Origin of the sequence: Rhodobacter capsulatus, from assembly GCF_005144475.1 — a bacterium.
GTDB lineage: Bacteria > Pseudomonadota > Alphaproteobacteria > Rhodobacterales > Rhodobacteraceae > Rhodobacter > Rhodobacter capsulatus_C.
On the sequence record NZ_SWJZ01000072.1, the window covers coordinates 1 to 49836 of the forward strand.

The 49836-nt window shown below is 68.2% G+C and carries 49 protein-coding genes and 1 riboswitch; of the genes, 22 read left to right on the forward strand and 27 right to left on the reverse strand.

All coding sequences use genetic code 11. From position 1 onward, the window contains the following. Positions 1-121 precede the first annotated feature (121 nt). Complete coding sequence (gene fdxE / locus FBT96_RS15485; protein ID WP_055209753.1) at positions 122-445, reverse strand: ferredoxin FdxE; 324 nt, start codon at positions 443-445, stop codon at positions 122-124. A gap of 192 nt (positions 446-637) precedes the next feature. Between fdxE and FBT96_RS15490 the strand changes: the two genes are divergently transcribed. Then, positions 638-1228 carry a peptidoglycan-binding domain-containing protein gene (locus FBT96_RS15490; RefSeq protein ID WP_136908182.1) on the forward strand — a complete coding sequence of 197 codons (591 nt, stop codon included), beginning with the start codon at positions 638-640 and terminating at the stop codon, positions 1226-1228. A gap of 52 nt (positions 1229-1280) precedes the next feature. On the opposite strand, the gene FBT96_RS15495 is transcribed toward FBT96_RS15490, so the two are convergent. From FBT96_RS15495 to FBT96_RS15530, 8 genes are all read right to left on the reverse strand, one after another. Then, positions 1281-2771, reverse strand: coding sequence for a Do family serine endopeptidase (locus FBT96_RS15495; protein WP_136908184.1), 1491 nt, complete (start codon positions 2769-2771; stop codon positions 1281-1283). Between the two features lie 122 nt (positions 2772-2893). Further along, on the reverse strand, positions 2894-3085 hold the full coding sequence (locus FBT96_RS15500) for a DUF2065 family protein (protein ID WP_055209750.1): 192 nt from the start codon (positions 3083-3085) through the stop codon (positions 2894-2896). Next, on the reverse strand, positions 3085-3984 hold the full coding sequence (gene hflC, locus FBT96_RS15505; RefSeq protein ID WP_249306524.1) for a protease modulator HflC: 900 nt from the start codon (positions 3982-3984) through the stop codon (positions 3085-3087). The genes FBT96_RS15500 and hflC overlap by 1 nt, the downstream gene beginning before the upstream one ends. Next, complete coding sequence (gene hflK / locus FBT96_RS15510) at positions 3981-5156, reverse strand: FtsH protease activity modulator HflK (RefSeq protein ID WP_136908188.1); 1176 nt, start codon at positions 5154-5156, stop codon at positions 3981-3983. The genes hflC and hflK overlap by 4 nt, the downstream gene beginning before the upstream one ends. Before the next feature lie 65 nt (positions 5157-5221). Further along, positions 5222-6574, reverse strand: a complete 1353-nt coding sequence (gorA, locus tag FBT96_RS15515; protein WP_136908190.1) for a glutathione-disulfide reductase — start codon at positions 6572-6574, stop codon at positions 5222-5224. 46 nt (positions 6575-6620) lie between these two features. Beyond that, positions 6621-7115: a hypothetical protein gene (locus FBT96_RS15520; protein ID WP_136908192.1), complete on the reverse strand. Its 495-nt coding sequence runs from the start codon at positions 7113-7115 to the stop codon at positions 6621-6623. Continuing rightward, positions 7084-7869 (reverse strand): ribose-5-phosphate isomerase RpiA, encoded by a 786-nt coding sequence (rpiA, locus tag FBT96_RS15525; protein ID WP_013068105.1) that lies wholly within the window; start codon positions 7867-7869, stop codon positions 7084-7086. The genes FBT96_RS15520 and rpiA overlap by 32 nt, the downstream gene beginning before the upstream one ends. 101 nt (positions 7870-7970) lie before the next feature. Next, positions 7971-8939: a Hint domain-containing protein gene (locus FBT96_RS15530; RefSeq protein WP_136908194.1), complete on the reverse strand. Its 969-nt coding sequence runs from the start codon at positions 8937-8939 to the stop codon at positions 7971-7973. Between the two features lie 213 nt (positions 8940-9152). On the opposite strand from FBT96_RS15530, the gene FBT96_RS15535 reads away from it, so the two are divergent. After that, the gene (locus FBT96_RS15535) at positions 9153-10532 is read left to right on the forward strand and encodes an L-serine ammonia-lyase (protein ID WP_136908196.1); all 1380 of its coding nucleotides are present in this window, start codon (positions 9153-9155) and stop codon (positions 10530-10532) included. A 207-nt stretch (positions 10533-10739) separates the two neighbouring features. On the opposite strand, the gene purD is transcribed toward FBT96_RS15535, so the two are convergent. Then, on the reverse strand, positions 10740-12002 hold the full coding sequence (purD, locus tag FBT96_RS15540) for a phosphoribosylamine--glycine ligase (protein WP_136908198.1): 1263 nt from the start codon (positions 12000-12002) through the stop codon (positions 10740-10742). Between the two features lie 85 nt (positions 12003-12087). On the opposite strand from purD, the gene xseA reads away from it, so the two are divergent. Continuing rightward, positions 12088-13566 (forward strand): exodeoxyribonuclease VII large subunit, encoded by a 1479-nt coding sequence (gene xseA / locus FBT96_RS15545; RefSeq protein WP_136908200.1) that lies wholly within the window; start codon positions 12088-12090, stop codon positions 13564-13566. Positions 13567-13678: 112 nt separating this feature from the next. Here the strand turns inward: xseA and FBT96_RS15550 are convergent, their stop codons facing one another. Both FBT96_RS15550 and FBT96_RS15555 read right to left on the reverse strand, forming a co-directional pair. Next, positions 13679-14089: a hypothetical protein gene (locus FBT96_RS15550; protein ID WP_136908202.1), complete on the reverse strand. Its 411-nt coding sequence runs from the start codon at positions 14087-14089 to the stop codon at positions 13679-13681. A gap of 68 nt (positions 14090-14157) precedes the next feature. Beyond that, positions 14158-15507, reverse strand: coding sequence for an alkane 1-monooxygenase (locus tag FBT96_RS15555; RefSeq protein ID WP_249306519.1), 1350 nt, complete (start codon positions 15505-15507; stop codon positions 14158-14160). Between the two features lie 343 nt (positions 15508-15850). Here FBT96_RS15555 and ftsY point away from each other — a divergent pair, with 343 nt between their 5' ends. The 3 genes from ftsY (at position 15851) to FBT96_RS15570 (ending at position 18514) form a co-directional block, all read left to right on the forward strand. Further along, positions 15851-17245 (forward strand): signal recognition particle-docking protein FtsY, encoded by a 1395-nt coding sequence (ftsY, locus tag FBT96_RS15560; RefSeq protein ID WP_136908204.1) that lies wholly within the window; start codon positions 15851-15853, stop codon positions 17243-17245. 285 nt (positions 17246-17530) lie between these two features. After that, a complete protein-coding gene (locus FBT96_RS15565) occupies positions 17531-18145 on the forward strand; it encodes an inner membrane-spanning protein YciB (protein WP_136908206.1) in 615 nt (204 codons plus the stop codon). Positions 18146-18265: 120 nt separating this feature from the next. Further along, positions 18266-18514, forward strand: coding sequence for a hypothetical protein (locus FBT96_RS15570; RefSeq protein WP_136908208.1), 249 nt, complete (start codon positions 18266-18268; stop codon positions 18512-18514). Positions 18515-18518: 4 nt separating this feature from the next. Here FBT96_RS15570 and rlmJ read toward each other — a convergent pair whose 3' ends face one another. Then, positions 18519-19316: a 23S rRNA (adenine(2030)-N(6))-methyltransferase RlmJ gene (gene rlmJ / locus FBT96_RS15575; RefSeq protein WP_136908210.1), complete on the reverse strand. Its 798-nt coding sequence runs from the start codon at positions 19314-19316 to the stop codon at positions 18519-18521. A gap of 484 nt (positions 19317-19800) precedes the next feature. Further along, positions 19801-20004, reverse strand: coding sequence for a DUF1127 domain-containing protein (locus FBT96_RS15580; protein WP_169583508.1), 204 nt, complete (start codon positions 20002-20004; stop codon positions 19801-19803). Positions 20005-20307: 303 nt separating this feature from the next. On the opposite strand from FBT96_RS15580, the gene FBT96_RS15585 reads away from it, so the two are divergent. The 7 genes from FBT96_RS15585 to FBT96_RS15615 all read left to right on the forward strand — a co-directional run bounded on the left by FBT96_RS15585 (position 20308) and on the right by FBT96_RS15615 (position 27456). Continuing rightward, positions 20308-21372, forward strand: a complete 1065-nt coding sequence (locus FBT96_RS15585) for an Mrp/NBP35 family ATP-binding protein (protein WP_136908212.1) — start codon at positions 20308-20310, stop codon at positions 21370-21372. A gap of 760 nt (positions 21373-22132) precedes the next feature. Further along, positions 22133-22618, forward strand: coding sequence for a division/cell wall cluster transcriptional repressor MraZ (gene mraZ, locus FBT96_RS15590; RefSeq protein WP_249306526.1), 486 nt, complete (start codon positions 22133-22135; stop codon positions 22616-22618). 1 nt (position 22619) lies between these two features. Then, positions 22620-23636 (forward strand): 16S rRNA (cytosine(1402)-N(4))-methyltransferase RsmH, encoded by a 1017-nt coding sequence (rsmH, locus tag FBT96_RS15595; protein WP_136908216.1) that lies wholly within the window; start codon positions 22620-22622, stop codon positions 23634-23636. Continuing rightward, positions 23633-24031: a cell division protein FtsL gene (gene ftsL / locus FBT96_RS15600; protein ID WP_136908218.1), complete on the forward strand. Its 399-nt coding sequence runs from the start codon at positions 23633-23635 to the stop codon at positions 24029-24031. Before rsmH ends, ftsL begins: the two co-directional genes overlap by 4 nt. Then, positions 24028-25827 (forward strand): peptidoglycan D,D-transpeptidase FtsI family protein, encoded by a 1800-nt coding sequence (locus tag FBT96_RS15605; protein WP_136908220.1) that lies wholly within the window; start codon positions 24028-24030, stop codon positions 25825-25827. Before ftsL ends, FBT96_RS15605 begins: the two co-directional genes overlap by 4 nt. A 169-nt stretch (positions 25828-25996) precedes the next feature. Beyond that, positions 25997-27208, forward strand: coding sequence for a GTP-binding protein (locus FBT96_RS15610; RefSeq protein WP_136908222.1), 1212 nt, complete (start codon positions 25997-25999; stop codon positions 27206-27208). Continuing rightward, positions 27205-27456: a DUF6525 family protein gene (locus FBT96_RS15615; RefSeq protein WP_136908224.1), complete on the forward strand. Its 252-nt coding sequence runs from the start codon at positions 27205-27207 to the stop codon at positions 27454-27456. Before FBT96_RS15610 ends, FBT96_RS15615 begins: the two co-directional genes overlap by 4 nt. Here the strand turns inward: FBT96_RS15615 and FBT96_RS15620 are convergent. The 4 genes from FBT96_RS15620 to FBT96_RS15635 all read right to left on the reverse strand — a co-directional run bounded on the left by FBT96_RS15620 (position 27440) and on the right by FBT96_RS15635 (position 31066). Continuing rightward, positions 27440-28258, reverse strand: coding sequence for a TonB family protein (locus FBT96_RS15620; RefSeq protein ID WP_136908226.1), 819 nt, complete (start codon positions 28256-28258; stop codon positions 27440-27442). The two genes, FBT96_RS15615 and FBT96_RS15620, sit on opposite strands and share 17 nt — an antisense overlap. Next, entirely contained in the window at positions 28255-28674 is a 420-nt protein-coding gene (gene exbD / locus FBT96_RS15625; RefSeq protein ID WP_136908228.1) for a TonB system transport protein ExbD, read from the reverse strand. Before exbD ends, FBT96_RS15620 begins: the two co-directional genes overlap by 4 nt. Then, positions 28674-29459 carry a tonB-system energizer ExbB gene (gene exbB / locus FBT96_RS15630; RefSeq protein ID WP_136908230.1) on the reverse strand — a complete coding sequence of 262 codons (786 nt, stop codon included), beginning with the start codon at positions 29457-29459 and terminating at the stop codon, positions 28674-28676. Before exbB ends, exbD begins: the two co-directional genes overlap by 1 nt. Positions 29460-29782: 323 nt before the next feature. Further along, positions 29783-29977: riboswitch (cobalamin riboswitch) on the reverse strand. A 60-nt stretch (positions 29978-30037) separates the two neighbouring features. After that, on the reverse strand, positions 30038-31066 hold the full coding sequence (locus tag FBT96_RS15635) for a substrate-binding domain-containing protein (protein ID WP_136908233.1): 1029 nt from the start codon (positions 31064-31066) through the stop codon (positions 30038-30040). Positions 31067-31303: 237 nt separating this feature from the next. Between FBT96_RS15635 and FBT96_RS15640 the strand changes: the two genes are divergently transcribed. The 7 genes from FBT96_RS15640 to FBT96_RS15670 all read left to right on the forward strand — a co-directional run bounded on the left by FBT96_RS15640 (position 31304) and on the right by FBT96_RS15670 (position 38143). Continuing rightward, positions 31304-32350 carry a substrate-binding domain-containing protein gene (locus FBT96_RS15640; RefSeq protein ID WP_136908235.1) on the forward strand — a complete coding sequence of 349 codons (1047 nt, stop codon included), beginning with the start codon at positions 31304-31306 and terminating at the stop codon, positions 32348-32350. Between the two features lie 77 nt (positions 32351-32427). Then, the gene (locus FBT96_RS15645; RefSeq protein ID WP_136908237.1) at positions 32428-33231 is read left to right on the forward strand and encodes an ATP-binding cassette domain-containing protein; all 804 of its coding nucleotides are present in this window, start codon (positions 32428-32430) and stop codon (positions 33229-33231) included. Further along, positions 33228-34478 (forward strand): sugar ABC transporter permease, encoded by a 1251-nt coding sequence (locus tag FBT96_RS15650; RefSeq protein WP_136908239.1) that lies wholly within the window; start codon positions 33228-33230, stop codon positions 34476-34478. The genes FBT96_RS15645 and FBT96_RS15650 overlap by 4 nt, the downstream gene beginning before the upstream one ends. A gap of 15 nt (positions 34479-34493) precedes the next feature. After that, positions 34494-35222, forward strand: coding sequence for an SDR family oxidoreductase (locus FBT96_RS15655; protein WP_136908241.1), 729 nt, complete (start codon positions 34494-34496; stop codon positions 35220-35222). A 29-nt stretch (positions 35223-35251) separates the two neighbouring features. Beyond that, positions 35252-36880, forward strand: a complete 1629-nt coding sequence (locus FBT96_RS15660) for an FGGY-family carbohydrate kinase (protein ID WP_136908243.1) — start codon at positions 35252-35254, stop codon at positions 36878-36880. Further along, positions 36880-37506 (forward strand): HAD family hydrolase, encoded by a 627-nt coding sequence (locus tag FBT96_RS15665; RefSeq protein ID WP_169583511.1) that lies wholly within the window; start codon positions 36880-36882, stop codon positions 37504-37506. The genes FBT96_RS15660 and FBT96_RS15665 overlap by 1 nt, the downstream gene beginning before the upstream one ends. 76 nt (positions 37507-37582) lie before the next feature. After that, positions 37583-38143, forward strand: a complete 561-nt coding sequence (locus FBT96_RS15670; RefSeq protein ID WP_136908247.1) for a CREC-EF hand family protein — start codon at positions 37583-37585, stop codon at positions 38141-38143. 6 nt (positions 38144-38149) lie between these two features. Here FBT96_RS15670 and FBT96_RS15675 read toward each other — a convergent pair whose 3' ends face one another. Further along, positions 38150-38575, reverse strand: coding sequence for a YqaA family protein (locus tag FBT96_RS15675; protein ID WP_136908249.1), 426 nt, complete (start codon positions 38573-38575; stop codon positions 38150-38152). Further along, positions 38566-38946, reverse strand: a complete 381-nt coding sequence (locus FBT96_RS15680) for a hypothetical protein (RefSeq protein ID WP_136908251.1) — start codon at positions 38944-38946, stop codon at positions 38566-38568. The genes FBT96_RS15675 and FBT96_RS15680 overlap by 10 nt, the downstream gene beginning before the upstream one ends. Before the next feature lie 220 nt (positions 38947-39166). On the opposite strand from FBT96_RS15680, the gene FBT96_RS15685 reads away from it, so the two are divergent. Further along, complete coding sequence (locus FBT96_RS15685; protein WP_136908253.1) at positions 39167-40747, forward strand: glucan biosynthesis protein; 1581 nt, start codon at positions 39167-39169, stop codon at positions 40745-40747. Between the two features lie 62 nt (positions 40748-40809). On the opposite strand, the gene FBT96_RS15690 is transcribed toward FBT96_RS15685, so the two are convergent. Together FBT96_RS15690 and gltX are read right to left on the reverse strand one after the other, a co-directional pair. Further along, positions 40810-42105 carry a citrate synthase gene (locus tag FBT96_RS15690; protein ID WP_136908255.1) on the reverse strand — a complete coding sequence of 432 codons (1296 nt, stop codon included), beginning with the start codon at positions 42103-42105 and terminating at the stop codon, positions 40810-40812. Between the two features lie 101 nt (positions 42106-42206). Beyond that, positions 42207-43607: a glutamate--tRNA ligase gene (gene gltX, locus FBT96_RS15695; protein ID WP_136908257.1), complete on the reverse strand. Its 1401-nt coding sequence runs from the start codon at positions 43605-43607 to the stop codon at positions 42207-42209. A 79-nt stretch (positions 43608-43686) separates the two neighbouring features. On the opposite strand from gltX, the gene FBT96_RS15700 reads away from it, so the two are divergent. Beyond that, complete coding sequence (locus FBT96_RS15700; protein ID WP_249306522.1) at positions 43687-45879, forward strand: ComEC/Rec2 family competence protein; 2193 nt, start codon at positions 43687-43689, stop codon at positions 45877-45879. On the opposite strand, the gene lexA is transcribed toward FBT96_RS15700, so the two are convergent. The 5 genes from lexA to FBT96_RS15725 form a co-directional block, all read right to left on the reverse strand. Then, positions 45873-46589 (reverse strand): transcriptional repressor LexA, encoded by a 717-nt coding sequence (lexA, locus tag FBT96_RS15705; RefSeq protein WP_136908259.1) that lies wholly within the window; start codon positions 46587-46589, stop codon positions 45873-45875. The two genes, FBT96_RS15700 and lexA, sit on opposite strands and share 7 nt — an antisense overlap. Positions 46590-46710: 121 nt before the next feature. After that, positions 46711-47184 (reverse strand): cyclic pyranopterin monophosphate synthase MoaC, encoded by a 474-nt coding sequence (gene moaC, locus FBT96_RS15710; RefSeq protein ID WP_136908261.1) that lies wholly within the window; start codon positions 47182-47184, stop codon positions 46711-46713. Then, complete coding sequence (gene trpC / locus FBT96_RS15715) at positions 47178-47972, reverse strand: indole-3-glycerol phosphate synthase TrpC (protein ID WP_136908263.1); 795 nt, start codon at positions 47970-47972, stop codon at positions 47178-47180. Before trpC ends, moaC begins: the two co-directional genes overlap by 7 nt. Continuing rightward, positions 47969-48979: an anthranilate phosphoribosyltransferase gene (gene trpD, locus FBT96_RS15720; RefSeq protein WP_136908265.1), complete on the reverse strand. Its 1011-nt coding sequence runs from the start codon at positions 48977-48979 to the stop codon at positions 47969-47971. The genes trpC and trpD overlap by 4 nt, the downstream gene beginning before the upstream one ends. Continuing rightward, complete coding sequence (locus FBT96_RS15725; protein ID WP_136908267.1) at positions 48976-49563, reverse strand: anthranilate synthase component II; 588 nt, start codon at positions 49561-49563, stop codon at positions 48976-48978. The genes trpD and FBT96_RS15725 overlap by 4 nt, the downstream gene beginning before the upstream one ends. Positions 49564-49836 lie beyond the last annotated feature (273 nt).

Consider the following 49836-nt stretch of genomic DNA (forward strand, 5'->3'; position numbering starts at 1 on the left):
CCCCCCCCCCCCCCCCCCCCCCCCCCCCCCCCCCCCCCCCCCCCCCCCCCCCCCCCCCCCCCCCCCCCCCCCCCCCCGGGTCGCCTTGGCTGCGCCAAGGCGAAATCTCTTCTGGCGGGGGTCAGATCTGCTTTTCGGGCAGATGCACCACGAGGCCGTCGAGCAGCGTGGTGACCTTGATCTGGCAGGTCAGCCGCGAGGTCGCGGGGTTCGGCTCATAGGCGAAATCGATCATGTCGGTTTCGGTGGGCAGGGGTTTGGGCAGCTTGTCCACCCAGGCCGGATCGACATAGGCGTGGCAGGTCGAACAGGCGCAGGCGCCACCGCAATCGGCGTCGATGCCCGGCACGCCATTGTCGCGCGCGGCTTCCATCACCGTCAGACCCGGTTTCGCTTCCACCTCGTGACGGGTGCCATTGTGTTCGATGAAGATGATCTTCGCCATGAAATCCTCGTGTGCCTGTGGCTGCGCTGGGTTCGCTTTCCCTTTAGGACAAAGGCGGCGCCATTGCCAGAGCCGCTTGGCCGCATCCTTGCTGCCCTCCCCCCGCGGGCCTGGCCCGCCGCCCGCCGCGCCGCCCCTTTGCGGCGCAGGCCAAAGCCGCTATGGTCGCGCCGACATCGACCCGGACCCGCCATGACCTTTTGCCTGCCTTGCCCGACCCTTGCCCTGCTGGCGCTTTGCGCGGCCCTTGCGGGATGCACCGGGGCCGAGGCCCCGGCCACCGCCGACAAGCCAAGGGGCGAGGCCGCGGAGGCACCGGTGCCGATCATCGCCCCGCCGGCCAATTCGCTGGCGGGCGAGTGGCTGAAATCCCCCCCCGGCCCCGAGGCGAAGGGCTGTTTCACCGAGGAACGCCGCCCCGCCGTGGTCGAGACCGTCACCGAACATGTGCTGGTCGAACCCGAGGACCGCGATCCGAAAACCGGCGCGGTACTGGCCCCGGCCCGCTACCGCACCACGACGCAGGCGCGCATCGTCTCGGGCGGGGGGCGGATGTGGTTCGCCTCGGTCTGCGCCGCCGAGATGACCACCGCCCGCATCGCGGTGCTGCAGCGCGCGCTCTGGGTGCGCGGGCTTTACGCGGGGCCGCTCGACGGGCAGATGAGCGCCGCCACGCGCGAGGCGATCCGCCGCTATCAGACCCAGCGCGGCTTGCTCAGCGCGGAGCTTTCGCTGCGCGCGGCGCGGGAAATGGGCGTCGTCTCCTGGCTGGCAACGCCCTGACGCAAAAGGCACCCCGAGGGGTGCCTTTCCGTGTTCAGCTGGTGGCGGCCGCCTATTGCAGCGGCACCGCGACGAAACGCGGCTCGCCGTCGCGGCGAATGAGCAAGAGCACCGATTTGCGCCCGCCCTCCTTCGCCTCGGCCACCCGCGCCTGCAGATCTTCGAGCGTCAGCACCGGCTGCTGCCCGGCCTCGACGATCACATCCCCCGCCCGCAGCCCCTTGTCGAACGCCGCCCCGGTCGCGTCGATATCGGTCACCATCAGCCCGGTCAGATCCTCGGGCAGGTTGCGCTCGGCCCGCATCGCATCGGTGATCGGCGAGAGCGCCATGCCCAGCACCGAGCCGCCCGCCAGCGCCGGAGCCGTGCCGCCCGCCGCCGTCTCGCTGCTTTCGGCCAGTTCGCGCTGCCCCAGCGTCACCTGCAGCGTCACCGGCTTGCCCGCCCGCATCACCACCACATCGACCGCCTCGCCCACCGGCGCATCGGCGACGCGGCGGGTCAGCGATTTCGTGTCCTTCACCGGCGCCCCGGCAAAGCTGATGATCACGTCGCCCGATTTCATCCCCGCCACCCTGGCCGGGCCCTCGGGCACTTCCGACACCATCGCGCCCTCGGGCGTCGCAAGGTTCATCGCCTCGGCCATGTCGGGGGTGACGTCCTGGATCTTCACGCCCAGCCAGCCGCGCCGGGTGGCGCCGAATTCCTGCAGCTGCCCCACCACCTTCGAGACCACGTTCGAGGCCATCGAAAAGCCGATCCCGATCGAGCCGCCATTGGGCGACAGGATCGCGGTGTTCACCCCGATCACCTTGCCGTCCATGCTGAACAAGGGCCCGCCCGAGTTGCCGCGGTTGATCGCGGCATCGGTCTGGATGTAGTCGTCATAGGTGCCCGACAATTCCCGGTTGCGCGCCGAGACGATGCCGACCGAGGTCGAGAAGCCCTGACCCAGCGGGTTGCCCATCGCCATCACCCAGTCGCCCTCGCGCATCGTGTCGCTGTCGCCGAAGCTGACGAAGGGCAGGGGCTCCTTGCTCTCGACCTTCAAAAGCGCGATGTCGGTCTTCGGATCGGTGCCGACGATCTTCGCGTCAAGCTTCTTGCCATCGGCGAATTCGATCGAGATTTCATCGGCGACGGCGGTGCCATCCTCGCCCTTGATGACGTGGTTGTTCGTCACGATGTAGCCGTCGGCCGAGATGACAAAGCCCGACCCCAGCGCATCGGCGCGGTGCTGGCGCTGCGGCCCGCCCTGCGGCCCGTTCGGCATGCCGAATTCCTTGAAGAACTCCTCGAAGGGCGAGCCCGGCGGAAAGCTCGGCAGGCCGCCCGCGGGTTCGGACACCGTGGTCGAGGTGGTGATCATCACCACCGCCGGTTTCACCTGCACCACCAGATCGGCGAAGCTTTCGGGCACCGGGCCCGCCAGCGCCGGGCTCATCGCCACGGGCGACAGGGCCAGCGCGGTCGAGAGCAGCGCCGCCATCAGGATCGGTCGGGCGAGGCGCGGGGTGGTCAGCGAAAGAGGGGTCTTGGTCATGCGGGTCTCCCGTGGTCCTTGGCCGGTGCTCCGGCTTGACCTTGAATAAAAGCGTAAGCGTCACGCCGTTCAAATGAAAGCCCGTCGCGGGGCGTCACTTCGATGTGAGAGGAGCGAGAGGCTCAGGTGAAGGCATGGACCAGTGCGACGACGCCGACGCCCGCAGCCACCGCCGCAAGGCCGATCCGGCGCCGCCCCACGGGGCCGATGCTGGCCAGAAGCGCCAGCACCTCGAGGATGCGCGAAGGGGCCAGCACAAGTGCCAGCCCCTCGATCACGAGCACAAGGCCCAGAGCGGTGAAAACCGCCGCCATCAGTTTCCGGCCGCAGGCGGGGCATCCGCCGCAAGCGATTTCACGAAGCGCTCATAGTCGAAGTAAAGGCTGCCCGGTTCCGTCACCAGCGAGGAGGTGCCCGGCTTCAGGCTTTCGCCATAGAACTGCAGCGCCCGGGTGAAGGCGAAGAAGCTTTCGTCCTTGCCGTAGGCTTCGGCATAGATCCGGTTGCGTTCGGCATCCGCCTGACCGCGCACGATTTCCGCCTGCTTGCGCGCTTCCGAGGTGAGCTCCACCACCTCGCGATCGGCCGTGGCCCGCACCCGCTGCGCCGCCTCGCCCCCGCGGGCGCGTTCATCCGCCGCCTCGCGTTCGCGTTCCGCCCGCATCCGCGCATAGGTCGCGGCCAGGTTCTGCTCGGGCAGGTCGGTGCGCGTCAGCCGCACGTCGATCACATCGACACCCAGCGCATTCGCCTCGCGTTTCGCGATGTCGCGGATCTTGTTCATCAGCGCCGTGCGGTCGTTCGACAGAACCGCCGTCGAGGGCACCGAGCCCATGACTTCGCGGATCGCATTGTTCAGGATGCCATCCAGCCGGTTCTTGGCGAAGCTTTCGCCGCCATCGCCCACGGCTTCGCGGAATTTCACCGCATCGACGATGCGCCAGCGCGCGAAGGCATCGACCACCAGACGACGGTCGTCGAGCGGCGTGACCTCCAGCGGTTGCGTGGTCAGGCTGATGATCCGGTCATCATATTTCACCACATTCTGCACGAAGGGGATCTTGAAGCCGATCCCCGGCTCGGTCCGCGCCGCGGTCACTTCGCCGAATTGCAGCACCAGCGCCTTTTCGCGTTCATCGACCGTGTAGATCGACGACAGGCCCAGCCCCACGGCGATGATGGCGAGCGGGATCAGGATTTGCACCTTCATCAGTTCGTCCCCCCGGTCGTCGGCTGCACCGGCCGCAGCCGGTCCAGCGGCAGATAGGGCACCGTGCCCGATTGCCCGTCGATCACCACCTTGTTCACGCCGCCCAGCGTCGTGCTCATGGTTTCATAGAACATCCGCCGTTTCGTCACCTCGGGGGCCTTGCGGTATTCCTCATAGACCGAGGTGAAGCGCGCGGCCTGACCCTGGGCGTCGTTGACCACTTCGGCGCGATAGGCCTCGGCCTGCTGCACCAGCTGCGCGGCCTGACCGCGGGCGCCCGCCGTCACCTGGTTGGCATAGGCGTCGGCTTCTTTTTCCAGCTTGTCGCGTTCCTGCTGTGCGGCCTGCACGTCGCGGAAACTGTCGATCACCTCGCGCGGCGGATCGGCGCGGTTGAAGTTCACCCGCACGATGTTGATGCCCGCGGCATAGCTGTCGAGCGTGCCCTGCACGGCGGCGCGCAGATCGGTGGCGATCACGCCGCGGTCGCGGTTCAGGATCGGCGCCAGTTCCGAGCGCGCGATGATGTCGCGCATCGCGGATTCGCTGACGGCGCGGATCGTGTCTTCCGGGTCGGCCAGGTTGAACAGGAATTTCGACGGATCCGAGACGTTCCAGACGATCTGGTAGCTGACATCGACGATATTCTGGTCGCGCGTCAGCATCAGCCCGGAATCGGTGACGAAATCGCTGCTGCGGTTCGCCGAGAACACGCCGTCGCTGCTTTCCGAGGTGCCGATGGCGCGGCTGCGGCCGGTGCCGACCTCGGTGGTGCGTTCGTCGGTGACCGGGATCACCACTTTCGACACCACGGGCCAGGGCGCGAAGTTCAGACCCGGGTTGCCGGTGGCATGGTATTTGCCGAACATCAGCTCGATCGAGCGTTCGTTCTGCTGCACCGTGTAAAACGAGCTCCAGGCCCAGACCGCGGCCAGCGCCACCGCGCCGATGGCGATCGTGCCCAGCGTGAAGGCCGGGCCGTCATCGCGCCCGCCGCCGGGGCGGCCCGGACCGCCGCGCCCGCCCATCAGGACGCGCAGCTGCTCGGTGCCTTTCCTCACGATCTGGTCGATTTCGGGAATCGGCGCGCTGTCATTGGGCCGGCGCGGGCCGGGGCGGCGCGGCGGCTCGCGGTCGTCACCGCCACCCGAGCCCCAGGGTCCTCCGTTGGTCATGCTGTCCTCTTTCGAATGTCCTTGCCCCGAAGTGGGGATTGTTTGCGCAATGTCAACCGCTTCGCTCAGGAATGCCGGGTGGGGGCGCGCATCGTCACCAGTTCCTCGGCCATCGTCGGATGCACGGCGCAGGTGGCGTCGAATTGCTCCTTGGTCGCGCCCATCTTCATCGCGATCGCGGCCATCTGGATCATCTCGCCCGCCTCGGGCGCGACGATGTGGCAGCCCAGCACCCTGCGCGTGTCCTTGCAGACGATCAGTTTCATCAAGACGCGGTCCTCCGCCCCGGCAAAGGCCGAGCGCATCGGCTTGAAGGCGCTGGTATAAACCTCGATCGGGCCCGCTTTGCGGGCGGCTTCCTCGGACAGGCCGCAGGTGCCGAATTCGGGCCGGGTGAAGACCGCCGAGGCGACGAGATCATGATCGGTCACCCGCGGGGTGGCGCCAAAGATCGTGTCGGCAAAGGCATGACCCTCGCGGATCGCGACGGGGGTCAGGTTGATCCGGTCGGTCACATCGCCCACGGCAAAGATCGAGGGGACATTCGTCTGCGACCATTGATCGACGATCACCGCGCCATTCGGGCCAAGCTTGACGCCTGCCGTTTCCAGCCCCAGCCCGGCGGTGTTCGGCACCCGGCCGGTGGCGTAAACCACGGCGTCAAATTCCTGCGACCGGCCATCGCCGCAATGGGCGACAACGCCTGTCGCGGTCCGGCTCACCCGGTCGATCACCACGTTTTCATGCACGTCGATGCCCCGCGCCTTCATCTGCGTCACGATCAGATCGCGGCATTCGGTGTCGAAACTGCGCAACAGGGGCGAGCGGTTCCATTGCGCCACCGCAACCCCCAGCCCGTTGAAGACGCAGGCGAATTCGGACGCGATATAGCCGCCGCCGACGATCAGCAGGCGCTTGGGCAGCTCGGGCAGGTGAAAGAGGTCGTTCGAGGTCAGCACATGCTCGGCGCCTTCAAACGCGGGCACGAAAGGCCGCCCGCCCACCGCGATCAGGATATGTTTGGCGCGGATCACCCGGCCATCGGCCAGTTGCACCTCATGCGGGCCCTTCACCGTGGCGCGGCTGTTGTGAACGGTGACGCCTGCATTCTGCTGCCCGGCGCGGTAGATCCGCTCCAGCCGGTCCAGTTCCGCATGCAGCTTGGCCCGAAACGCGCCCCAGTCGAAGCCGCCCAGGCTTGCATCCCAGCCATAGGCGCGGGCCTCGGCCACGGCGGCAGGCATGCCCGACGCGAAAACCATCAGCTTTTTCGGCACGCAGCCGCGGATGACGCAGGTGCCGCCCATCCGATCCTCTTCGGCCAGCGCCACGCGCGCGCCATGGCCTGCCGCGATGCGGGCCGCCCGCACGCCGCCCGATCCCCCGCCGATCACGAAGAGGTCGAAATCGAAGCTCATCTGCCGTCCTTTCGAAGCCGCGACCGCAGCGGCCGCGCCCAAGGACTTAGCCCCGCGACCCGGTTCCGGCAAGGGCAGGCGCCCGCGCGACCAGTTCCGCCTGCCAGGCGGCGTTTTCCTCGGCCGTCATCACCCAGCCGGGCACCGACAGCTCGCGCTGCCGCGCGGGCGCCTTTGTGGCCGGGGCAGGGGCGCCCTCGCCGGTGATCTCGGCATAGGGGACGGTGGCGTATTTGCCGAAAAGCTTGCCGATCTCGACCCGGTCGGCGCGGAAGACCAGCACCGGACGCGGCACGGAAAGCACCACCCAGGCGAGATAGAAGCACAGCGTCGCGCCGACCGCGCCGACGATCGCGTTCAGGATCATGTCGTCGCGAAAGCCTTCGCCGAAAAACGCGGCCAAGGTCAGGATCGGCGTGATGATCTGCACCACGCCGATGAGGCCGATCACCGCCCCCATCACCAGCGGCAGCACCGACCGGCCGGGGATCACCAGATCCGGGCGGGTCTCAGTCGAGGTCGGCGAAGATGTTCTCGTCATCGGCAAAATCGATCCGTTCATGGGCAATCGTGCCCGCGTTGATATCGCGCAGCTCGACCTGGCCCTCGGCGCCGCCAATGATCACCATGTCGCAGATGTCGATGAACAGCCCGTTCTCGACCACGCCGGGGATCTGGTTGAGCGCCACCGCCAAAGCCCGCGCGTTGCCGATGCGGTTAAGGTGCAGATCGACGATATAGTTACCCTCGTCGGTGATGTAGGGCTGCGTGCCATTCAGCCGCAGCGTCGTCTGCCGCCCCAGAACATCGGTGGCGATCAGCATTTCCTCGATCAAGGCGCGGGTGGTCTGCCAGCCAAAGGGCACGACCTCGACCGGCAGCGGAAAGGCGCCCAGGTTCACCACTTCCTTTGACGCATCGGTGATCACGATCATCCGGTCGGACGCCGTGGCGACGATCTTTTCTTGCAACAGCGCGCCGCCGCCGCCCTTGATCAGCTGCAGCTGCGCGTCGAATTCATCGGCGCCGTCGATCGTCAGATCGAGCCATTTCGCCTCGTCCAGACCGACGACCGAGATGCCGATCTGCCGTGCCAGATCCGCGGTGCGCGAGCTTGTCGGCACGCCGACGATGCGCAGCCCTTCCTCGCGCACGCGCTCGCCCAGGCAGCGCACCATCCAGGCGGCGGTGGAGCCGGTGCCAAGACCGACCTTCATCCCGTCCTCGACGAAATCGACGGCACGGCGCGCGGCGGCGAATTTCGCCTTGTCGATGGGGGAAAGCTCGGCGGGCATGGCGGCTCCTGTCGGACGGGATGCGGATCTTTGCGCGCCGTTATAGCCAAGCCCCGATGCCCATGCGAGGTCTTTTTGCACCCGACCCGGGGCGCGGGCGGTCAGCGCCGCACCAGCCCCGCGCTTTCCAGCGGGCTGTGACCGCGGCGGTGCTGCAAGATCAGCTTCGCGACCTTGGGCGTGGGCACGATCGGCCGCGCGGGCAGGCCGGTGAAAGGATCGCTCGACAGGCTCTGGCGCAGCGCCAGCGCCTGTGTGGGTTCCAGCACGCTCATCGTCTTGTGCCCGGCCAGCATGGTTTCGGCGCGGGCGTTTTCGGCAAAGATCACCTCATGCGTCGGCATCATCACATGCACCCACTCCACCCGTGCCCTGGGGGCGCGGGCGACGCCGGGCAGGCCGACCAGCGCCTTGGCGGCGACCAGCACCTCCTCTCCGGCAAGCGGACCGGTGGCCGGGCGGATCAGCACCCGGTGCTGCCCGGACAGAAACAGGGCCCGGTCATTGCCCAGAACGCCGGGGGCAAAGCGCACCGGCGCCGTCGCCCCCAGGCCGCCGACGCGCCAGCGCCCGACCCATTGCACCGGCCGGTAGCCATTGTCCGAGGTCTGCAGCCGATCCTCCGGCCCCAGATCCTCGACCGGTTTCGGGCCGCGCCGGGTGGCGATCAGCGTTCCGGCGGCAAAGCAGATCGCCTGGCTGGCAAAGGGGGTCAGCATCCCCTCGGTCTCGAGCCCGGTGATGCGATAGGCCCGGCCGGGCTTCAGCCGTTCGGACGCCGCCAGCCCGCGCCCGGTGGCGGGGGTGTCGATCAGATGCACGACCTGCGTATCGGCCACATCCTCCGAGGCGAGCGGGCGGATCAGATAGGACACATCGGGTTCGATCGCGGCGCCGTCCGGGTCCGCCCCGTCCGCCTCGGGCAGGTCGATGAACCGCATCGCCGCCCCGGGGCGCAAGACGAAATGGGCCCGCCCCAGCGCGGCGTCCTCGGTGCCGGGCACCGCGCCGAAAGGATCCGGACCGGAGGAGGTGACCTCGGTCAGCGGCCAGAAACAGAGTGTGGGCATGGCACCTCCTGCCTTTGCGACAGTATCGCCAGAACCGATGAAACAGCGCTTAACATGTTAACCTGTTTAGCGAATTTTGCGGCGCCCGCCAGTGCGGACCGGACCGGCGGGCCGGGAAGGTGGCCGGGGCACCGCTTGCGTGCGCGCAAATGTCGCTTTCGCGCTTTCGTCGCGGGGCGCGACAGGGCAGCATGGCGGCAAAGGGAGTGCGCCATGTTTCTGAGCGTTTTCGACATCTTCAAGGTGGGCGTCGGGCCGTCCTCCTCGCATACGATGGGGCCGATGGTGGCGGGGGGGCGGTTTCTGGACATGCTGCGCGCCTCGCCGTTTCATCCGCGCCATCTGCGGGTGCGGCTTTACGGCTCGCTCGCCTTCACCGGCAAGGGCCACGCCACCGACCGCGCGACGATCCTCGGCCTTGCCGGGTTCCTGCCCGAAAGCTACGAGGCCGAAAAGGCCGAGGCGGCGCTGGCGGCGAACCGCGAGAGCCACATGCTGACGCCGCCCGGGCTGGCGCCGTTGCAGTTCGACCCCGAGCACGATCTGATCTTCGATTACGGCCACCCGTTGCCCGGCCACGCGAACGGCATGGTGATCGAGGCCCGCGACGCCGAGGGCGACGTGATCCTGCGCGAGACCTTTTATTCGATCGGCGGCGGGTTCGTGCTGACCGAGGCGGAACATGCGGCGGTGGATGACAAGGCGCTCGCCGCGCCCGCGCCGGTGCCCTATCCGTTCCGCAAGGCGGATGAGATGCTGGCGATGGCGCAGGCTTCGGGGCTGACGATCGCGCAGATGAAGCGCCGCAATGAACGCCGGTTCCGCTCCGACGCGGAGATCGAGGCGGGGCTTTCGCGGGTCTGGCAGGTGATGAACGATTGCCTGACGCGCGGGCTGGGGACCGAGGGTGTGCTGCCCGGCGGGCTGAAGGTGAAGCGGCGGGCAAAGGCGATCCATGCCGCGCTCGAGGCCGAACGCGGTCTGAACCTGGTGGCGCCGCATACGATCAACGACTGGATTTCCTGCTACGCGATGGCGGTGAACGAGGAAAACGCGGCCGGCGGGCAGGTGGTGACGGCGCCGACGAATGGCGCGGCGGGCGTGGTGCCCGCGGTGATCCGCTACTGGCTGGATCACGTGCCCGGGGCAAGCGGGTCACAGGTGGGGGATTTCCTGCTGACGGCGGCGGCGGTGGGGGGCATCATCAAGACCAATGCCTCGATTTCGGGCGCCGAATGCGGCTGTCAGGCCGAGGTCGGCTCGGCGGCGGCGATGGCGGCGGCGGGGCTTGCGGCGGTCTTGGGCGGCAGTCCCGAGCAGATCGAGAACGCGGCCGAGATCGCGCTGGAGCATCATCTGGGCATGACCTGCGATCCGGTGAAGGGTCTGGTGCAGGTGCCCTGCATCGAACGCAACGGGCTGGGCGCGATCAAGGCGATTTCGGCGGCGAGCTTGGCGCTGCGCGGCGACGGCACGCATTTCGTGCCGCTCGATGCCGCGATCGAGACGATGCGGCAGACCGGGCGCGACATGCATGCACATTACAAGGAAACGAGCCTTGGCGGTCTGGCGGTGAACGTGCCGAACTGCTGAGAGGGGGGGCGCCCTCCTTGGGCGGGCAAGCCCGCCGCGCGTCGGGCGCTTCGGGGGCGCTGCCCCCGCCCGCAAGCGGGCTCCCCCGGGATATTTTTCCAAGGTGAAAGGCAGACCCGGGCCTGCTTTCACCTTGGCGCAAATATCCCGGGGGGTGAATTGGCCGAAGGCCAAGAGGGGGGCAGAGCCCCCTGGCGCGTCTTGGGGTCAGAGCGCGCGCCAGCCGATGTCGCGGCGGCAGAAGCCCTCGGGCCAGTCGATCGCATCGATCATCGCATAGGCGCGTTCTTGCGCCTCGGCCAATGTCGCGCCGCGGGCGGTGACGTTCAGCACGCGCCCGCCGGTGGCAAGGATCCTGCCGTCTTTCGCCGTCGTTCCGGCATGGAAGACCATCTGCGAGGAGGTCTCGGGCAGGGCGTCGAGGCCCCTGATCTCGCTGCCCTTTTCGTAAGCGCCCGGATAGCCGCGCGCCGCCATCACCACGCTGAGCGCGCAATCCTCGGCCCATTGCGCGGTGATCTGGTCAAGCCGCCCCTCGGCGCAGGCCTGCAGCAGGTCGAGCGCCTGACCGCCCAGCCGCGCCATCAGCACCTGGCATTCCGGATCGCCGAAGCGGACGTTGTATTCGACCAGCCGCGCCCGGCCGTTCTCGATCATCAGCCCGGCGTAAAGCACGCCCTGAAACGGCCTGCCGCGGCGCGCCATTTCCGCCACCGTCGGGCGGACGATTTCCGTAAGCACCTGCTCCTGGATCGCCGCGCTCAGCACCGGGGCGGGGGAATAGGCGCCCATGCCGCCGGTGTTCGGGCCGGTGTCGCCGTCGCCCACCCGCTTGTGGTCCTGCGCGGTGCCGACCGGCAGCACGTTCGCCCCGTCCGAGAGGATGAAGAAGCTCGCTTCCTCGCCCGCCATGAACTCCTCGATCACCACCTCGGCCCCGGCCGCGCCGAAAGCGCCGCCGAAGATCTCGCGCAGCCCGGCCTCGGCCTCGGCCAGCGTCATCGCCACGATCACGCCCTTGCCCGCCGCCAGACCATCGGCCTTGACGACGATCGGCGCGCCCTGCGCCCGGACATAGGCCAGCGCGGCCTCAAGATCCTTGAACCGCGCCCAGGCGGCGGTCGGCGCGCCGCAGGCGTCGCAAATCTCCTTGGTGAAGGCTTTCGAAGCCTCGAGCTGCGCCGCCGCGGCCGAGGGCCCGAAGGTCAGCACCCCCGCCGCCCGCAGCGCATCGGCCACGCCCGCGGCCAAGGGCGCCTCGGGCCCGATGATGACGAAATCGATGGCATTTTCCTCGACGCAGGCCAGCACCGCCGCCGGATCGCAGGGATCGATCGTCGCGGTCTCGGCCAGCTGCGCGATGCCCGCATTGCCGGGCGCGACGATCAGCCGGTCGCATTTCGGGTTCTGCTTCACCGCCCAGGCCAGCGCATGTTCGCGCCCGCCGCTGCCCAGAATGAGAATGTTCATGCGGTTCCCCCGTTTGTGGCCGCAATGGCCCTTGGCCTTGGCTTTCGCGCCTTCTAAAGTTTCGCGACACATCAGGCAAGGCAACATGGATATCCTCGACGACGGCCCCGACGCTTCGAAAAACGGCCCCTCCGAAAACAGCGCCTCCGGCAACACGCCCGAATTCACCGTCTCGGAAATCTCGGGCGCGGTGAAGCGGGTGATCGAGGGCGAATTCGGTCGCGTGCGGGTGCGCGGCGAGGTCGGGCGGGTCAGCCGTCCGTCTTCGGGGCACCTGTATTTCGACCTCAAGGATGCGAATGCGGTGATCGCCGCGGTCAGCTGGAAGGGGCAGGTGGCGCGGATGCAGATCCGCCCCGAGGAGGGGATGGAGGTCATCGCCACCGGCAAGCTGACCACCTTTCCGGGGCAGTCGAAATACCAGCTGATCGTCGATGACGTCGAACCCGCGGGGGCGGGGGCGCTGATGGCGATGCTGGAGGCCCGGCGCAAGGCGTTGACGGCCGAGGGGCTTTTCGATCCCGCCCGCAAGAAGCCGATCCCGTATCTGCCCGCGGTGATCGGCGTCATCACCTCGCCTTCGGGGGCGGTGATCCGCGACATCCTGCACCGGCTGCGCGACCGCTTTCCGCGCCGGGTGCTGATCTGGCCGGTGGCGGTGCAGGGCCAGGCCTGCGCGCCCGAGGTGGCGGCGGCGATCCGCGGCTTCAACGCGCTGGCGCCGGGGGGCAAGCTGCCGCGGCCCGATCTGATCATCGTCGCGCGCGGCGGCGGCTCGCTCGAGGACCTCTGGGGCTTCAACGAGGAAGTGGTCGTGCGGGCAGCGGCGGAGAGCCGGATCCCGCTGATTTCCGCGGTGGGGCATGAAACCGACACGACGCTGATCGATTTCGCCGCGGATCGGCGGGCGCCCACGCCCACGGCGGCGGCGGAAATGGCGGTGCCGGTGCGGGCTGAACTGGCCACACGGCTTTCCGAGATGCAGGCCCGGATCAGCCGCGCCACACAGACCCGGATGGCCGGCCGGGCGCAGCGGCTGGCCGATCTCTCCCGCGCGCTCGGCCGCCCCGAGGCGATCACCCGGCCGCGGCGGCAGCGCTTCGATCTCGTCGCCGACCGGCTCTTGCCCGCGCTGCGCATGGTCGTCGTGCGCAAGCGCGCGGCCTTTGCGCCGCTCGAAGCCCGGATCTCGCCGCGGTTGTTGCAGACCTATCTGCGGGTCGAACGCGACCGGCTGGCGGGGCTCTCCGACCGGCTCGGCCGCGCAGAGCAGGCCCGGCTGACCCGCGCGCAGGACCGGTTCGCGCGGCTTGCCGCGATGCTGCAGACGCTCGGCTATCAGGAAACCCTGCGGCGCGGCTATGCGGTGGTGCGCGGCCCGGCTGATCAGGTGCTGACCACCGCCGCCACCGCGGCGGCGCTGGCGCCGCTCGAGATCGAATTTAAGGATGGTCGTTTGCGCGTCCTCCCCGCCGATGCGCCGCCGCCTGCGCCCGCCCCGAAACCGGCGGCCAAACCCCGCAAAGCCGCGAAACCCCCGCCCGATCAGGGCTCGCTGTTCTGAGCGGCTTTCCCGGGACAACCCGGCGAAAGGGCGTATTTGCACCAAGAAGAAGCCGATGTTTCTTCTTGGCTCAAATACGCCTCTTGCCGAGGCCGGGGCCGGGTGCGGCCTGTCAGACCCCGACCTCCGGGCCGGGGCAGTTGAGCGGGGCGGCGCTGGTGTCAAGCGAGACGAGGGGGGCGCCGTCGCGCTTGCCCTCGAACCAGGCAACAAGCGCGTTGCCCTGCAGATGGAAGGTCCAGCATTGCAGGCCCACATCGGCATTGTGGTAATCGAAGCAGATCTGCTCGCCCTGCTGGAACCAGTCGCCTTCCTCGCAATCGCCCGCCGCAAAGGCCCAGACGACCTTGCGGCCGGGGCGGTATTCCTCGATGCCGTAGGTGGTGTCGCCCGCGGAATAGGTGATCGTCTTGCCCAGCGTCAGCGCGTCGAATTGCGCGGCGGTGAGCGGCGGGCCGATGTCCTCGGCCAGCGCGGCAAGCGGGACGAGGGCGAGGGCAAGCGAAACGAGAACTGGGCGCATCGGGGTCTCCCTTTGCGCCCAGCTTGCCGGATCGGGGCAGGCGTGGGAAGCCACGCCTGCGTGATTTTTCAGGCCTCGGCCTTTTCCCGTTCCGCCGGGGCGGCGGCGGCGGGCGCAACCTGCGGGGCAGCGGCCGCGGCGGGGGCGGTCTCGGCGGGGGCGGCCTCGGCCGGTTCGGCGTCGGTCAGCACCAGAGGCGTCTCGCCGTCCGTCGCCGCCGGAGCGGGCGCGGCGGCCGCCTTCGGCTTCGGCTCGCTGTAGACGCTTTCGCCCTTGCGCACGGCCAGAACGCGGTGATCCATCAGCTTGGCGAATTGCGAGGGCACCAGCGCCAGCATCGCCATCACCGGCAGGCTGTGCGGCAGGATCGGGCGGCCCGGCGCCTTCAGATCGCCCAGTTGCAGCGCCGGATAGGGGCGCGCGGGATGGGCGTGGTGATCGGAATGGCGCGGCGCGTTCAGCATCATCAGCGCCGAGCCGGTCTCGATCGCGTCCCAGCTGTGCGCGGCCGTCACCGGTTCATATTCGCCCGGCGCGGTTTCCTGCCGCACGAGGCCGTAATGCTGCACGTAATCCGACAGCATCAGCTGCGCCTGGGTCAGCGCGCAGAGGAACAGGAAGCTGGCAAACCCGGCCGAGCCGAACAGAAGCCCGGCGCCGATCACGAACCACAGCCCGCCCAGAACATAGGTGGCATAGGGGTTGATGCGGTTGAGCCGTTCCCGCAGCGTCGGCTTGCCCGGATTGGCCTTCACCCGCGCGTCGATGATCGCCTTTTCCTTGGCGTAACCGGCCTTGAACGATTCCGACCAGCTGCGCGAGGCGTAAGTCCAGTAGCTTTCGCCCAGCGTCGCCGTGGCCGGATCGGCGGGCGTCGCCACCGAGACATGGTGCACCAGCCGATGCGCCGAAACATGGTGGCCGTAAAGCAGCGAGATATAGACCCACTTGCCGAGGTTGAACAATTTGCGGTCGGCGCGGTGGATCAGCTCATGCGCGTTCGCGTTCGAGACCTGCCCGAACCAGAGCGCGGCGGCGATCATCAGGCCAAGCGTGCCCATCGTCGAGATGCCCGCAAACCCCGCGAGCGAGGCGACGACGATCGGCAGCAGCACGAAATGGGTGATGGCGAGCGCCGACGACAGCTTGTCGGCTTTCGGGAAGGCGGCGCCCTCGGGGGCGTCGGGGGTGGGCTTGGGCGCGCGGCGGTCGAGCACGAAGATGCCGACCGTGATCCAGGCGATGGCCAGCCAGGAGAAGACGCCTCCGAACAGTGCGCCGAGGAAGATCAGCGGCACGGGGGTGAAGGCGAAGAGAGCGAAAGTGTCCACGTCGGGGGTTTCGCGGCCGATCTTGCGCAGGCTGCGCAGGGCGACCATGAATTTCGCGAAGGACAGTTCAGCGGGCTTTTCAGTCATGATGCGGTTTACTCCGGCATGAGATGGCTCCGACTTGAGCGCGCACTTTAGACGGCTTTGCGGAAACCGCAGGGCGACGACTTGCCGCAAGGCCGGATTTTCGCGCAAACGCCCGCAGGCGGGTGGATTTTGCGCGCAGGAACCGCGGATTGGCGGGCGCTGTGGCGATGCGCCGCCTTTGCCCGGCGGCGGCGGGAGGCGGAAAACCGCCGGCGGGTCCGGGGGCCGCGCGGCCGGGCGAGTCGCGCCTTGGCCCTGCCGCGCGGGGGAAAGGCGCCGATCCGGGCTTCTCCCTTCCCTCTTGCCCCCCGATCCGGTAGGGATTTGCAAAACGGAGGCTCCGATGTCGTTCTTCAACAAGCTGAAGTCCCGGCTGACCCGCTCGTCCTCGAAGATCGAGGAAGGGCTTGACGCGATCATCGCCGAGGCCCCGGACACCACGCCGGAGGCGGAAACCGAAGCTGTGGCCGAAGCCCCTGTCGCGCCGGTGGCGGCGCCGGAGCCTGTGGCCGTGCCGGAGCCCGCGCCCGCGCCCGTGCCGGAGCCTGCGCCTGTGGCAGAGCCCGAGCCTGTGGCTGAACCGGAGCCTGTAGCTGTGGTGGAGCCCGAGCCTGTGGCTGAACCGGAGCCTGTAGCTGTGGTGGAGCCGGAGCCTGCGCCCGTGGCGGAACCGGAGCCGGTGGCGGACCCCGAACCCGCGGCGGAGCCCGAGCCTGCCAAACGCGGGTTCTTCGGGCGTCTGCTGGGGCGCGGCGGCAGCGGGTCTGAGCCGGAGCCCGAACACGAGCACGAACCCGAAGCGGAAACCGAACCTGCGGTGGTGGCGTCCGCGGTGGCCTCTGCCGCGGCGGCGGGGCATCCGGGTCTGCTCGGCCGTCTGGTCAGCCGTCCCGACGTGCCGCGCCGGGTGCTCGATGATGCGATGCTCGAAAGCATCGAGGATCTGCTGATCGGCGCCGACATGGGCGTGGATACGGCGCTTCGGGTGACGGCGAACCTGGCCGAGGGGCGGATGGGGCGCAAGCTTTCCGTGCCCGAGCTGAAGGACATCCTGGCCGCCGAAGTGGCGCGGATCATGGAGCCGGTGGCGCGGCCGATGCCGCTTTATGCGCGCCGCCCGCAGGTGGTGCTGGTGGTGGGCGTGAACGGCTCGGGCAAGACCACGACGATCGGCAAGCTGGCGTCGCAGTTTCGTGCGGCGGGCAAGTCGGTGATCATCGCGGCGGGCGACACCTTCCGCGCCGCGGCGGTCGAGCAGCTGAAGGTCTGGGGCACCCGCGCCGGGGTGCCGGTGATGACCGCGCCCGAGGGGGCGGACCCGGCCTCGCTGGCCTTTGACGCGCTCAATCGCGCGACGGCCGAGGGGGTGGATCTGTTGATGATCGACACCGCCGGGCGGTTGCAGAACCGCACCGACCTGATGGAGGAGCTGGCGAAGATCGTGCGGGTGATCCGCAAGATCGACGAGTCCGCGCCGCATAACACACTTTTGGTGCTGGATGCGACGACCGGGCAGAATGCGCTGATGCAGGTCGAGGTGTTCCGCAAGATTTCCGATGTCTCGGGGCTGGTGATGACGAAGCTGGACGGCACGGCGAAGGGCGGCGTGCTGGTGGCGCTGGCCGACAAGTTCGGCCTGCCGATCCATGCGATCGGCGTGGGCGAGCAGATCGACGATCTGTCGCCCTTCGATCCGGAGGAATTCGCCGCCGCGCTGGTGGGGATCGACCAGGACTGACGCCGGGAAGACGGGGGCCGGTTGCGCCTTCGTTGGGCGGGCAAGCCCGCCGCGCCTCAGGCGCTTCGGGGGGCGCTGCCCCCCGTTTTGCGCTGCCGCGCAAACCCCCCGGCGTTTCGCCCAAGGAAAAGCGGGAGTTCTGCGACTTGCAGAACACAATCCCGTCAGGAATCCGCGCCGGGCGACGAAAACCCCTGTCCTTGCGCCCATCCTTGCCTATTTATCGGGCGCGGGTCGCCCGATGGGAGAGGTGTCCGGAGCGCGGGCAGCCGCGGAGGGGGAGAGATGGCAGAACGCAAACCGATACCGCCGGGACTGAAGCTCGCGCTTGATTTCGGCCCGCTTGTGGTTTTCTTCGCGGCGTTCTTCCTGCTGCGCGACCATCCCCTGACGCTGGGCGGCGAGACCTATGGCGGTTTCGTTCTGGCCACGGCAGTCTTCGTGCCGGTGCTGATCGCCTCGATGGCGGTGCTGTGGCGGCTCTCGGGCCATCTGGCGCCGATGCAGGTGGCGACGCTGGTGCTGGTCACCGTTTTCGGCGGGCTTTCGGTCTGGTTCAACGATCCGCGCTTCTTCAAGATGAAACCGACGCTGATCTATCTGCTGTTCGCGGCGCTTCTGGGCTTCGGGCTGGTCCGCGGCAAGCCCTGGCTGCAGCTGGTGATGGACGGCGCGATCCCGATGCGGACCGAGGGCTGGACGATCCTGACCCGGCGGCTGGTGGCGTTTTTCCTGTTCCTCGCCGTCGCCAACGAGGTGATCTGGCGCAATTTCTCGGATGCGACCTGGGTCAATTTCAAGACCTTCGGGCTGACCATCCTGCTGATGGGCTTCTTCGTGGCGCAAAGCCGCCTGTTTGCCCGCTTCGCCCCCGAGGAGGGCGGCAAGCCCGAAAGCTGAGCCGGGCAAAATAGGCGCAACTTTAGCTGGTCGGCGAATGGCCGCAATCCTGCCCTGTTTCGGCAGCAGCCTGCGGGCATCACGGCCGGATCGTCCGGCCGCGCTGAACAGGAGCCAGACATGTCCACCGTCACCGCCAATGCCTCCGAACCCTCCTCTGAAGTCGGCTTTCACAACGAACCGCTGGCGCTTTTGCTGGTCGTGCTCTTCGGGCCGGTGGGGCTGCTTTACACCTCGGTCCGCGGCGGGGTGGCGCTGATCCTGGTGGCGCTGGTCGGCGCGATCTTCACCATGGGCGTCGCGCCGCTTGCGGTCTGGCCGGTCTGCATCCTTTGGGTGCTGGCGGCCGGGATGATGCGCCGCGCCTGAGCCCTCAGAGCTTCGCGAAGCGGCGCCCGATCCGCGCCGCTTCCTCGGCCAGGCCCCAGGGCGGGTTCAGCACCACCATGCCCGAGCCGATCATCCCGTGGCCTTCGCGCGCCGGCGGGAACCGCACCTCCGAGAGCAGCGCCTCGGGATGATCCGCCACCAGCCCGCGCACCATTGCGCGTTGCGCCGGGGCCACCGCCACATGCGGCGCGAGGATCGGATACCAGAGCGCGATGACGCCGACATTCCACTTCCGCGCCAGCTGGCCCACAAGCTTCGGCACGGTTTCGTAATCCGATTTCACCTCCCACGAGGGATCGATCAGCAGGACCCCGCGGCGCGGTGTCGGCGGGCACATCGCCAGCGCCATCTGCAGCCCGTCCTTTTGATGGAAGATGCCGCCATGCGCCGCCATCGCCACCTTCAGCGCGGCGAATTCCTGCGGATGCAATTCGCACAGCTGCAGCGAATCCACCGGCCGCAGCAGCGTCGCCGCCAGCAGCGGCGAGCCCGGATAGGCCGCGCGCCCCTGCGCCTTGCGCACCGCGGCAAGCGCCCGCATGTAGGGATGATCGGCGGCAAACCAGCGCTCGGCTTCGGCGCGCGCGATCCCCGCCGCCGCCTCGCCCGTCTTCGCCGCCTCGGCCCCGTCAAGCGCATAAAGCCCGCGCCCGGAATGGGTTTCCATGTAGCTGAGCGGCTTGTCCTTGCGCGTCATGTAGTCGAGCAGCGCCGCCAGCAGCGCATGCTTGTGCACATCGGCCAGATTCCCGGCATGATAGGCATGTTGATAAGACAGCATCAAAGCCTCCCTTTGCGCCTTCCTGACCTGACCGGGCCCGGGGCGCAAGCGCCGCCTGTTCACCTTGGTCGAAATATCCCGGGGGGAATTGGCCGCAGGCCAAGGGGGGCAGCGCCCCCGCCTCCTCGCAAAAGAAAACGGCGGCGCTCAGGGAGGAGGAGAGAGCGCCGCCGCGATAACCTCGGCCCAGGGAGGAGGAGAGGGCCTCGGGTATTCCGGTGCCACCCGGGAGGAGGTGGGCAGCACCATTCCGCCGCCCAGGGAGGAGGAGAGGGCGGGCAGGATCAGGTCGAAGACCGGCGGCCTCTGGGAGGAGGACGAGGCCGCCGTCTTCTATCGAAGCCCCAGGGAGGAGGAGAGGGGCTTGATCCGGTGTCCGGCAGATGGGGCCGGTATGGGGTGGCGGCATCCTCAGGGAGGAGGAGAGAGGATGCCGCCGATCTCCGAGACCCAGGGAGGAGGAGAGGGTCTCCGGAAGTCTGTTCTACTTGCCGTAGGCCGCTTCCAGCGCGATGCGGGTCAGCATCGAGCGGTGCATGCCAAGATCGTTCAGCTCGCGGTTCGACAGCGAGCGCAGTTCCGCCAGCGTCTGGCGATAGACCTTGCGGCGGGCCAAGGCCTCGCGGATCGAGGCCAGAAGATTGGAAAAACCGCTCTCGGTCGTCCGGATGTCGCTGACCAGTGCCATCGGTCGTGTTCTTTCGTTCGTGTCGTCTTGGGGTTTAGCTTCGGACCGTCCGGCTGTCGCTGTGGTGCACCGTCGCTGTTGGGGCTAACATGGCCCGATTGCTGCGGCTGCACAATGGGCGGCGGGGGCAATGCTGCCTTGCGGAAAATGCATAACGGATTCTGACCTGAATCCGCCTCCAAACTGGATTAATTCCACATTGGACCGCGCAAATATCGTGCAAATCTTGCTTGGCCCGGGGGCGCCCCCTTGCAGCCCGCGACAAATGCGCCACAGTCCCCGGCAAATCGACAGGAGAGAGCCATGACGCTTACGAAGGAATCGGTGCTGGAGGCGCTGCGCAAGACCGCCTTGCCGGGGGGCGGGGATGCGGTCGGCCGCAATCTGGTGCATGCGCTGGCGGTCGAATCGGGGGTTGTGCGCTTCGTGCTGGAGGGCGCGCCCGAGGCGGAGCTGCTGGCGCTGCGGCCGGTGCTCGAAGGGGCGGTGCGGGCGCTGCCGGGGGTCAAGAGCCTGTCGGTGGTGATCCCGGCCGGGCCGTCGAAGGCGCCGGGCGGCGGGGTGAAGATCGGCGGCCACGCCAAGCCGCAAGATGGCCCCCTGCCGGTGCCGGGCGTCGCGCATGTGATCGCGGTGGGCTCGGGCAAGGGGGGCGTGGGCAAATCCACCGTCGCCTCGAACCTGGCCGTGGCTTTGGCGCGGGCGGGCAAGCGGGTGGGGCTGCTTGACGCCGATCTTTACGGGCCGAGCCAGCCGCGGATGATGGGGACGACGGAAAAGCCCGCCTCGCCCGACGGGCAGACGATCCTGCCCGTGCGCGCGCATGGGGTGGTGCTGATGTCGCTCGGGCTGATGCTGCGCGAGGACGAGGCGGTGATCTGGCGCGGTCCGATGCTGATGGGGGCGCTGCAACAGATGCTCGGTCAGGTGAAATGGGACCATTTCGGGCCGCTCGATGTGCTGGTGATCGACCTGCCGCCCGGCACCGGGGATATTCAGCTCAGCCTGTGCCAAAAGACGGTGCTCGACGGGGCGGTGATCGTGTCGACGCCGCAGGACATCGCGCTTCTGGATGCGAAGAAGGCGCTCGACATGTTTTCGAAGCTGAAGCTGCCGGTTCTGGGGCTGATCGAGAACATGTCGACCTATGTCTGCCCGAACTGCGGCCACGAGGCGCATCTGTTCGGCCATGGCGGGGTGGAACACGAGGCGGCGCGGCTCGGTCTGCCGTTCCTCGGCGCCTTGCCGCTGGCGCTTGAAGTGCGCGAGGCGGGGGATGCGGGCCGTCCCGTGGCCCTGGGCACGGGCGCGGCGGCCGAGGCCTATGCGGCGATCGCGGCGCAGCTGATCGCGGCGGGCGTGGCCTGATTTCGCCGCGCTTGCGCGCGGCGACCCGCGGGGGGGCTCCGCCCCGTCGTCCATTGGTTCTTGAACCAATGGCGCACCAATGGACGACCCCCGAGGTATTTGAGGCAAGATGAAAGGGCAGTCGCAGGGCTGCCCTTTGGCGTTGCGGAGTTTGGGGTCTTGGGTGGGAAATCATGGGACGGATTGGGCGGGCGGGGGTCGCCGCCCGAATCACCTGCCCGTGTTCGGCCGTGATCGGGGCGTTCTTCGGGGGTGCTGCCCGGGATTTCGCGGGTTTCGGCCGGTTGCGCGGGAATTTGCCCCACCGGACGGGATGGCGGATCTGTCACAGAGGTGTTGCCTAGATGTTGTGGTTGATCTGGATCAATCCCGCTACAGCTTTGCCTTTGCTATAAAAGTTATCCACAAGCTGTTGAGTTTTCATCGCTTTCCGCGCCACGTGCCGGACAGGAATTCCATCGCTTCCCAAAATATCCCTTGAAATCCCACCCCAGACCATGGCATCACTGCCTCACGGAAGACGGGCAAGAGGCAGCAAGACCTCAACGGCGCAAAGACCGAAAGTTTCATACAGGCACCCGCTTCACGAAAGAGAGATCCGGCGCGCGAGCGAGCAGACATCCCCCAGGTGGCGCGCGCAGACCGGACAGCCCAGAGATGGGACGAGGGCGGCGGATCGAGCAGTGGCAGCAGCTCGGTCCGCCGTTTTCCTTCAAGACCACCGACGGGGACGCGGACAGGAGTTGCCGCCTTGGCGGGCATGTTCATCGGCGAATACACCTTCAAGGTGGACAGCAAGGGTCGCGTGTCGATCCCGGCGCTGTTTCGTCGTGAGCTGGAGGAAGGCGATCCCGAAGCCGCCGTGACGAAGCGCCCGCGTCTGGTCATCGTCTACGGTGCCGACACCCAGAAAATGCTGCAGGTTCATTCCTTTGCGGGCTTCCAGAAGCTGGCTGCCGCGATCAACGCGCGCCCCTACAGCGATCCGAGCCGCGCCATCCTGCAACGCTTCGTGCTGAACAAGGCGCATCCGACCGAGATCGATCCCGATGGCCGTCTGGTCCTGCCCGCCACGCTGCGCGAGCGCTTCCAGCTGACCGGCGACGCCTATTTCGCCGGCATGGGCGAGACCTTCGAGATCTGGAACCCCGACACCTTCGCCGCCGTCGATCAGGCGCGGCTGGAAAAACTGATGGCCGAGATGGGCGCCGATTTCGACCCGCTCAGCCTGCTCAACGGGGGCTGAGATGGACCGACCCGACACCCCGCACATTCCCGTTCTGCTGCGACCGCTCCTTCAGGCGGTCGCGCCTGTCTTGGGGACATGGCTTGACGGCACCTTCGGGGCGGGGGGCTATGCGCGCGGCCTGCTGGCGGCGGGGGCGGCGCGCGTCATCGGCATCGACCGCGATCCGCTGGCCTTCGAGATGGCGGCGCCCTGGCGGGGCGAGTTCGGCGAGCGGCTGGTGCTGGTCGAGAACACCTTTTCCAACCTGGATGCCGTCGCTGCCGAGATCGCGCCCGAGGGGCTGGACGGGGTCGTTCTGGATCTCGGCGTCTCCTCGATGCAGCTTGATCAGGCCGAGCGCGGCTTTTCCTTTCTGCGCGACGGGCCCTTGGACATGCGGATGTCGCAATCCGGGCCCTCTGCCGCCGATCTGGTGAACGAGGCCGACGAGGCGGCGCTGGCCGACATCCTTTATCATTACGGCGAGGAACGCGCCTCGCGCCGGATCGCGCGGGCCATCGTCGAGGCCCGCAAGGCCGCGCCTTACGAGAGCACGAAGCAGCTGGTGGCGACGATCGAGCGCTGCCTGCCGCGGCCGAAACCGGGCCAAAGCCACCCCGCCACGCGCAGCTTTCAGGCGCTGCGCATCGCGGTGAACGACGAATTCGGCCAGCTGATCGAGGGGCTCGAAGCCGCCGAACGGGCGCTGAAACCGGGCGGCAAGCTGGCGGTCGTCACCTTCCATTCGCTCGAAGACCGGGTGGTGAAGCGGTTCTTTCTGGCGCGCTCGGGCCGGGCGCCCGGGGGGTCGCGCTATGCGCCCGAGACCGCCCCCGAGGCGGCGGCCTTCGATCTTGTGACCCGAAAAGGGGTCGGACCGGACGAAATCGAGCTTGCAGAGAACCCGCGGGCACGCTCTGCTATTATGCGCATCGGTGCGCGCACCGATTCCCCTGCCGGTAGAGCTGATCGTGCCAGCCTTGGCCTGCCGGCCCCCCTTTTCGAAACCGACCGCAGCCGGGGCCGCCCCAGATGAAGACCATCTCGTATATCCTTGTTTCGCTTTGTGTTCTTGGTCTTGCCTTCTGGGCTTATCACGTCAATTACGCGACCCAGGACCGCGAACAGGAACTGCGCGCGCTGAATGCCGAGATCGCCGATCTGCAGGAAGGGCTGAGCGTGCTGCGCGCCGAATGGGCCTATCTCAACCGCCCCGAGCGGCTGCGCGAGCTGGTGAACCTGAATTTCGCCTCGCTTGGCCTGTTGCCGATGACCCCCGATCAGTTCGGCACCGCCGCGATGGTCGCCTATCCCGCGCCCGAGGGCACCGATCCGCTGGCGATCGATCAGGCCGTCGCGCAGGCGATCGAAGTTTCCGCGCCGCCGACCGATGACGAAAGCTCCCGCATCGCCGAGGAGGCCGCGCAATGAGCCCGCGCACCCCGCTGCGCCCGCTGGCGCGGATCCTGGACGCCCGCGCCCGCGGCGAAAACCCCGACCTGATCGAGCGCGCCAATATCCGCGCCCGCGGCGAGGCGGGGCGGGAAGCCGCGCGCGCCCGCGTCGCCTGGCGCATCGGGCTGGTGATCGGGATCTTCTGCGTCTGTTTCGGCGCGGTGGGGGTGCGGATGGGCACGCTGGCCGCCTCGACCCCCGAAGAGCCGCAACGGGCCGACACCGCCCCGGCGATCCTGGCGCAGCGCGCCGACATCACCGACCGCGAGGGCCGGGTGCTGGCGACGAACCTTGTGACGCACGCGCTTTATGCGCAGCCGCCGATGATGGTCGATCCGGTCGGCACGGCGCGGAAACTGGCGAAGATCTTCCCCGATCTGGATGCGAAACGGCTGGCCGCCGATTTCACCGGCCCGCGCAAATTCGTCTGGATCAAGAAGAAGATCTCGCCCGAGCAGCTGCAGCAGGTGCATGACATCGGCGAGCCGGGGCTTTTGTTCGGCCCGCGCGAGATGCGGCTTTATCCGAACGGGCGGCTGGCGGCGCATGTGCTGGGCGGGGCGCGCTTTGGCAACGAGGGCGTGGACAGCGCCGAGATCATCGGCACGGCGGGGGTCGAAAAGGCCTTTGACAGCTGGCTGCGAGATCCCGACAACAACGGTGCGCCGCTGAAGCTTTCGATCGATCTGACGGTGCAGCAGGCGGTCGAGGAAATCCTGGTCGGCGGCATGAAGCTGATGAATGCCAAGGGCGCCACCGCGGTGGTGATGGATGTGCACACGGGCGAGATCGTCGCGCTGGCCTCCTTGCCCGATTTCGACCCCAATGACCGCCCGGCGCCGCTGGCCAAGGGCGATGCCAGTGACAGCCCGCTTTTCAACCGGGCGGTGCAGGGGGTTTACGAACTCGGCTCGACCTTCAAGATCTTTGCCGTGGCGCAGGCGCTGGAACTGGGGCTGGTGAACCCGACGACGATGCTGGACACGAAATCGCCGATGGTCTGGGGCCGGTTCCGGATCCGCGATTTCCACAATTACGGCCCGGCGCTGTCGATCACCGATATCGTCGTCGAAAGCTCGAACGTCGGCACGGCGCGGATCGCGCTTCTGATCGGCGGGCAGCGGCAGAAGGAATTTCTGGAAAGCCTGGGCTTCATGGCGCCGACGCCGGTCGAGCTGTCCGAGGCGCCCTCGGGGCGGCCGCTCGTGCCCGCGAAGTGGTCCGAGATCACCTCGATGACGGTGGGCTATGGCCACGGGCTGGCGGCCTCGCCGCTGCATCTGGCGGCGGCCTATGCGACGATCGCCAATGGCGGTTACAAGGTCCGGCCGACGCTGGTGCATGCGCCCGCGCGCGAACGGGGGCCGCAGGTGATGTCGACCGAAGCGGCGCGCAAGTCGCTGGCGATGATGCGGGCGGTGGTGACGCGCGGCACGGCCTCTTTCGCCGATGTGAAGGGCTATGAGGTCGCGGGCAAGACCGGCACCGCCGACAAGGTGAAGCCGGGCGGCGGCTATTACGACAACAAGGTGATTGCCACTTTCGCCTCGGCCTTTCCGGCCTCGGACCCGAAATACGTGCTGGTGCTGAGCCTGGACGAACCGTCGTCCTTTGCGGCGAACGAGACGCGGCGGACGGCGGGCTGGACCGCGGTGCCGGTCGCGGCCGAGGTGATCCGCCGCATCGCGCCGATCCTGGGCCTGCGTCCGGCCGACAGCGTGCCCGAGGTGCTGGACGGGATCCAGCTGGTGAAGGCCGCGAAAGGGCATTGAGGGCAGAGCGGGGCGCTGCCCCGCACCCCGGCGTATTTGCACCAGGAGAAGCATCGGGGAGAAACACGGGGTCGGGCCACAGGGTCCGGCCCTTTGCTTTGGCGGGCTTGCGGGGCGAAGGGCTTCGGGCTATTTGAGTTATAGTATAACGTAACTCAGATGGACGGCCATGACCCTTTCCCCCACCGATCCCCGCCTTCCGGTCACCGTGCTTTCGGGCTTTCTGGGCGCGGGCAAGACCACGCTTCTGAACCATGTGCTGAACAACCGCGCCGGGCGTCGCGTCGCGGTGATCGTCAACGACATGTCCGAGGTGAACATCGATGCCGATCTGATCCGCGAGGGCACCGAATTGAACCGCGCCGAGGAGGCGCTGGTCGAAATGACCAACGGCTGCATCTGCTGCACGCTGCGCGACGATCTGCTGAAAGGCGTGCGGGCTCTGGCCGAGGCCGGGCGGTTCGACTATCTGCTGATCGAGGGCACGGGCATTGCCGAACCCTTGCCCGTCGCCACCACCTTCGATTTCCGCGACGAGCGCGGCGCGAGCCTGTCCGACATCGCGCGGCTCGATTGCATGGTCACCGTGGTCGATACGATCAACCTGACGCAGGATTTTTCCGGCAACGACTTTCTGGCCGATCGCGGCGAAAGCCTGGGCGAGGAGGACGCGCGCACGCTGGTCACGCTTCTGACCGAGCAGATCGAATTTGCCGATGTGGTGGTGCTGAACAAGGTCAGCGATGCCGGGCCGGAAAAGCTGCAACTGGCGCGGCAGATCGTCAAGGCGCTGAACCCCGATGCGCGGCTGATCGAGACCGATTTCGGCCAGGTTCCGGCCGAGGCGATCTTTGACACCGGGCTGTTCGATTTCGCCCGCGCCGCCGAACATCCGCTGTGGGCGAAAGAGCTTTACGGTTTCGCCAACCACACCCCCGAAACCGAGGAATACGGGATTTCGAGCTTCGTCTATCACGCCCGCGCGCCGTTTGATCCGGGCCGGATCGAGGCCGCTTTGGGCGGCGCGTTGCCGGGCGTGATTCGCGCCAAGGGGCATTTCTGGCTGGCGACGCGGCCCGATTGGGCGGTCGAATTCAGCCTGGCGGGGGCTTCGGCCCGGGTCACGCCCTTGGGGCGCTGGTGGGCCTCGGTCCCGCCCGAGCGGCTGCCCGCGCATCCCGATGCGCAGCGCGAGATCGCGCGGCACTGGGCCGAGCCCTGGGGCGACCGGCGCCAGGAAATCGTCTTCATCGGCGTCGATCTGGACCGCGACACGATCTGCGCCCGGCTGAATGCGGCGCTGGTTCCGGCCGAGGATTTCACCCCCGAGGCCTGGGCCGGTCTGCCCGATCCTTTCCCGCGCTGGGGGCAGGGGGCATGAGGCGCAATCTGGCGACGCCGCTGCGCCGCCGGGTCCGGTCGGACCCGATGGCGGCCTTTGACCGGCTGCCGCCGCCCGCGCGGACCTGGGCACATCAGGCCGTGCTGCCCTGGTCGGCGGCCTCGGTGGCGCGGATCTGGGCGCGGGCGCTGGCGGAAACCGGCTGCCCCGAGGCGGCTTTGGACCGCCTGCATCTGGCCGAGGCGCGGACGCTGGCCCGCGAGCCGTCGCTCAGCGCGAAAACTTGACGGCGACGGAAAAGGCGTAGCTCGGTTTTGCCAGCTCCGCGGGGGCGGCGGGGAATCTCCCCGCCTTCTGCACCGCCGCCAGCGCCGCCGCATCCAGCGCCGGATGACCCGAGGAGCGGTTCACCGCGGCCGAGAGCAGCGTGCCGTCGCGGGTGACCCGCAGCGCCAGCCCGACCGAGCCCGCCGCCCGTCCCGCCGCGGCGGGATAGCTCTTTCGCCGCTCGATCCGGGTGCGGATCGTCGCGCCCCATTTCGAGAGCAGGCTTTTCGTCGTGCCCGCCGAGACCGTCGCCTGTGCATCGGCCCCGCCCGTGCCCGCCTGCGCCCCTGCGCCCGATCCCGCCGCGCGCGAGGCGGCGCGGCTCTCGCTGCGTTCGGGCGCGGGTTTCGCCTGTTTCGGCTTTTCCACCCGCGGCCGCGGCTCGGGTTTCGGCTTGGGCGGTGGGGGCTTGGGCTTGTCTTCGGCGCGTTTCGGCGGCGTGATCTTCGGGGGCTCGGGCGGCAAAAGCACCGGATCGGGCAGCCGCACTTCGGGAATGTCGATCACCGGCGCGGTCAGCGGCAGGGTCATTTCCGGCTCGGGCAGGGTGATCTGCGGCGCCAGATCGACGAAGGTCGCGGCGATCGCGTCAAGGCTGTCGAGATCCTCGCCGCCCGCCCCCGCCGCCACCAGCGCCGCGGGCGCGGCCTCGGTCTGTGACAGCACGGAAACCGCCACGGCATGCAGCGCCACCGAAAGCGCCAGCCCCCACAGAAGCGCCCGGCCGGGCGCCTCGGGCGGATCGGCGAGCGCGAGGCTCATGGGGTCGCCTCCTCCAGACCGACAAGGCCGATCTTCAGATAGCCGCCCGCGCGGAGCTGGTTCAAAAGCCCCATCATCTCGCCGTAAGGCACGGATTTGTCGGCGGAAATGAAGATGCGCGTGGCCAGATCGCCCTTTGTCGCCTCGGCCAGCCTTGCAGGCAGATCGGTGGGGGTGACCGGATCGCGGCCCAGCATCAACCCCTTGTCGGCACTGAGCGACAGCACGACTGGTTCGGGTGGGCGCGGCTGCGGCCTGCCCGAGGCCACCGGCAGATCCAGCGGCACATCGACGGTCGACAGCGGGGCTGCGACCATGAAGATGATCAAAAGCACCAGCATCACATCGATGAAGGGGGTGATGTTGATCGCGGCTTCGGGCGTCAGATCCTCGCCGTCGGAGAGCCGGACCGCCATTATTCCGCCACCAGATGCAGCGGCGTCACCGAGGGCGCCAGCCGCGCCCGGTCCAGATCGCGCGAGAGCGTGCGTTCGACCAGCGCCGCCGCATCGGTCAGCGCGGCGCGGTAGCCGCCGACGGCGCGGGTCAGGTGGTTGTAAAGCAGCACCGCCGGGATCGCCGCCACCAGGCCGAGCGCGGTGGCCATCAGCGCCTCGGCGATGCCGGGGGCGACGACGGCGAGGTTCGACGAGCCGCTTTCGGCAATGCCGACAAAGGCGTTCATGATCCCCCAGACGGTGCCGAACAGCCCGACGAAGGGCGCGGTCGAGCCGATCGAGCCCAAGGCCGTCACCCCCGATTGCATCGCCCGCGCCGCCCCGGCCTCGATCCGGGTCAGATCAAGCGCGACGCGCTCCTTGATGCCCGCATCCGGCAACCCCGCCGAGGCGCGGATTTCCGAACTTGCCGCCGCCTGCATACGCGCCACGATCCCGCCGCTCAGCGCCGCGCCAAGCGTGCCGCGCGCCGCCAGCACCCGGTAATCGCGTGCCAGACGGCGGTGCGACAGGGTCAGCTGCACCAGCTTGCCCGCCCAGATCGCCCAGGCCAGCACCGAGGCCGCAAGCAGCCCCAGCATCACGCCCTGCACCAGAATATCGGCATGGGCGAACATCGCCATCGGGGTCAGCGCGTCGGACCCGGCGGCGGTGCGCAGGGCTTCGGCCAGGGACGAGAGCCCGACACGGTCGAGAAACAGGATCAGCGCGTCATTGGCGGGCGCAGGCATGACGGGGGGCATGGCAGACCTCGGGAGCGTTCAGAGCGGGAAAGGGGCGGCTGGCGGAGGGCTGGCTTTGTCCCCTCCTGCGCTTGTTGAGTGAACTTGTCAAGTAATTGGCCTCCGCGCCGGGCCATCCGGGCGCGGCGGAGTGCACGCGGAGTGCAGGCGGGGGCGGGGGCGGGGACGCAACGGGTCGGGCGGGGCGACAGCGGCATCGGCGAACCTTGTTCGGTCGGGCGAAACCGCCCGGCGGGTGGGATGTCGCGGAAAGCCGGGGCGTTCCGCAGACGGCGGGCCACCTCTGCGGAACGGGCCGCTTCCGCGGCGCCCCTCGCGCCCCGGAAAGGGTGAATGTCCAAGCAGGTCTCCTGGCTCGCGGGTCTTGGCGGCGTCGGCCTTCCCGGGCGGGCCCAGTGGCATGTCGACGTCGCTCGCCGCTCACAGTTGCGGGGGCAGCCGCGGTCTGGGCTCGGGGGCCGTTCCGCGTTCCCTTTCAATCCGGCCCGCAGGCCGGAACTTGGACGCGAAAAGCCAAATCCAATTCGCCCGCCGCGTCAAGCCGGAACTGCGACCTGCGGTTGTGGGCCCGCGTCGGGTCAGCCGCGGGGAAGCGGGGGCGTGCGCAGGATGCAAGGGATGCGGAAATGCGCGGGGCTGGCCGGGCCGCCCTCGATCAGCGCGAAGACCTTGGCGATCATCCCGTCCACGTCCTGCTCGATCATGCCAACATTGTCAGGCAGTTGCGCGGCGAAAGCGTCATAGTCGAAACAGCCGTAGCGCATCCGCCCGGCGTGATCGGGCACGGCGCGGTTGAGCCAGCACACCACCCCTTCAAGGCTGATCGTCGAGTTCACGAACAGCCCCGGCGGCAGCGCCCCCGCCCGCGCATCCAGCGCCCGTTCCGCCTTGTCGGGCGAATAGCCGCAGGCCAGGATCGCATCCTCGGGCAGGGGCAGGCCGCGTTCGGCATGGGCGGCGCGAAAGCCGCCGATCCGCTCGGCGGTGTTGTGATCCGCGGCCCGCCCGCCGATGAACAGAAGCGGCCCGGTATAGCCCAGATCGTCGCGGCAGCGGTCAAGGATCAGATGCGTCAGCGTCTTTGCCCCGGCAAAGTTGTCCGAGGTGACCGAGGCCGCCTTCGATCCCGGCAGGTCGAGGTTGAGCACCCGCACCCCGGCCGCGGCGCACAGATCGGCGATCCGGTCCGGGTCGGTGGCGCCATTCGCCACCAGACAATCGACCTGATAGGACAAAAGCGCCCGGGCGGCCTCGAATTCCAGCGCCGGGTCGCGCTGCGTGCAGGTCATCACCGGAAACATCCCATGCGCGCGCGCCACCGCCTCGAAGCGCTCGGCCATCGCGCCGAAATAGCGGTTGTCATATTTCGGCACGATCATGCCGACGATGTTCGAGCGGTCCCGCCGCAGCAGGCTGGCCTGATAATTCACCGCATAGCCCTGTTCGCCCGCCAGCGCGGTGATCCGCTCGGCCAGCTTTTCGCTGATCCGCCGCTTCTTCCAGGACCCGTTCAGCACCGCGCTGACCGCGCTGGGCGAAGTCCCCGCCAGTTCGGCCAGGTCATAGATCGTCGGGCGCTTGCGGCCGGGGCCAGGGGTGTCGGTCATGCTTTTCCGTCTGCTGTCATCTTCCATCTTGACGTGAATCGAAACCGGATGCAATTCTGCTTCATCGATTGAGCAAGCTTGCACAACCGATGAAGCAAGCGAGGCGGGGGCGAGGAGGCGGCGCAACCGGGTCGTGTCGGCAGTGCCGGACGGGCTTTCGGGTCCGGTCGGGCGGCGGACGGGACCGGGGCCAAGACCGGGCCGGGCCTTGCGGATCATCCAGAGGAGGAGACCAGGATGAACAAGACGATTTCGCTGGCGGGGGCTTCGGTTCTTGTCGCGGCTTTCTTCGGCGCCGCGGCGAGCGCGCAGGAAGCGGCCACGGTGGCCTTCCTGATGCCCGACCAGGCCTCGACCCGCTACGAGCAGCACGATTTCCCCGGCTTCAAGGCGGCGATGGACAAGCTGTGCGCCGAGTGCACGGTGATCTATCAAAACGCCAATGCCGATGTGGCGCTGCAACAGCAGCAGTTCAATTCGGTGATCGCGCAAGGCGCCAAGGTGATCGTGCTTGATCCGGTCGACAGCGCCGCCGCCGCGGGTCTGGTGGAAATCGCGCAGTCGCAGGGCGTCAAGGTCATCGCCTATGACCGTCCGATCCCGGCGAAACCGGCCGATTACTACGTGTCCTTCGACAATGAGGGGATCGGCTATGCGATCGCGAAATCGCTGGTCGAGCACATGAAGGCCTCGGGCGTCCCGGACGGCGCGGGCGTGCTGGAAATCAACGGCTCGCCCACCGATGCGGCCGCCGGTCTGATCCGCGACGGCATCCACCGCGCGCTGGAGGAATCGCCCTACACCAAGCTTTCCGAATTCGACACGCCGGATTGGGCGCCGCCGAAGGCGCAGGAATGGACCGCCGGGCAGATCACCCGCTTTGGCGATCAGATCAAGGGCATCGTCGCGGCCAATGACGGCACCGGCGGCGGCGCGATTGCCGCGCTGAAAGCGGCGGGCGCCGATCCGATGCCGCCGGTCACCGGCAACGACGCCACCATCGCGGCGCTGCAGCTGATCATTGCGGGCGATCAGTACAACACGATTTCGAAACCCTCTGAAATCGTTGCCGAAGCCGCCGCGAATGTCGCCGTGACCTTCCTCAAGGGCGAAACGCCGGCGCCGAAGACCACGCTGTACGACACCCCTTCGGAGCTGTTCGTTCCGGCCGTGGTGACGCGCGAGAACATCAAGGCCGAGATCTTCGACAAGGGCATCCAGACCGCCGCCGAGATCTGCACCGGCGACTATGCCGAGGGCTGCAAGGCGCTGGGCATCGAGTAAGATCCGGGCATCGCGTAAGCTGTGACCGACGGGCGCAGGCGGGCGACTGCCTGCGCCGCACTGGGGAGGAGAGCCTGATGGCTGTGAATGATGCTTCGCTTGCGCCCGCGCGCGAGCCGATCCTGCGGCTGCGCGGGATCACCAAGACCTTCGGCGCCGTGTCGGCGCTGAGCGACATCGACCTTGACGTCCATGCGGGCGAGGTGGTGGCGCTGGTGGGCGACAATGGCGCGGGCAAAAGCACGCTGATCAAGATCCTGGCGGGGGTGTTTCAGCCCACGTCGGGGACGATCGAATTCATGGGGCGTCCGGCCAGCATCGACAGCCCCTCGGCGGCGCTGACCTTGGGCATTTCCACCGTCTTTCAGGATCTGTCGCTGTGCGAAAACCTGGATGTGGTGGCGAACCTGTTCCTTGGACAGGAGCTCTCGCCTTGGGCGCTGGATGAAGTGCAGATGGAGGTCCGCGCCTGGCAATTGCTGGGTGAGTTGGCCGCCCGCATCCCTTCGGTGCGCGAACCCATCGCCTCGCTTTCGGGCGGGCAGCGGCAGACCGTCGCCATCGCGCGCTCGCTGCTCTTGGAGCCGAAGATCGTCATGCTGGATGAACCCACCGCCGCGCTGGGGGTGGCCCAGACCGCCGAGGTGCTGAACCTGATCGAGCGGCTGCGCGATCGCGGCTATGGCGTGATCCTGATTTCCCACAACATGGACAACGTCCGCGCGGTGTCGGACCGCATCGCGGTGCTGCGGCTGGGGCGCAACAACGGCACCTTCTCCAAGGATGCCACGCGCGAGCAGATCGTCGCCGCGATCATGGGGGCCGATGACAATGTCGCCGCCCGCCGAGATGCCATCGAAAGAACAAGGGCCCAGCAATGAGCATGAAACCCGACACCTCGCCCATCGCCTATGACCGCGCCGATGCGCGGGTGCGGGCCGATACCGGGCTGGCCGGTGCGGCGCGCGCCTTTCTCGACCGCATCCGCTCGGGCGATCTCGGCATCCTGCCCGTCGTGGTGGGGCTGATCCTGATTTCGGTGGTCTTTTCCACCCTGAACCCGGTCTTCCTGCTGCCCAACAACCTGGTCAACCTGCTGTTCGATGCCGCCGCGGTGGGCTTCATCTCGCTCGGCATCGTGCTGATCCTGCTTCTGGGGGAAATCGACCTGTCCGTCGGTTCGATGAGCGGGCTGGCCTCGGCCTTGGTCGGCGTGTTGTGGGTCAACATGGGGGTGCCCTTGCCGCTGGCCATTCTGGCGGCGCTTTCGGCCGGGGCGGCGATGGGGGCGATCTATGCGACGCTGCTCAATCGCTTCACCATGCCCAGCTTCGTCTCGACGCTTTCGGGTCTGCTCGCGCTTTTGGGGATGCAGCTTTACATCCTCGGGCCGACCGGCTCGATCAACCTGCCGTATTCGTCTTTCCTGGTCCGCTTCGGACAGATCCTGATCATGCCGGACTGGATGTCCTACGGCCTCGCCCTTGTTCCGGGGCTGGGCATCCTGTGGTTCGGCTTCCGGCAGATGAAGGCGCGGGCGGCGGCGAACCTGTCGCATGCCTCCGCCAGCGTCGTTCTGGTCAAGGCGGGGGCGGTCACCCTGCTTCTGGAAGGCGCGGTCGCCTATCTGAACCTGGGCCGCGGCGTGCCCTTCATGTTCGTCGTCTTCGTCCTTTGCGTCGCCGCGATGCAATATGCGCTGACCCGCACGAAATGGGGCCGCTCGATGTTCGCCGTCGGCGGCAATATCGAGGCGGCGCGGCGCGCCGGCATCAAGGTGAAACGCATCCGCCTGACCGCCTTCATGCTGGGGTCGTCGCTCGCCGCTTTGGGCGGGGTCTTTTCCGCCGCGCGTCTGGCCACGGCCAGCCAGCAGGCGGGCACGGGCGACGTGAACCTCAACGCCATCGCGGCGGCGGTCATCGGCGGCACCTCGCTTTTCGGCGGGCGCGGCTCGGCCTGGGCGGCGCTTCTGGGCGTTCTGGTGATCCAGTCGATCTCGAACGGCCTGACCCTTCTCAATCTCAGCTCGTCGCTGCGTTACATGATCACCGGGGCGGTTCTGGCCGTGGCTGTGATCATCGACTCGCTCGCACGGCAATCGCGCGCCAGCCACGGCCGCGCCTGACAACCGGAGGATATCATGACAAATCTCATGCAGGGCAAAACCGCCGCCATCACCGGCGCCGCCTCGGGCATCGGCCTTGCCTGCGCGAAAATCCTGGTCGAGGAAGGCGCGCAGGTCGTGCTGATCGACCGCGACGAAACGAAACTGGCCGCCGCCTGCGCGGAAATCGGCCCCGGCGCGCATCCGCTGTCGCTGGATCTGTTCGACGGCAAGGCGGTCTCGGGGATGCTTCCGGCGATCCGCGATCTGGTCGGCGATCTGGACATCTTCCACGCCAATGCGGGCGCCTATGTCGGCGGTCCCGCGGCCGAGGGCGACCCGGATGTCTGGGACAAGGTGCTCAATCTGAACATCAACGCCGCCTTCCGCACGGTGAACGCGGTGCTGCCGCATATGATCGAACGCAAGACCGGCGACATCATCTTCACGTCGTCCGTCGCGGGCGTCGTGCCGGTGGTCTGGGAACCCGTCTACACCGCCTCGAAATTCGCGGTGCAGGCGTTTTTGCACGCCACCCGCCGTCAGGTCGCGCCGCATGGCATCCGCATGGGCGCGGTGCTGCCCGGCCCGGTGGTGACGGCGCTTCTGGACGACTGGCCGAAGGCGAAGATGGAGGAAGCCCTGGCGAATGGCTCGCTGATGCAGGCGCGCGAAGTGGCGGAAGCCGTGCTCTTCATGCTCTCGCGCAGCCGCGGCGTCGTCGTGCGCGATCTCGTTTTGCTGCCCAACAGCGTCGATCTTTGACCCCAAGGCCCCAGCCCGGAGGATTTTCCATGTCCGCACCCACTGCCCGCCATCTTGTCGGGGTCGATGTCGGCACCGGCTCTGCCCGCGCCGGGGTCTTCGACCTGACCGGCCGCCTTCTGGGCACCGATCACCACCCGATCACGCTTTACCGCGAGGAAGGCTCGGTCGTCGAACAATCGAGCGCCGAGATCTGGGCGGCGGTGGGCCGCGCGGTGCAGGGCGCGCTGCGGGCGGCGGGGCTGACGGGGGCGGATATCGCGGGCATCGGCTTTGACGCCACCTGCTCGCTCGTGGTGCTGGATCCCGCGGGGCGGCCGTTGCCGGTCGGCCCCTCGAACGATCCCGCGCGCAACGTGATCGTCTGGATGGATCACCGCGCCACGGTTCAGACCGAGCGGATCAACGCGACGAAACACCGGGTGCTGGATTATGTCGGCGGCCGGATCTCGCCCGAGATGGAGACGCCGAAGCTTTTGTGGCTCAAGGAACACCGCCGGACGGAGTTTGACGCCGCCGGGCATTTCTTTGATCTGACCGATTTCCTGACCTGGAAGGCGACCGGCTCGGCGGCGCGCTCGATCTGCACCGTGACCTGCAAATGGACCTACATGGGCCACGAGGGGCGTTGGGACGAAAGCTATTTCCGTCAGATCGGGCTTGCGGACCTGGCCGACGAGGGCTTTGCCCGCATCGGCACCGAGGTCGTGATGCCCGGCACGGCTTTGGGCACCGGTCTGACCGAGGCGGCGGCGCGGGATCTGGGCCTTGTGCCCGGAACACCCGTCGCCGCGGGGCTGATCGATGCCCATGCGGGCGGTGTCGGCACCGTCGGCGCCGCGGGCGAGGGGGGGGCGAGCGCGAACCTCGCTTACGTCTTCGGCACCTCGTCGTGCACCATGACCACCACCGAAGATCCCGTCTTCGTTCCGGGCGTCTGGGGCCCCTATTACTCGGCGATGGTGCCGGGGGCCTGGCTCAACGAGGGCGGTCAGTCTGCCGCCGGGGCTGCGATCGATCAGCTTCTGCGGTTCCATCCCGCCTCTGCCGAGGCGTCGGACGCGGCGTCCCGTGCCGGGCTTTCCCTCCCCGCCTGGCTTGCGAACCGCGCCGAGGCCTTGGCGGGGGCGGGAGGTGACGTGGCCCGTCTGGCGGCGGGGCTGCATGTGGTGCCCGAGTTTCTGGGCAACCGCGCGCCGCATGCCGACCCCTATACCCGCGCGCTGATCGCCGGGCTGGGGATGGAGGACGACCTTGACAGCCTCGTCGCGCTGTACGTCGCGGGGATTTGCGGGCTCGGCTACGGGCTGCGCCAGATCCTTGAGGTGCAGGCGAAACGCGGCGCCACTGTCTCGACCGTCGTGATCAGCGGCGGGGCGGGGCGGTCGGATCTGGTGCGCCAGATCCTTGCCGATGCGACCGGCGTGACGGTGGCCGCGCCCGAGACCGAGGAACCGGTGCTGCTGGGGTCCGCGATCCTTGCCGCGGTGGCCGCGGGGGGGGCGCCCGATGTGGCGACCGGCATGGCGCAGATGTCGAAGATCGCGCGCCGCTACGCGCCGGGGGGCGCAGAGACGCGCGCCTATCACGACGCCCGTTTCGCGCTTTTCGAGAAGTTTCAGGCCCTTGCGCGTGACGCTGCGCTGCGGGAGGCATGATGGACCAGCCCCTGCGCGCGCTGTTGTGGGACATGGACGGCACGCTTCTGGACAGCGAGCCGGTGCATCGCCTGTCTTTCGTCGATGCGGCGCGGGCTTGCGGGCTGGCGCTGCCCGAGGCCTTCCACGAAGGCCTGATCGGTAAAAGCGAGGATGCGATCCATGCGATCCTCGGGGCCGAACACGGGCTCTCGCTGTCCCTTGCGCATTGGTCCGAGCTGCGTTTCGCCGCCTATCTGGCCCGCATCGAGGAGGTGCATCCCTTCAAGATCGCGACCGATCTTTGGGCGCGGGCGCAGGCGGCGGGGCTTTGTCAGGCGATCGTGTCGAACTCGCCCGAGGGGATCGTGCGGGCGAACCTGACCCGGCTGGGTCTGACGCCCGGATCGGTAATGACGGTCAGCCGACAGGATGTCAGCCGCGGCAAGCCCGATCCCGAGCCCTATCTGCGCGCGCTGGCGCGGCTTGGCCTGCCCGCCGCGGCGGTGGCAGTGATCGAGGACAGCGCCGCGGGGCTGGCCGCGGCCCGGGCGGCGGGCCTGACCGTTTACATGATGCCCTGGTTCGAGGGCCCGCCGGGCGATTGGCAGCCCTTCGCGGCGCTGTCGCAACGCCTGCCGGGCTGACGATCTTTCCGGCCCGGCGACGGAATTCCGGCGCTTGCGCGTTCATATTGCAAGATCAGCATGAAAGGGATCTGCGATGAACCGCTTTCTGAAACTTGCCACGATGCTTGCGCTTTGTGGCGCGACCCTGCCCGCGGTTGCGCAGCCGTCGGCCGATCCTGCGGTGGTGCCGGGACAGGCGTTTCTGGCGCAATGGGATCTGGACGGCGACGGTCAGGTGACCCTGGCCGAGGCCCGCAACCATCGCGCCGATATCTTCGTCATGTTCGACAGCGATGGCGACGGCGGCTTCTCGGCCGAGGAGCTGGCGGGGATCGACGATTTCAAACAGGCGCAGCTGGAGGCCGGGATGGGCCCCGGGCATCAGCGCCCCGACGGCATGATGCCGCGCGCCGGCATGGGACGCGGGATGGGGCAAGGCCAAGGTCAGGGCCAAGGTCAGGGCATGGGCCTGGGCATGGGGCAGGGCTTCTTTGCCCCGGCCGCCGATCAGATGCGGGCGCTTGACGGCAATGGCGACGGGCGGGTGACGCAGGCGGAATTTGTCGCGGGCACCGAGCGCTGGTTCGCGCGGCGCGAGCGCACCGGCGACGGCGTGGTGACGCTGGCCGATTTCGGACCGCGCGGCCGCAACTGACCCGGCTCAGCCGACCCCCTGCAGCGCGAGGGCGAGCGCCAGATAGCGCCCGCCCTTGGCCAGGGTGACAAGCAGCACGAACCGCCCGAACGGCGCGCGCATCAGACCCGCCGCCAGCGTCAGCGGATCGCCGATGATCGGCAGCCAGGCGCCCAGAAGGCTCCATTGGCCCCAGCGCGCATACCAGCCCGCCGCCTGATCCAGCCGCGCCACCGGGACCGGAAACCACCGCGCCCCGGCATGGGCGGCGCAAAACCGCCCCAGCGCCCAGTTCAGCACCGAGCCAAGCACATTGCCCAGGGTCGCGACCGCCAGCAGCAGCGCCAGCGGATGCGCGCCCTGCACGATCAGCGCCGCCAGCACCGCCTCGGATTGCGCGGGCACCAGCGTCGCCGCCAGCAGCGCGGCCAGAAAGAGCCCGGTCAGCGCCACGGCGCCGCACGCAGGGCCAGCGTCGCGATCCCCGCCCAGACCGCCAGCCGCAGCGCCATCGCCCAGAGCAGGCGCGGCGCACAGGCCCCGCCTTGCAGCACATGCGCGACAAGCGCGGCAAAGACCACGCCGGTCGAGACGGCGATGGCAAAGGCCAGCCAGCGCGCCCAGACGCCGCCGCGCCACAGCCCGATCCCGGCCGCGACATCGGCAAAGCCCGCGCCGAAGGTGAACCACAGCACGAAGGGCACGATCCCCGCGGTGCCGGTGCCGGTGCCGCCCGGCAGCGCCCCCCCGCCCGCGACAAGCGTGACCAGCCCGAACAGACAGGCGATCAGGGCGGCAAGCGTCAGGGACGGCGGTCGGGTCATCGGCGGCTCCGGGCGGCGGTCCGGCCTTCCTGACAACCCGGGCGCGGTCCCGCAAGCCCCCTTGCGCGCGCGTTTTGGCGCAGCAAGCGCCGCCGCGGCCGGAAGGCCGATGACCGCGGCCCCGCGCCCGGCGCTTCGGGCCTTTGGCGGTTTTCTCCCTTGATCACGGGCGGATTTCCTGTCTTTCCCTGCACCGACCCCGTCCGCAAAGGAGCCCGCCGTGACCCTGCGCCCCCTGTTTGTCGCGGCCACCGCGGCCTTTGCCCTGCTGGCCGCCGCCGCGCCCCCGGCCCGGGCCGAGACCCCGAGCCCGATCCCCACCCCGGCCCCGCCCCTTGCCGCGCCCGCGCCCTTCAGCCTTGATGCGCTGGCCGCCCGCGCCGCCGCCCTTGCCCGGGCGCCCTATGTGCCCGCGCCGCCACGGCAGCCCGAGGTGCTGGAGCGCATCGATTACGACGCGCATTGGCAGATCCGCTACCGCAAGGACCGGACGCTGCGGCTGGGCGCGGTGCCGGTGCAGTTCTTCCATCTGGGCACCTATTTCCGCCAGCCGGTGAAGATGTTCGCGGTGACGAACGGACAGGCGCGCGAACTCGTCTATGCCCCGGATCTGTTCGACATGCCCAAGGACAGCCCCGCCCGCGATCTGGCCGCCGATGCGGGCTTTGCGGGCTTTCGCATCCTGCGCCCGGATCTGTCGGGGGACTGGATGTCCTTCCTGGGCGCCACCTATTTCCGCACCGAGGGGGCGCTGGGCCAGTTCGGCCTGTCCGCCCGCGCCATCGCCGTCGATACCGGCCTGCCCTCGGGCGAGGAATTCCCCCGCTTCACCGAGATCTATCTGGAGGAGGGCCCCGGGGGGCAGGCGATCGTGACGGCACTGGTCGAAGGGCGCAGCCTGGCCGGGGTCTGGCGCATGCAGATCACCAACACCCCCGGACAGGGGCAGGTGATGGCGGTCGAAAGCCGGATCTACCTGCGCAAGCCGGTGGCGCGGCTGGGGCTGGCGCCGCTCACCTCGATGTTCTGGTATTCCGAAACGAACCGCTGGCACGCGCTGGACTGGCGCCCCGAGGTGCATGACAGCGACGGGCTTCTGATCGCACCCGCCAGCGGAACGCCGGTCTGGCGCGCGCTCGACACGCCCGGGGAAATCGTCACGACGCGCTTTGCAGGCCCCACGCCGAAGGGCTTCGGCCTTGTGCAGCGCGACAGGGATTTCGAGCATTATCAGGATGATGGCGTCTGGTATGACCGCCGCCCGACGGTCTGGGTCGCGCCCGCCTCGGACTGGGGGCGGGGGGCGGTGACGCTGGTCGAGCTGCCGACGCATGACGAGATTTACGACAACATCGTCGCCTTCTGGACGCCCGAGACCCTGCCCGCCCCGGGGCAGGAGCTGCGCTTTGACTACACCCTGCACTGGGTTGACCAGGTGCCGCGGCAAGGCGATCTGGCGCAGGTGGTGGCGAGCCGGATCGGCATGGGCGGCAATCCTGGGCAGTCGCGGCCGCGCGATCAGATCAAGGTGGTGCTCGATTTCGAGGGCCCGGCGCTGGCGGGTCTGGGCGAGGCCGATGGCGTGACCCCCGCGATCACCGCGCCGCAGGGGGTGGAGATCGTCAATCCCTTTGCCCATCCGATCCGCGGCAGCGACCGCTGGCGGCTGGTCTTCGACGTGAAATCGCCCCCCGGTACCGGGACGGTCGATCTTCTGGCGGGGCTGAGCCGCGGCGGCCGCGCGCTGAGCGAGACCTGGGCCGCGCCGCTGCATCCCGACCGGATCGAAGGGCTGCGCTGAGGGGGGCGGCAAGAGAAAGGCCGAGGTTTCCCCCGGCCTTGGTCGTTCTACGGCAATGTCGCTCAGCGCTTCGGCACCGGCACGTAATCGCGGGCGACATGGCCGGTGTAAAGCTGACGCGGACGGCCGATCTTGCCGGTCGGATCGCCGAGCATTTCCTTCCATTGCGAAATCCAGCCCACCGTGCGCGAGAGCGCGAAGATCGGGGTGAACATCGAGGTCGGGAAGCCCATCGCTTCCAGGATGATGCCCGAATAGAAGTCGACATTCGGGTAAAGCTTCTTCGAGACGAAGTAATCATCCTCGAGCGCGATGCGTTCCAGTTCCTTGGCGACCTGCAGGATCGGGTTGTCGTGGATGCCGAGCAGGTCGAGCACCTCGTCGGCCGATTCCTTCATCACCTTGGCGCGCGGATCGAAGTTCTTGTAGACGCGGTGGCCAAAGCCCATCAGGCGGAACGGGTCGTTCTTGTCCTTGGCGCGCGCGATATATTCCGGGATCCGGTCGACCGAGCCGATTTCGCGCAGCATTTCCAGACAGGCCTGGTTCGCCCCGCCATGCGCCGGCCCCCAGAGACAGGCGATCCCGGCCGCGACGCAGGCAAAGGGGTTCGCCCCCGAGGAGCCCGCCAGACGCACCGTCGAGGTCGAGGCGTTCTGTTCGTGATCGGCGTGCAGCATCATGATCCGGTCCATGGCCTTCGCCAGTTCCGGTTTCACCACATAGGGTTCGGCCGGGACCGAGAAGCACATGTGCAGGAAGTTCGCCGCGTAATCCAGATCGTTGCGCGGATAGACGAAGGGCTGGCCGATCGAATATTTGTAGGCCATCGCGGCGATCGTCGGCAGTTTCGCGATCATCCGCATCGCCGCCACTTCGCGCTGCCACGGGTCGTTGATGTCCAAGCTGTCGTGATAGAAGGCCGACATCGCGCCGACCACGCCCACCATCGTCGCCATCGGGTGGCTGTCACGCCGGAAGCCGCGGAAGAACATGTGGATCTGTTCGTGCAGCATGGTGTGCCGGGTGATCCGATATTCGAAATCGGTCATCTGCTTCTCGCTCGGCAGTTCGCCGTTCAAAAGCAGGTAGCACACTTCGAGGTAATGCGACTTTTCGGCCAGTTGCTCGATCGGATAGCCGCGGTAAAGAAGCTCACCCTTGTCGCCGTCGATATAGGTGATTTCCGACTCGCAGGCCGCGGTCGAGGTGAAGCCGGGGTCGTAGGTGAAGACGTCGGCCTGCGCGTAAAGCTTGCGGATGTCGAGCACATCCGGCCCCACCGAGGGCGACAGCACCGGCAGATCGTAGGTCTTGCCGTCAAGCGTCAGCGTTGCCGTGCGTTTCGTTTCAGCCATGGTTCCCTCTCCATTCGTCCGGCGGGCCACGCCGGTGCATCCTTCCCGGTTCCCGCGCGCCGGTTCCCGACGAACCGGCTGCGGGAGAGGGCGGCCGGGCCTCAGGCCGCCTGATCGCTCAGCCGGGCCAGCACTTCCTCGCGGCCCAGCAATTCCATCATGTCGAAGACCGAGGGCGTTGCCGCCCGTCCCGCCAGCGCCGCGCGCAGGGGCGCCGCGATCTTGCCAAGACCCAGTCCATGTGCCTCGGCCACCCGCGCGACCACGCTTTCGAGGTCCTCACGCACCCAGCTAGCATTTTGCAACTGCGGCGTCAATTCTTTCAGTATACCACGGGATACCGGATCAAGCGCCGCCATCGCCTTCGCGTCGATCTCGACGGGGCGGGAGATCAGCGCGAAGCGCGCCTTTTCCAGCAGTTGACCAAAGGTCTTCGCCCCCGATTTCACCACGGGCAGGGCCTTGTGCAAAGCCGCCAGTTGCGCCTCGGTCAGGGCGGGCAGGTTGGCCGCCTCCAGATAGCCCGAAATCTGGGCGATCAGATCGTCGTCGGCGATCTGGCCCATGTGATGACCGCAGACATTTTCGAGCTTCTTGAAGTCGAGCCGCGACGGCGCGCGGCCGATTCCCTCCAGTTCGAACCATTCCTTGGCCTGCGCATCGGTGAAGACCTCGTCATCGCCATGGCTCCAGCCCAGCCGCGCCAGATAGTTGCGCATGCCCGCGGCCGGATAGCCCATCGCCTGATATTCTTCCAAACCCACCGCGCCGTGACGCTTGGACAGTTTCTTGCCGTCGGGGCCGTGAATGAGCGGGATATGCGCGAACACCGGCACCTCCCAGCCCATCGCGTGGTACACCTGCATCTGCCGCGCCGCGTTGATCAGATGGTCGTCGCCCCGGATGATATGGGTGACGCCCATGTCGTGGTCATCGACGACGACGGCAAGCATGTAAGTCGGTGTACCATCCGAGCGTAAACAAACCATATCGTCGAGCTGGTCATTCTTCACCGTCACCGCGCCCTGCACCTTGTCGGCGATCACCGTCGCGCCGTCGCGCGGCGCCTTGAGCCGGATCACATAGGGCGCATCCGGATGCGTCGCGGGGTCGGCTTCGCGCCAGGGCGACTGGAACAGCGTCGATTTCCCCTCGGCCCGGGCCGCCTCGCGGAAGGCCTCGATCTCGTCCTGGGTCGAGAAGCACTTGTAGGCCGCGCCGCGGGCCAGCATCTCGCGCGCCACCTCGGCGTGGCGGGGGGCCCGGTCGAACTGGCTCACCACCTCGCCATCATAGTCCAGGCCAAGCCAGTCGAGCCCCTTGAGGATCGCCGCCGTCGCCGCGGGGGTCGAGCGGGCGCGGTCGGTATCCTCGATCCTGAGCAGGAAGGTGCCGCCATGGCCGCGGGCGAAGAGCCAGTTGAACAGCGCCGTCCGGGCGCCGCCGATATGCAGATAGCCGGTGGGCGAGGGGGCGAAGCGGGTGACGATCTTTTGCGACATTGCGGCCTTTCTTGCGGGCGCCGGGGCTGCCGGAGGCCGCGTTTTAACCTTTTGGAAACCATGATGCCCGTAGGCTAGCTTGAGGGTTTCTCTAATGCAGGAGGGGGCGACAGGACAAGTGGCGCAGGCATCGGCGGCGCATCGGGACGGCATCCGGCTCCGGTTTTCCGGGCTCTGGGGCGGTTTGGCCGATCCGCTGGCGGCGCTGGACCGGGCGCAGCTTGACCGGGTGCTTTGGGCGCCGCTGGGGCTTGGCATCGGCGTCGGGGTTTATTTTCTGCTGCCCTTCGAGCCGGGCGTGCCCGTGTTGGCCGCGGCGGGCGTGGTCATCGTGGTCGCGGTGGGGGTGTGGCTGCGCGGCCCGGGGTTTCTGCACCTGCCCGCGACGCTGCTTCTGATGGCGGCGCTGGGTCTTCTGTCCGCCAGTTGGCGTGCCCATTCCGTCGCGGCCCCGGTGCTTGGCTTCAATTATTACGGGCCGGTCGAGGGGCGGATCACCGGCATCGACCGGTCGGCGCGCGACGTGATCCGCCTCACCCTCGATCAGGTGCGGCTGGCCCGGGTCGCGCCCGAGGCCCTGCCCGCCAAGGTCCGCATCGCGCTGCATGGCGACAGCACCGGCCTTGCGCCGGAACCGGGGCTGCGCGTCGCGACGATGGCGCATCTGAGCCCCCCCGCCGAGCCGATCGCCCCCGGGGCCTGGGATTTTCGCCGCAACGCCTGGTTTTCGGGGCTGGGCGCGCTCGGCTACACCCGCAGCCCGGTGGTGGTGATCGCGCCGCCTGCCGACGATTGGGCGCTGGCCGCGCATCGGCTGCGGATGCGGCTTTCGGCGGCGATGCAGGACCGGATCGGCGGTCAGGCCGGGGCGGTGGCGGCGGCCTTGATGACGGGCGATCGCTCCGGCATTTCCGAGGCGACGAATGCGACGCTGCGGGCCTCGAACCTGTACCACATCGTCTCGATTTCCGGGCTGCACATGGGGATGCTGGCCGGCTTCGTCTTTGGCGCCCTGCGCTGGGGGCTGGCGCTGGTCGGGCCTTTCGCGCTGATCTGGCCGACGAAAAAGATCGCCGCCGCCGTCGCGCTGATCGCCTCGACGCTTTATCTCTGGGTCTCGGGCGGCGATATCGCCACGCAGCGGGCCTTCCTGATGACCGCGGCGATGCTGGCGGCGATCTTGCTCGACCGGCGCGCGCTGAGCCTGCACACGGTGGCGCTTGCGGCGATTTTCCTTTTGTTTCTGTGGCCCGAGGCGCTGACCGGCCCGGGCTTTCAGATGTCCTTTGCCGCCACCGTGGCGCTGATCCTGATGGCGGCGCCCTGGGCGGCGCATCACCACCGCCTGCCGTGGCTGGCGCGCCCCGTGCTCCTGCTGGTGCTGACCTCGTTGATTGCGGGGCTGGCGACGGCGCCGATCGCGGCGGCGCATTTCGGGCGGATGTCGCACTATGGCATGCTGGCGAACCTGCTTGCCGTGCCGGTGATGGGGATCGTGGTGATGCCCGCGGGGGTTCTGGCGGCGGTGCTGGCGCCGCTGGGTCTGGCCGGGCCCGCGCTCTGGCTGATGGGGCTGGGCACCGACTGGGTGCTTGCCGTGGCCGATTTCGTCGCCGGGCTGGCGGGGGCGCAGACCTTCGTTCCCGCGCCGCCCGGCTGGGTGCTGCCGGTGCTGGCGCTTGCCGTCGGGGCGGCGGTGCTGTCGCGCGGCGCCTTCCGCGCGGCGATGGTCGCGCTGGGGCTGCTCGCCTGTGCCGGTTGGGCGCTTGCCCCCCGTCCGGCGCTGCTCATCGCGCCGGGGGGGGCGCTCGTCGGGCTGATGATGCCCGAGGGGCGGGCGTTGTCGAAAGCCGCGCCAAGCTTCACCGCCGAGGGGTGGCTGGAGGCCGATGGCGAGGCCGTCACGCCGAAGGAGGCCATGGCGCGGGCGGGGTTCAGCGGCAAGAAGGGGGTCCGGCAGGCGGACTGGCAGGGCAGGCGGCTCGTGCACCTGTCGGGCAAGGCGGCGCTGGAAAATCTGGAAAAAACTTGCCGGGACGGGGCTTTGGTCGTTCTGGATACGGCCGCGCCCAAGGGTTTCAAGGGGGATTGCCGACTTTACGATGCCCGCAAGCTTGCCCGCAGCGGGGCGCTGTCTTTCGATGCGGCGGGGCAGATGCGTTCGGCCCGCGAGGAGGCCGGACATCGGCTCTGGACCGATCCGCCGCGCCGCAAGACGCCGCCCGAAGACCGGACGGCGCCAGACCCGGACCCGCCCGGGGGCACTCAGTAGCTGCGGATCAGCCCGACCAGACGGCCCTGCACCTTCACCTGATCTTCGCGCAGCAGCCGGGTTTCGTAAGCCGGGTTCGCAGCCTCCAGCGCGATCATCCCGCCGCGGCGGTAATAGCGTTTCAGCGTCGCCTCCAGATCCTCGACCAAAGCCACCACGATATCGCCATTCTCGGCAGTGGGCTGGCTGCGGATCACCACGATGTCGCCATCGTTGATCCCCGCCTCGATCATCGAATCGCCTTTGACTTCAAGGGCGTAATGCTCTCCGCGACCCGACAGCATCGAGCCCGGAACGGTGACGTGATGCGCCACTTCGGCAATCGCCTCGATCGGCACGCCGGCGGCGATCCGCCCCATCATCGGAATGTCCAGCGCCGCCGCCGCCACCGGCAGCGCGCCGCGCGGCGGATCGATCCGGCTGCCCGCGATCACCGTCGGCGTGAAGGCCGGTTGCGCCTGCAGGCTGCGTTCGGCCTCGGCGGCGCGTTCCATCGACTCGGGCAGCTTGACGATTTCCAGCGCCCGCGCCCGATGCGCAAGACGGCGGATGAAACCGCGTTCCTCCAGCGCCGTGATCAGCCGGTGGATCCCGGATTTGGAGCGCAGATCCAGCGCATCCTTCATTTCGTCGAAGGACGGCGGCACCCCGTCACGCGCCATGCGCTTTTGGATAAAATCCAGAAGTTCCAATTGCTTGTGTGTCAGCATCCGGTTGCCCCCCGCTCGCGTCCTCGCCCGACGTTCCGCAAGTGTTCTAGCGTCGTTCCCGTTTCGTGTCAATGACACCCCCGGTCTTGGCGTTAACGCGCTGGCAAGGAATGGGCCGGTTTCAGGGCGCCGCGCGATAGGGGCCGGATTTGCCGCCATCTTTCGACAAAAGCCGTATCCCCTCGATATGCATCGATTTTTCGGCGGCCTTCAGCATGTCGTAAAGCGTCAGTGCCGCCCCTGAAACCGCGGTCAGCGCCTCCATTTCAACCCCGGTCGGGCCGGTGGTCTTCACCGTCGCCACGATCCGCACCCCGGGCAGCGCGGGGTCGGGGGTCAGCTCGACCGCGACTTTCGACAGCGCCAAGGGATGACAGAGCGGGATCAGATCGGCGGTCTTTTTCGCCGCCATGATCCCCGCCACCCGCGCGATGCCCAGCACGTCGCCCTTTTCCGCGGTGCCCGAAAGCACCAGCGCCAGCGTTTCGGGCGCCATCACGATCGCCCCCTCGGCCACCGCGACCCGGGTCGTCGGCAGCTTCTCGGACACGTCGACCATATGGGCTTTGCCCGCGGCGTCGAAATGCGTCAGCATGTCAAAAGCGCCTTGGTGGCCGCCGCGACATCGGCCTGTCGCATCAGGCTTTCGCCGATCAGGAAGCGCCGCGCGCCGACCTCGGCCATCGCCGCCATGTCTTCGGGGGTGAAGATGCCGCTTTCGCAGACGAGTTCCCGCCCCTCGGCCAGGATCGTCGGCGCCAGCTGGCGGGTCACGTCGAGCGTCACCTCGAAGGTCTTCAGATTGCGGTTGTTCACCCCAAGCAGCGGCGATTTCAGCCATTTCAGCGCGCGGTCAAGCTCGGCGCCGTCATGCACCTCGATCAGCACATCCATGCCCCAGCCGGTCGCGGCCTCCTCAAGCTCGACCGCCAGCGCATCCTCGACCGAGGCCATGATGATCAAGATGCAATCGGCGCCCCAGGCGCGAGCCTCGGCGACCTGATAGGGGTCGTAAAGGAAATCCTTGCGCAAAGCGGGCAGGGCGCAGGCGTTCCGCGCCGCGATCAGATAGTCGGGCGCGCCCTGAAAGCTGGGCGTGTCGGTCAGCACCGACAGACAGGCCGCGCCGCCCTCTTCATAGGCCCGCGCCAGCGCAGGCGGGTCGAAATCCGGCCGGATCAGCCCTTTCGAGGGCGAGGCCTTCTTGATTTCCGCAATCAACCCATAGCCTTGCGCGGCCTTCTTGCGCAGGGCTTCGGCAAAGCCGCGACACGGCGCCTGTGCCTGCGCCTGCGCTTCAAGGTCGGCAAGCGCCACGCGGGCCTTCGCCGCGGCGACTTCCTCAAGCTTGTAGGCCTTGATCCGGTCGAGGATATTGGTCATGCGCCCAGCACCTCGCGCAAGGCCACAAGCCGCGCCTTGGCCGCGCCGGACGCAAGGCTTTCGGCCGCCATCTCGGCCCCCGCTTTCAGATCGCCCGCCTTGCCCGCCACAACCAGCGCGGCGGCCGCGTTCAGCACCACAGCATCGCGGTAAGCGCCTTTGCGGCCATCCAGCAAGTCGTTGAAGGCGCGGGCATTCTCGGCCGGTTCGCCGCCGATGATCGCCTCGAACGGATGCGTCGGCAGACCGGCTTCCTCGGGGTGGACCTCGAAGTCCGAAATCTCGCCGTTGCGCAAAGCCGCGACCCAGCTCACGCCGCAGATCGACAGCTCATCGGTGCCGTCCGAACCATGCACAAGCCAGGCGGCTTCCGAGCCGAGCGCGCGCAGCACCTCGGCCATCGGCCGGATCCAGGCGCGCGAAAACGCCCCGGTCAGCTGCCGTTTCACGCCCCCCGGATTGGTCAGCGGCCCAAGCAGGTTGAACACCGTGCGCGTGCCCAGTTCCACCCGCGTCGGGCCGATATGTTTCATCGCCGGATGGTGCATCGGCGCCATCAGGAAGGTGATCCCGGTCTGGGCCAGCGCCCGTTCCGCGGTCTCCGGCCCCTTCATCACGTCCAGCCCCAGCGCCGTCAGCGCATCCGCCGCGCCGGATTTCGACGACAGATTCCGGTTGCCATGCTTGGCCACCGGCACTCCCGCCCCCGCGACAACAAAGGCCGTCGCGGTCGAGATGTTCAGCGTCCCCTTGCCGTCACCGCCGGTGCCGACGATGTCCATCGCCCCTTCGGGCGCGCTGATCCGATGCATCTTCGAGCGCATCACCGAGGCCGCGGCGGCGATTTCATCCACCGTCTCGCCACGGGTGCGCAAAGCCATCAGCAGGCCGCCCATCTGCGCGGGCGTCGCCGCGCCGTTGAAAAAGATTTCAAACGCCGTCTCGGCCTCGGCACGGGTCAGCGGGCGGTCGGCGGCCAGGCCGATCAGGGGCTTGAGTTCGCTCATGCGCTCACCTTCACTTTCGCTTCCGTCAGGAAATTGCGCAGCATCGCATGACCGTGTTCCGAGGCGATGGATTCGGGGTGGAACTGCACCCCCTCGATCAGTTTTTCGCGGTGCCGCAGCCCCATGATCATGCCGCTGTCCAGCTCCGCCGTGACCTCGAGGCAGGCGGGCAGGGTTTCCCGTTCGACGATCAGCGAATGATAGCGCGTCGCCTGAAACGGGCTGGGCAGACCGGCGAAGACGCCCTTGCCCTGATGGTGGATCGTGCCCATCTTGCCATGCACGATCTCGCCCGCGCGGATCACCCGACCGCCAAAGGCCTCGCCGATGGTCTGATGACCCAGGCAGACGCCCAGAAGCGGCACCCCCGCCTCGGCCGCGGCGAGCGTCAGCGGCAGGCAGATCCCCGCCTGCGCCGGATCGCAGGGCCCGGGCGACAGCACGATCGCCTCGGCGCCAAGGCCCATCGCCGCCTGCACATCCATCGCGTCGTTGCGCACCACCTTCACCTCCGCGCCAAGCGCGCCGAAATAATGCACCAGGTTCCAGGTGAAGCTGTCGTAGTTGTCGATGAGCAGAAGCATGCGCAATTCCTTTGGGCCGCCCGCATTCTGGGGGTGAACCGGGTCAGGCGTCGCGGTATAGATGTTCAGAGCAAGCGGCCGGGGTCAAGCCTTCAAGGCCGCGATGAAGGCGCGCAGAAAGCGGCAAATCGGTCGAAGAGGGGCAGCAATGGCAGGCGGTCTGATCAAGGGCATGGTTGCGGGGGTGGTCGTCTCGGGGCTGGGGCTGGGCGGGGTTTCGCTGGTGCTGCCGCTGCCGGGCCCTGGCCCGGGCAAGACCGCGTCGCCCAAGGC

Coding starts and splice junctions, on each gene's coding strand:
- FBT96_RS15580 (WP_169583508.1), bottom strand. CDS start 20,004: ATGGCACTGGTCAGCGACATCCGGACGACCGAGAGCGGTTTTTCCAAT.
- purD (WP_136908198.1), bottom strand. CDS start 12,002: ATGAACATTCTCATTCTGGGCAGCGGCGGGCGCGAACATGCGCTGGCC.
- gorA (WP_136908190.1), bottom strand. CDS start 6,574: ATGAGCTTCGATTTCGACCTCTTCGTGATCGGCGGGGGATCGGGCGGC.
- FBT96_RS15640 (WP_136908235.1), top strand. CDS start 31,304: ATGAACAAGACGATTTCGCTGGCGGGGGCTTCGGTTCTTGTCGCGGCT.
- FBT96_RS15680 (WP_136908251.1), bottom strand. CDS start 38,946: ATGACCCGACCGCCGTCCCTGACGCTTGCCGCCCTGATCGCCTGTCTG.
- FBT96_RS15495 (WP_136908184.1), bottom strand. CDS start 2,771: ATGACCAAGACCCCTCTTTCGCTGACCACCCCGCGCCTCGCCCGACCG.
- FBT96_RS15565 (WP_136908206.1), top strand. CDS start 17,531: ATGGCAGAACGCAAACCGATACCGCCGGGACTGAAGCTCGCGCTTGAT.
- FBT96_RS15725 (WP_136908267.1), bottom strand. CDS start 49,563: ATGCTTCTGCTCATCGACAACTACGACAGCTTCACCTGGAACCTGGTG.
- FBT96_RS15645 (WP_136908237.1), top strand. CDS start 32,428: ATGGCTGTGAATGATGCTTCGCTTGCGCCCGCGCGCGAGCCGATCCTG.
- trpD (WP_136908265.1), bottom strand. CDS start 48,979: ATGAGCGAACTCAAGCCCCTGATCGGCCTGGCCGCCGACCGCCCGCTG.
- fdxE (WP_055209753.1), bottom strand. CDS start 445: ATGGCGAAGATCATCTTCATCGAACACAATGGCACCCGTCACGAGGTG.
- rpiA (WP_013068105.1), bottom strand. CDS start 7,869: ATGCCCGCCGAGCTTTCCCCCATCGACAAGGCGAAATTCGCCGCCGCG.
- FBT96_RS15585 (WP_136908212.1), top strand. CDS start 20,308: ATGACGCTTACGAAGGAATCGGTGCTGGAGGCGCTGCGCAAGACCGCC.
- FBT96_RS15635 (WP_136908233.1), bottom strand. CDS start 31,066: ATGACCGACACCCCTGGCCCCGGCCGCAAGCGCCCGACGATCTATGAC.
- FBT96_RS15570 (WP_136908208.1), top strand. CDS start 18,266: ATGTCCACCGTCACCGCCAATGCCTCCGAACCCTCCTCTGAAGTCGGC.
- FBT96_RS15555 (WP_249306519.1), bottom strand. CDS start 15,507: ATGACTGAAAAGCCCGCTGAACTGTCCTTCGCGAAATTCATGGTCGCC.
- FBT96_RS15660 (WP_136908243.1), top strand. CDS start 35,252: ATGTCCGCACCCACTGCCCGCCATCTTGTCGGGGTCGATGTCGGCACC.
- FBT96_RS15500 (WP_055209750.1), bottom strand. CDS start 3,085: ATGGCGGCGGTTTTCACCGCTCTGGGCCTTGTGCTCGTGATCGAGGGG.
- rlmJ (WP_136908210.1), bottom strand. CDS start 19,316: ATGCTGTCTTATCAACATGCCTATCATGCCGGGAATCTGGCCGATGTG.
- exbD (WP_136908228.1), bottom strand. CDS start 28,674: ATGGCGGTCCGGCTCTCCGACGGCGAGGATCTGACGCCCGAAGCCGCG.
- FBT96_RS15620 (WP_136908226.1), bottom strand. CDS start 28,258: ATGAGCCTCGCGCTCGCCGATCCGCCCGAGGCGCCCGGCCGGGCGCTT.
- FBT96_RS15655 (WP_136908241.1), top strand. CDS start 34,494: ATGACAAATCTCATGCAGGGCAAAACCGCCGCCATCACCGGCGCCGCC.
- xseA (WP_136908200.1), top strand. CDS start 12,088: ATGGATATCCTCGACGACGGCCCCGACGCTTCGAAAAACGGCCCCTCC.
- FBT96_RS15605 (WP_136908220.1), top strand. CDS start 24,028: ATGAGCCCGCGCACCCCGCTGCGCCCGCTGGCGCGGATCCTGGACGCC.
- FBT96_RS15610 (WP_136908222.1), top strand. CDS start 25,997: ATGACCCTTTCCCCCACCGATCCCCGCCTTCCGGTCACCGTGCTTTCG.
- ftsY (WP_136908204.1), top strand. CDS start 15,851: ATGTCGTTCTTCAACAAGCTGAAGTCCCGGCTGACCCGCTCGTCCTCG.
- FBT96_RS15650 (WP_136908239.1), top strand. CDS start 33,228: ATGAGCATGAAACCCGACACCTCGCCCATCGCCTATGACCGCGCCGAT.
- FBT96_RS15670 (WP_136908247.1), top strand. CDS start 37,583: ATGAACCGCTTTCTGAAACTTGCCACGATGCTTGCGCTTTGTGGCGCG.
- ftsL (WP_136908218.1), top strand. CDS start 23,633: ATGAAGACCATCTCGTATATCCTTGTTTCGCTTTGTGTTCTTGGTCTT.
- trpC (WP_136908263.1), bottom strand. CDS start 47,972: ATGACCAATATCCTCGACCGGATCAAGGCCTACAAGCTTGAGGAAGTC.
- FBT96_RS15615 (WP_136908224.1), top strand. CDS start 27,205: ATGAGGCGCAATCTGGCGACGCCGCTGCGCCGCCGGGTCCGGTCGGAC.
- exbB (WP_136908230.1), bottom strand. CDS start 29,459: ATGCCCCCCGTCATGCCTGCGCCCGCCAATGACGCGCTGATCCTGTTT.
- mraZ (WP_249306526.1), top strand. CDS start 22,133: ATGTTCATCGGCGAATACACCTTCAAGGTGGACAGCAAGGGTCGCGTG.
- FBT96_RS15665 (WP_169583511.1), top strand. CDS start 36,880: ATGGACCAGCCCCTGCGCGCGCTGTTGTGGGACATGGACGGCACGCTT.
- FBT96_RS15535 (WP_136908196.1), top strand. CDS start 9,153: ATGTTTCTGAGCGTTTTCGACATCTTCAAGGTGGGCGTCGGGCCGTCC.
- FBT96_RS15550 (WP_136908202.1), bottom strand. CDS start 14,089: ATGCGCCCAGTTCTCGTTTCGCTTGCCCTCGCCCTCGTCCCGCTTGCC.
- moaC (WP_136908261.1), bottom strand. CDS start 47,184: ATGCTGACGCATTTCGACGCCGCGGGCAAAGCCCATATGGTCGACGTG.
- FBT96_RS15530 (WP_136908194.1), bottom strand. CDS start 8,939: ATGCCCACACTCTGTTTCTGGCCGCTGACCGAGGTCACCTCCTCCGGT.
- lexA (WP_136908259.1), bottom strand. CDS start 46,589: ATGCTGACACACAAGCAATTGGAACTTCTGGATTTTATCCAAAAGCGC.
- FBT96_RS15490 (WP_136908182.1), top strand. CDS start 638: ATGACCTTTTGCCTGCCTTGCCCGACCCTTGCCCTGCTGGCGCTTTGC.
- FBT96_RS15690 (WP_136908255.1), bottom strand. CDS start 42,105: ATGGCTGAAACGAAACGCACGGCAACGCTGACGCTTGACGGCAAGACC.
- gltX (WP_136908257.1), bottom strand. CDS start 43,607: ATGTCGCAAAAGATCGTCACCCGCTTCGCCCCCTCGCCCACCGGCTAT.
- FBT96_RS15520 (WP_136908192.1), bottom strand. CDS start 7,115: ATGACGAGAACATCTTCGCCGACCTCGACTGAGACCCGCCCGGATCTG.
- hflK (WP_136908188.1), bottom strand. CDS start 5,156: ATGACCAACGGAGGACCCTGGGGCTCGGGTGGCGGTGACGACCGCGAG.
- rsmH (WP_136908216.1), top strand. CDS start 22,620: ATGGACCGACCCGACACCCCGCACATTCCCGTTCTGCTGCGACCGCTC.